This is a genomic window from Pandoraea oxalativorans (assembly GCF_000972785.3).
GTDB lineage: Bacteria > Pseudomonadota > Gammaproteobacteria > Burkholderiales > Burkholderiaceae > Pandoraea > Pandoraea oxalativorans.
This window is the reverse complement of sequence record NZ_CP011253.3, coordinates 859,750-917,420: the sequence shown is the minus strand read 5'-3', so window position 1 is coordinate 917,420 and position 57,671 is coordinate 859,750. Positions and strand designations below refer to the sequence as shown.

At 63.4% G+C, this 57,671-nt stretch carries 54 protein-coding genes and 1 pseudogene (2 of these 55 only partly in view); 15 read left to right on the top strand and 40 right to left on the bottom strand.

Features of this window, described 5'->3' with window-relative positions; genetic code table 11:
* The 10 genes from MB84_RS04170 to MB84_RS04125 all read right to left on the bottom strand — a co-directional run.
* Nucleotides 1-1,375: the 5' portion of a high affinity choline transporter 1 gene (locus MB84_RS04170; protein ID WP_046290867.1), read on the bottom strand. It extends 71 nt beyond the left edge of the window; 1,375 of the gene's 1,446 nt are visible here — the first part of the coding sequence; it begins with the start codon at nt 1,373-1,375; its stop codon lies off the left edge, out of view.
* Between the two features lie 394 nt (nt 1,376-1,769).
* Entirely contained in the window at nt 1,770-2,465 is a 696-nt protein-coding gene (locus MB84_RS04165; RefSeq protein WP_084009598.1) for a methyltransferase, read from the bottom strand.
* Between the two features lie 42 nt (nt 2,466-2,507).
* Nucleotides 2,508-4,067, bottom strand: a complete 1,560-nt coding sequence (ubiB, locus tag MB84_RS04160) for a ubiquinone biosynthesis regulatory protein kinase UbiB (RefSeq protein WP_046290866.1) — start codon at nt 4,065-4,067, stop codon at nt 2,508-2,510.
* Nucleotides 4,068-4,070: 3 nt separating this feature from the next.
* Complete coding sequence (locus MB84_RS04155; protein ID WP_046293395.1) at nt 4,071-4,694, bottom strand: ubiquinone biosynthesis accessory factor UbiJ; 624 nt, start codon at nt 4,692-4,694, stop codon at nt 4,071-4,073.
* Between the two features lie 165 nt (nt 4,695-4,859).
* The gene (locus MB84_RS04150; protein ID WP_046290865.1) at nt 4,860-5,843 is read right to left on the bottom strand and encodes a Tim44 domain-containing protein; all 984 of its coding nucleotides are present in this window, start codon (nt 5,841-5,843) and stop codon (nt 4,860-4,862) included.
* Between the two features lie 225 nt (nt 5,844-6,068).
* Nucleotides 6,069-6,803, bottom strand: a complete 735-nt coding sequence (ubiE, locus tag MB84_RS04145; RefSeq protein ID WP_039396086.1) for a bifunctional demethylmenaquinone methyltransferase/2-methoxy-6-polyprenyl-1,4-benzoquinol methylase UbiE — start codon at nt 6,801-6,803, stop codon at nt 6,069-6,071.
* Nucleotides 6,804-6,862: 59 nt separating this feature from the next.
* Nucleotides 6,863-7,276 carry a gamma-butyrobetaine hydroxylase family protein gene (locus MB84_RS04140; protein ID WP_046290864.1) on the bottom strand — a complete coding sequence of 138 codons (414 nt, stop codon included), beginning with the start codon at nt 7,274-7,276 and terminating at the stop codon, nt 6,863-6,865.
* Nucleotides 7,277-7,436: 160 nt separating this feature from the next.
* Entirely contained in the window at nt 7,437-7,874 is a 438-nt protein-coding gene (locus MB84_RS04135; protein WP_046290863.1) for an HIT family protein, read from the bottom strand.
* A gap of 74 nt (nt 7,875-7,948) precedes the next feature.
* Entirely contained in the window at nt 7,949-9,637 is a 1,689-nt protein-coding gene (locus tag MB84_RS04130) for a Na+/H+ antiporter (protein WP_046290862.1), read from the bottom strand.
* 97 nt (nt 9,638-9,734) lie between these two features.
* Nucleotides 9,735-13,730: a DUF3683 domain-containing protein gene (locus tag MB84_RS04125; protein WP_046293394.1), complete on the bottom strand. Its 3,996-nt coding sequence runs from the start codon at nt 13,728-13,730 to the stop codon at nt 9,735-9,737.
* Nucleotides 13,731-14,315: 585 nt separating this feature from the next.
* Between MB84_RS04125 and MB84_RS04120 the strand changes: the two genes are divergently transcribed.
* Nucleotides 14,316-14,774 carry a (2Fe-2S)-binding protein gene (locus tag MB84_RS04120; RefSeq protein ID WP_046290861.1) on the top strand — a complete coding sequence of 153 codons (459 nt, stop codon included), beginning with the start codon at nt 14,316-14,318 and terminating at the stop codon, nt 14,772-14,774.
* Nucleotides 14,775-14,791: 17 nt separating this feature from the next.
* A complete protein-coding gene (locus MB84_RS04115; protein WP_046290860.1) occupies nt 14,792-17,014 on the top strand; it encodes a xanthine dehydrogenase family protein molybdopterin-binding subunit in 2,223 nt (740 codons plus the stop codon).
* Nucleotides 17,015-17,190: 176 nt separating this feature from the next.
* Here MB84_RS04115 and MB84_RS04110 read toward each other — a convergent pair whose 3' ends face one another.
* Complete coding sequence (locus tag MB84_RS04110) at nt 17,191-17,814, bottom strand: YqaA family protein (RefSeq protein WP_046290859.1); 624 nt, start codon at nt 17,812-17,814, stop codon at nt 17,191-17,193.
* A gap of 142 nt (nt 17,815-17,956) precedes the next feature.
* On the opposite strand from MB84_RS04110, the gene MB84_RS04105 reads away from it, so the two are divergent.
* From MB84_RS04105 to queF, 4 genes are all read left to right on the top strand, one after another.
* Complete coding sequence (locus MB84_RS04105) at nt 17,957-18,577, top strand: nucleotidyltransferase family protein (RefSeq protein ID WP_046293393.1); 621 nt, start codon at nt 17,957-17,959, stop codon at nt 18,575-18,577.
* A 120-nt stretch (nt 18,578-18,697) separates the two neighbouring features.
* On the top strand, nt 18,698-20,227 hold the full coding sequence (gene ilvA / locus MB84_RS04100) for a threonine ammonia-lyase, biosynthetic (protein ID WP_046290858.1): 1,530 nt from the start codon (nt 18,698-18,700) through the stop codon (nt 20,225-20,227).
* A gap of 52 nt (nt 20,228-20,279) precedes the next feature.
* A complete protein-coding gene (locus MB84_RS04095) occupies nt 20,280-21,269 on the top strand; it encodes a 5'-nucleotidase (RefSeq protein WP_046290857.1) in 990 nt (329 codons plus the stop codon).
* Nucleotides 21,256-22,083: an NADPH-dependent 7-cyano-7-deazaguanine reductase QueF gene (gene queF / locus MB84_RS04090; protein ID WP_046290856.1), complete on the top strand. Its 828-nt coding sequence runs from the start codon at nt 21,256-21,258 to the stop codon at nt 22,081-22,083. The genes MB84_RS04095 and queF overlap by 14 nt, the downstream gene beginning before the upstream one ends.
* Before the next feature lie 30 nt (nt 22,084-22,113).
* Here queF and MB84_RS04085 read toward each other — a convergent pair whose 3' ends face one another.
* The 5 genes from MB84_RS04085 to MB84_RS04065 all read right to left on the bottom strand — a co-directional run bounded on the left by MB84_RS04085 (nt 22,114) and on the right by MB84_RS04065 (nt 26,118).
* On the bottom strand, nt 22,114-22,638 hold the full coding sequence (locus MB84_RS04085; protein ID WP_052652932.1) for a hypothetical protein: 525 nt from the start codon (nt 22,636-22,638) through the stop codon (nt 22,114-22,116).
* Nucleotides 22,631-23,107: a hypothetical protein gene (locus MB84_RS04080; protein WP_157122629.1), complete on the bottom strand. Its 477-nt coding sequence runs from the start codon at nt 23,105-23,107 to the stop codon at nt 22,631-22,633. The genes MB84_RS04085 and MB84_RS04080 overlap by 8 nt, the downstream gene beginning before the upstream one ends.
* A 186-nt stretch (nt 23,108-23,293) precedes the next feature.
* Entirely contained in the window at nt 23,294-23,680 is a 387-nt protein-coding gene (locus MB84_RS04075) for a RidA family protein (protein ID WP_039402338.1), read from the bottom strand.
* Between the two features lie 57 nt (nt 23,681-23,737).
* On the bottom strand, nt 23,738-25,237 hold the full coding sequence (locus MB84_RS04070; protein ID WP_046290854.1) for an N-acyl-D-amino-acid deacylase family protein: 1,500 nt from the start codon (nt 25,235-25,237) through the stop codon (nt 23,738-23,740).
* A 2-nt stretch (nt 25,238-25,239) separates the two neighbouring features.
* A complete protein-coding gene (locus MB84_RS04065; protein ID WP_046290853.1) occupies nt 25,240-26,118 on the bottom strand; it encodes a MurR/RpiR family transcriptional regulator in 879 nt (292 codons plus the stop codon).
* Between the two features lie 141 nt (nt 26,119-26,259).
* On the opposite strand from MB84_RS04065, the gene MB84_RS04060 reads away from it, so the two are divergent.
* Nucleotides 26,260-27,531, top strand: a complete 1,272-nt coding sequence (locus MB84_RS04060) for an amino acid deaminase (RefSeq protein ID WP_046290852.1) — start codon at nt 26,260-26,262, stop codon at nt 27,529-27,531.
* A gap of 94 nt (nt 27,532-27,625) precedes the next feature.
* Here the strand turns inward: MB84_RS04060 and MB84_RS04055 are convergent, their stop codons facing one another.
* The 9 genes and pseudogenes from MB84_RS04055 to MB84_RS04015 all read right to left on the bottom strand — a co-directional run bounded on the left by MB84_RS04055 (nt 27,626) and on the right by MB84_RS04015 (nt 35,396).
* Complete coding sequence (locus MB84_RS04055; RefSeq protein ID WP_065225750.1) at nt 27,626-28,189, bottom strand: MarR family winged helix-turn-helix transcriptional regulator; 564 nt, start codon at nt 28,187-28,189, stop codon at nt 27,626-27,628.
* Nucleotides 28,190-28,193: 4 nt separating this feature from the next.
* Complete coding sequence (locus tag MB84_RS04050) at nt 28,194-29,789, bottom strand: MDR family MFS transporter (RefSeq protein ID WP_046290851.1); 1,596 nt, start codon at nt 29,787-29,789, stop codon at nt 28,194-28,196.
* Nucleotides 29,790-29,878: 89 nt separating this feature from the next.
* On the bottom strand, nt 29,879-30,388 hold the full coding sequence (locus MB84_RS04045; RefSeq protein ID WP_046290850.1) for a flavin reductase family protein: 510 nt from the start codon (nt 30,386-30,388) through the stop codon (nt 29,879-29,881).
* A gap of 121 nt (nt 30,389-30,509) precedes the next feature.
* A complete protein-coding gene (locus tag MB84_RS04040) occupies nt 30,510-31,538 on the bottom strand; it encodes a methionine synthase (protein WP_211279342.1) in 1,029 nt (342 codons plus the stop codon).
* Between the two features lie 26 nt (nt 31,539-31,564).
* A complete protein-coding gene (locus tag MB84_RS04035; RefSeq protein ID WP_046290849.1) occupies nt 31,565-32,548 on the bottom strand; it encodes a DUF1852 domain-containing protein in 984 nt (327 codons plus the stop codon).
* A 72-nt stretch (nt 32,549-32,620) separates the two neighbouring features.
* Nucleotides 32,621-32,935 (bottom strand): annotated as a pseudogene (locus tag MB84_RS04030) (epoxyqueuosine reductase QueH); the annotation flags it as partial.
* A gap of 122 nt (nt 32,936-33,057) precedes the next feature.
* The gene (locus tag MB84_RS04025) at nt 33,058-33,948 is read right to left on the bottom strand and encodes a LysR family transcriptional regulator (RefSeq protein ID WP_046290848.1); all 891 of its coding nucleotides are present in this window, start codon (nt 33,946-33,948) and stop codon (nt 33,058-33,060) included.
* Between the two features lie 87 nt (nt 33,949-34,035).
* The gene (locus tag MB84_RS04020) at nt 34,036-34,782 is read right to left on the bottom strand and encodes an anti-sigma factor (RefSeq protein WP_046290847.1); all 747 of its coding nucleotides are present in this window, start codon (nt 34,780-34,782) and stop codon (nt 34,036-34,038) included.
* A complete protein-coding gene (locus MB84_RS04015; protein WP_046290846.1) occupies nt 34,779-35,396 on the bottom strand; it encodes a sigma-70 family RNA polymerase sigma factor in 618 nt (205 codons plus the stop codon). Before MB84_RS04015 ends, MB84_RS04020 begins: the two co-directional genes overlap by 4 nt.
* Before the next feature lie 687 nt (nt 35,397-36,083).
* Between MB84_RS04015 and MB84_RS04010 the strand changes: the two genes are divergently transcribed.
* The gene (locus MB84_RS04010; protein WP_065225749.1) at nt 36,084-37,562 is read left to right on the top strand and encodes an amino acid permease; all 1,479 of its coding nucleotides are present in this window, start codon (nt 36,084-36,086) and stop codon (nt 37,560-37,562) included.
* Between the two features lie 105 nt (nt 37,563-37,667).
* On the opposite strand, the gene MB84_RS04005 is transcribed toward MB84_RS04010, so the two are convergent.
* The 6 genes from MB84_RS04005 to MB84_RS03985 form a co-directional block, all read right to left on the bottom strand.
* On the bottom strand, nt 37,668-38,798 hold the full coding sequence (locus tag MB84_RS04005; RefSeq protein WP_046290844.1) for an aminotransferase class V-fold PLP-dependent enzyme: 1,131 nt from the start codon (nt 38,796-38,798) through the stop codon (nt 37,668-37,670).
* A gap of 132 nt (nt 38,799-38,930) precedes the next feature.
* Nucleotides 38,931-39,455 carry a metallophosphoesterase family protein gene (locus MB84_RS31425; protein WP_281192318.1) on the bottom strand — a complete coding sequence of 175 codons (525 nt, stop codon included), beginning with the start codon at nt 39,453-39,455 and terminating at the stop codon, nt 38,931-38,933.
* Between the two features lie 37 nt (nt 39,456-39,492).
* Nucleotides 39,493-39,738, bottom strand: a complete 246-nt coding sequence (locus tag MB84_RS31420; protein ID WP_281192317.1) for a metallophosphoesterase — start codon at nt 39,736-39,738, stop codon at nt 39,493-39,495.
* Nucleotides 39,739-39,955: 217 nt separating this feature from the next.
* A complete protein-coding gene (locus tag MB84_RS03995; protein WP_046290843.1) occupies nt 39,956-40,549 on the bottom strand; it encodes an FMN-dependent NADH-azoreductase in 594 nt (197 codons plus the stop codon).
* The gene (locus MB84_RS03990) at nt 40,546-41,004 is read right to left on the bottom strand and encodes a GNAT family N-acetyltransferase (protein ID WP_046290842.1); all 459 of its coding nucleotides are present in this window, start codon (nt 41,002-41,004) and stop codon (nt 40,546-40,548) included. The genes MB84_RS03995 and MB84_RS03990 overlap by 4 nt, the downstream gene beginning before the upstream one ends.
* A 111-nt stretch (nt 41,005-41,115) precedes the next feature.
* Entirely contained in the window at nt 41,116-42,042 is a 927-nt protein-coding gene (locus MB84_RS03985) for a LysR family transcriptional regulator (protein WP_046290841.1), read from the bottom strand.
* 102 nt (nt 42,043-42,144) lie between these two features.
* On the opposite strand from MB84_RS03985, the gene MB84_RS03980 reads away from it, so the two are divergent.
* The 3 genes from MB84_RS03980 (at nt 42,145) to MB84_RS03970 (ending at nt 45,506) form a co-directional block, all read left to right on the top strand.
* Nucleotides 42,145-43,350, top strand: coding sequence for an MFS transporter (locus tag MB84_RS03980; RefSeq protein ID WP_046290840.1), 1,206 nt, complete (start codon nt 42,145-42,147; stop codon nt 43,348-43,350).
* Nucleotides 43,351-43,500: 150 nt separating this feature from the next.
* A complete protein-coding gene (dkgB, locus tag MB84_RS03975) occupies nt 43,501-44,310 on the top strand; it encodes a 2,5-didehydrogluconate reductase DkgB (RefSeq protein ID WP_046290839.1) in 810 nt (269 codons plus the stop codon).
* Between the two features lie 80 nt (nt 44,311-44,390).
* Nucleotides 44,391-45,506, top strand: a complete 1,116-nt coding sequence (locus tag MB84_RS03970; protein ID WP_046293388.1) for an alkene reductase — start codon at nt 44,391-44,393, stop codon at nt 45,504-45,506.
* Nucleotides 45,507-45,550: 44 nt separating this feature from the next.
* Here the strand turns inward: MB84_RS03970 and yddG are convergent, their stop codons facing one another.
* The 9 genes from yddG to MB84_RS03930 form a co-directional block, all read right to left on the bottom strand.
* Nucleotides 45,551-46,459 carry an aromatic amino acid DMT transporter YddG gene (gene yddG / locus MB84_RS03965; protein WP_046290838.1) on the bottom strand — a complete coding sequence of 303 codons (909 nt, stop codon included), beginning with the start codon at nt 46,457-46,459 and terminating at the stop codon, nt 45,551-45,553.
* Nucleotides 46,460-46,616: 157 nt separating this feature from the next.
* The gene (locus MB84_RS03960; protein ID WP_046290837.1) at nt 46,617-47,561 is read right to left on the bottom strand and encodes an NAD(P)H-dependent flavin oxidoreductase; all 945 of its coding nucleotides are present in this window, start codon (nt 47,559-47,561) and stop codon (nt 46,617-46,619) included.
* A 105-nt stretch (nt 47,562-47,666) separates the two neighbouring features.
* Entirely contained in the window at nt 47,667-48,182 is a 516-nt protein-coding gene (locus MB84_RS03955) for a MarR family winged helix-turn-helix transcriptional regulator (protein ID WP_046290836.1), read from the bottom strand.
* A gap of 132 nt (nt 48,183-48,314) precedes the next feature.
* On the bottom strand, nt 48,315-49,691 hold the full coding sequence (locus MB84_RS03950) for an MFS transporter (protein WP_046290835.1): 1,377 nt from the start codon (nt 49,689-49,691) through the stop codon (nt 48,315-48,317).
* Between the two features lie 79 nt (nt 49,692-49,770).
* Nucleotides 49,771-51,438 (bottom strand): AMP-binding protein, encoded by a 1,668-nt coding sequence (locus MB84_RS03945; protein WP_046290834.1) that lies wholly within the window; start codon nt 51,436-51,438, stop codon nt 49,771-49,773.
* Entirely contained in the window at nt 51,431-52,021 is a 591-nt protein-coding gene (locus MB84_RS03940; protein WP_281192316.1) for an enoyl-CoA hydratase/isomerase family protein, read from the bottom strand. Before MB84_RS03940 ends, MB84_RS03945 begins: the two co-directional genes overlap by 8 nt.
* Nucleotides 52,011-52,241: an enoyl-CoA hydratase/isomerase family protein gene (locus MB84_RS31415; RefSeq protein ID WP_281192315.1), complete on the bottom strand. Its 231-nt coding sequence runs from the start codon at nt 52,239-52,241 to the stop codon at nt 52,011-52,013. Before MB84_RS31415 ends, MB84_RS03940 begins: the two co-directional genes overlap by 11 nt.
* Before the next feature lie 28 nt (nt 52,242-52,269).
* Nucleotides 52,270-53,463, bottom strand: a complete 1,194-nt coding sequence (locus tag MB84_RS03935) for a CaiB/BaiF CoA transferase family protein (RefSeq protein ID WP_245725477.1) — start codon at nt 53,461-53,463, stop codon at nt 52,270-52,272.
* Nucleotides 53,460-54,242, bottom strand: coding sequence for an enoyl-CoA hydratase/isomerase family protein (locus tag MB84_RS03930; RefSeq protein WP_245725476.1), 783 nt, complete (start codon nt 54,240-54,242; stop codon nt 53,460-53,462). Before MB84_RS03930 ends, MB84_RS03935 begins: the two co-directional genes overlap by 4 nt.
* 238 nt (nt 54,243-54,480) lie before the next feature.
* On the opposite strand from MB84_RS03930, the gene MB84_RS03925 reads away from it, so the two are divergent.
* The 4 genes from MB84_RS03925 to MB84_RS03910 form a co-directional block, all read left to right on the top strand.
* Nucleotides 54,481-55,437, top strand: a complete 957-nt coding sequence (locus MB84_RS03925; RefSeq protein ID WP_046290831.1) for a hydroxymethylglutaryl-CoA lyase — start codon at nt 54,481-54,483, stop codon at nt 55,435-55,437.
* On the top strand, nt 55,434-55,856 hold the full coding sequence (locus MB84_RS03920; RefSeq protein WP_052652930.1) for a PaaI family thioesterase: 423 nt from the start codon (nt 55,434-55,436) through the stop codon (nt 55,854-55,856). The genes MB84_RS03925 and MB84_RS03920 overlap by 4 nt, the downstream gene beginning before the upstream one ends.
* 44 nt (nt 55,857-55,900) lie before the next feature.
* Nucleotides 55,901-56,962, top strand: a complete 1,062-nt coding sequence (locus MB84_RS03915; RefSeq protein WP_052652928.1) for a porin — start codon at nt 55,901-55,903, stop codon at nt 56,960-56,962.
* Between the two features lie 105 nt (nt 56,963-57,067).
* On the top strand, nt 57,068-57,671 hold the 5' portion of the coding sequence (locus MB84_RS03910; RefSeq protein ID WP_046290830.1) for a glutathione S-transferase family protein. Its footprint extends 26 nt past the window's final position; 604 of the gene's 630 nt are visible here — the first part of the coding sequence; the start codon lies at nt 57,068-57,070; its stop codon lies off the right edge, out of view.

Genomic DNA, 57,671 nt, shown 5'->3' with positions numbered 1-57,671 from the left:
CCATCCCCGCAATCGACGCCAGCAGACCGGCCAGTTGCGGCGGCACCAGCGCTTCCGGTGCGAGGGCTTCGCAGGCGATCCAAACGATCAGCCCGAAGAACACGGCCAGTGTGCCGCCCAGCGAACTGGAGCGCTTCCAGTACAGACCGAACGCGAGCGGCACGAAGCAGCACACGAGCGTGACCTTGTACGCACTCTCGACCATCTGGAAGATCGACGCCTTCGAGTTCAGCGCGTACACCAGCACCAGCGCCGTGAAGCACAGCACCACGATCCGCATCAAACGCAGCAGATGCTTGTCGTCGATACGGCCCTTGAGCATCGGACGAACGATGTTCTCCGCGAACGTCACCGACGGCGCCAGCAGCGTCGCCGATGCGCAACTCTTGATGGCCGAGAGCAACGCCCCGAAGAACATCACCTGCGCGACGATCGGCACGCTGGTGAGCACCAACTGCGGCAGGATCTGCTGCGGGTCCGTGCCAATGTACTTCTGCACCATCGACGGGGCGATCAGCAGCGCCGAGTAGGCGAGGAAAATCGGAATGAACGTGAAGAAGAAGTACAGCACGCCGCCCGTGACCGAACCGGAGACGGCAATGTTCTCCGACTTGGACGACATCACGCGCTGGAACACGTCCTGCTGCGGGATCGAGCCGAACATCATGGTGACGCCGGCCGCGACGAACGCTAAGACATCCGCAGGATTCATCTCCGGCAGGAACACGAACTTGCCCGCTTCGGCGGCGTGCGCGATCACTGCGCTCGCCCCGCCAGGCACCATGCCCGACACGACCACGGCGATGTACACCAGCCCGACCACAATGATGATCATCTGGATGAAGTCGGTCACGGCCACCGAGATCATGCCGCCCAGCAGCGTGTAAGCCAGCACCGAGACCGCGCCGATGATCATGCCCGTCGGCTCCGACATCGCCCCGCCGGACACCGTATGAAACACGAGGCCCAGCGCCTTGATCTGTGCGCCGACCCAGCCGAGGTACGAGATGACGATGGCGACCGACGTCACCACTTCGACCGTCCGGTTGTACTTGAGCTTGTAGAAGTCGCCGATCGTCATGAGGTTCATGCGATACAGCTTGCGGGCGAAGAACATGCCCACGAGGACCAGACACATCGACGAGCCGAACGGATCGGCGACCACGCCGCGCAGGCCCTCGCCGATGAACGTCGCAGGAATACCGAGCACCGCTTCCGAGCCGAACCAGGTCGCAAACACGACAGCCACGACCATGCCGTAAGGCAGGCGGCGGCCAGCGACGGTGAAATCCTTGGTATTGCGGACCTTGAGGGCGGCCAACAGCCCGATAGCCACCGAAATGACCCAATACAGAATGACAAACCAGATCAGCATAACGCGGCCCCAGCCAAGCCCCAGCGCGACGGTCGCGGCTGGGAAACGTCAACGGCAGGCGTGATCCGGCCGACACAAGCCGCCGCGCAAGCCAACGAAACCGAGCCTTGGGCCGCAGCCTTCCGGGCAACAGAAAATCAGGTCGTGCATGACGGGGCTGATGCGATTCAGCGCTCGGGAGCGCCCGTTTTTGCCACCTGGGGAAAAATTTTGGGCCGATTATAGCGGCGCGCGGGATGCGCGGGGAAAAAAGTCACAAATCCCCGGGCGGAGCATGGCAAATATCGGGAGATACCGAGCGACTGTCAGGCAGTCAGGCGCAATTGACGTCAGCGGCGTGTTGCACAAATGCCTCGCCTCGGGCTTCGACGGCCCGGTCGCCCGGCGCGAGACGTCAGCGCCGGCGCCAGATCATCCAGTGCTCGGCCCCGGCAAAGACCGGCACCGAGTCGTCGACGAGACGGTCGGCTTCGCAGACGAAGTCTTGCGACAGCAGCGCGTCGAGGGCTTCCGGCGCCATGCCGAACGGCGGTCCCTTCGGCGTTTCCCTGAGGAAGAAGAATCCGGCGAGACGTCCACCCGGCGGCAGCAATTGCGCCATGCGACGGGCGTAGCCCGCCCAGAGATCGCGCGGCAACGCACACAGGAATGCCCGCTCATAGATCACGTCGAGCGTGAACGGCGGCGTGTAGGTGAAGAAGTCGGCTTGCTCGACGAGCGACGCCCGAGCGCCCAGTTGCGCCTTGGCCGCATCGACGGCTCCCGGCGCAAAGTCGATGGCGCGCACCGGCCAGCCCTGCGCGTCGAGCCATGCGGCTTCGTACGCTGCGCCACAGCCGGGAATCAGCGTGGCACGTGCCGCACCCTCGCCCGTTACGAACGCGCGAAGCGCCTGCGGAACACCCGCAGCATCCCACGGCATGAAGGCATTGGCGAAACGTTCGTCCCAGAACTCGGCGCGCGACGGATCGCGATGCGCAAACGACGGCACGGCGGGTTTGCCGCCCGCATCGCCGGAGGCGCCATGCTCGGCGGCATCGCCATCGCGCGGCGCCCGCAACACGGTAGAGGGCTTACGAATTGCAACCATGCTCAGGCGCTCCCCAGCGGCCAGGATCGGCGAACGTAAATCTCAGCTATACAACCACACGAACGCCGTCAGCACGCCGATGGCGATACCGCCGACCAGACAGAATGCGCCGGTGAGCAGGCGGTTGGTGCGGCGTTGCTCCTGAAGGAGTGCGAGCAGCAGCGTGTCGTCCTGCGGACGCGCGTGCGCAGCCAGCGCCTGATGGATCAGCCGCGGCAATTGCGGCATCGTCTTGCTCCACTGGGGCGCTTCCGCTTTCAACCGCTCCAGCCAGCCGCGCGGGCCGATCTGCTCGGCCATCCAGCGCTCCAGGAAAGGCTTGGCCGTCTTCCAGAGATCGAGATCGGGGTCGAGCTGACGTCCCAGCCCTTCGATATTGAGCAGTGTCTTTTGCAGCAACACGAGCTGCGGCTGAATCTCGACGTTAAAGCGGCGCGACGTCTGGAACAAACGCATCAGCACCAGCCCTAGCGAAATCTCCTTGAGCGGACGATCGAAGTACGGCTCGCACACCGCGCGAATTGCGCCTTCGAGTTCTTCCACGCGCGTGTCCGGCGGCACCCAGCCCGACTCCAGATGCAGCGACGCCACCCGGTGATAATCGCGACGGAAGAACGCGAGGAAGTTCTGCGCGAGGTAGTTCTTGTCGAATTCGGACAGCGCCCCGACGATGCCGCAATCGAGCGCGATGTAGCGTCCGAACGTTGCGGGATCCAGGCTCACCAGAATGTTGCCCGGGTGCATGTCGGCGTGGAAGAAGCCATCGCGCAGGAACTGCGTAAAGAAGATCTCGACGCCTTCGCGTGCCAGCTTCTTCAGGTCAACGCCCGCCTCGCGCAGCACGTCGATCTGACTGATCGGCACCCCGTGCATGCGCTCCATCACGAGCACGGAACTGGAACTGAATTCCCAATAGATCTCCGGCACCATCAACATGCCGGAATCGATGAAGTTACGACGCAGCTGCGCGGCGTTGGCGGCCTCGCGCATCAGGTCGAGTTCGTCGTGCAGATACTTGTCGAACTCGGCCACGACTTCACGCGGCTTCAGGCGCTTGCCGTCGGGCCACAGACGCTCCACCCAACCGGCGAGATCGCGCATGAGCGCGAGATCGCTATCGATCACGCTGAGCATGTTCGGACGCAGCACCTTGACCGCCACCTCCTTGCCCGCGTGCTCGCCATTGCGAACCCGCGCAAAGTGCACCTGGGCAATCGACGCACTCGCCACCGGCATGCGCTCGAACTCCACGAACACTTCGTCGAGCGGACGGCCCAGCGACTTTTCGATGCTCGCATGAGCGACCTGCGGATCGAACGGCGGCACCTGATCCTGCAAGCGCGCCAGTTCCAGTGCGATGTCCGGCGGCATCAGGTCGCGACGCGTCGAGAGCACCTGCCCGAACTTCACGAAGATCGGGCCCAGCGATTCGAGCGCCAGGCGCAAGCGTTCGCCGCGCGGCGCCTTAAGCCCACTACGGCCAATCGTGAGCACGCGCAGCAACCCGCGCGTAACGGGATGCGGGATGCTCGAGAGCACCAGTTCGTCGAGCCCGTAGCGATAGCAGACGAAGAAAATCTTGATGAGGCGCAGGAGACGCATCGGTCAGCGGCCTCCGGTCGTGCGGGACGCCGCATCGGACGATCCCTTCAGACGCTCCAACTTCTCGAGACGCTTTTCCAGCCGCGCGAGGTCGTCGCGCAGCGTGCCGATGTCGGCGCGCATCGCATCCAGACGGGGACGCGCCACCAGCAGCGGGTTCTCTTCCACGAAGTAATCGGCCAGCGAGCGCACCAGCGTGCCGCCCGTGCGGCGAGCACCGGCGACAGCCGCGCGACCGGTCTGCGTCACGCGATGGGCGGCGGCGTCGCCGATGACCTTGCTGAGGTCTTCGGCCACCTCCCAGCGCAGATGCTGCGCCAGATAGGACACCGTATTGGCGAACTCGGCGTCGCCTTCGATCTTGACGTGACGCATCACGGCGGCCTGTCCGCCGCCTGCGAAGTCGGCCAGCGCCGCCGGGGGCACCGAGATGCTGACGTCGCAGGGGAAGTCCGCCTCAGTGGCGGCCAGATAGCCGTCGTCGCCCACGCGCAGGCGCACGTCGATTGCCGACATGGCCAGCCGGGCGGACGCGCCGACATGATGGCGCAGACGGTCGCGTGCCCACGGTTCGCGGGCGAGCAAATGGTTCACGGTGGCGGCAAAGGCTTTGGCGGCTACGGTCATGAGCTTGGCGGTCGGCCGGCGCTGAACACCGGTCGCACCGAAAGACGCCGTCCGCAGACAACCTTCGGACGGCAAAAACAAAAGAGCCCGCGCATCGACGCGCGGGCTCTCATTGTAAGGCAGGTTACGCCAAAAACGTCGCCGGCCTATTCGGATCGAGCCAGCTTACGCGAGCTGCTGAATCCCGGCGAGGACCCAGCCACCGTTGCCGGTCACCGGCTTGGTCAGGTTCCACACCTCGTTGAACGGCTCGGCAGCCGCACCTTCGGCTTCGCGGATCAGGCCCGAGAAGCGAACGCTGGCCATGTATTCGCTGGTCGATTGCTCGATGCCGAGGAGTTCGGCGTCCAGTTGCACGACGTCCGTACGGTTGGTCGATTTACCGCGCTCTTCGAGGTCCATCTTGATTTCCGCGAACATCTGCGGTGTGGTGAACTCGTTGATGTCGGCCTGATCGCCCTTGTCCCAGGCGGCTTGCAGACGGTTGAAGTACACCTTCGCGCTGCGCAGGAAGCCTTCCGTGTCGAAACCGGCCGGCACACCGAACGACTCGGCTGCGGCGGCACCGGCTGCGGCACCTGCGGCGACCGGGGCAGCCGTCTGGAAGGCGGTCTGCTGCGGTTGCTGCGGCTGTTGCTGGTTATCCCACGACTGACGCAGCGAATTGTTCGACGATGCGTCGTTGCCTGCGCCTGCATAGGCCGGCGTCTGCGACTGCGCCTTATTGCCACGGAAGCGGCGGATCAGCCACATCACCGCGAACGCGATCAACGCAATGATGATGACGTTGGCCATCATGCTGGCGAACGCGCCACCCATACCGAAGTGCGACAACAGCGCGGCAATGCCGAGGCCTGCGGCCAGACCGGCGATCGGTCCGAGCCAGCGGTTGGCCGGTTTGGCGGCTGCGGCCGCGCCTGCGGCACCTGCGCCTGCGGCCGCCGGAGCGGCCTGAGTCGGGGCTGCGCCCGGGGCGGCTTGCGCCGGCTGCTGCGGCGTTGCCTGACGTTGCGTCACGGTGTTGGACTGCTTGCCGATGCTCCGGCCGCCGCCAACGCGCTTGGCGTCAGCGTCCGCGATCGTCATGCCGACCGCCACTACGCCGGCCACAACGCCCAACAACAGCTTGTTTTTCAGGAACTGGAACATCGTTCTGGTCTCTCCGTGGAGTTATAGGTTGCTGTCTACTGACAGACGTCAACCCAAATGGTTCAGACGTTTTTTACGTACTGAAACCAGATAAGGCGACGGGCGATTCTGCCACAGCAAAATTAGCTTGTACTTAGGATGCGGCAAACAAAACGCCCCGGCGCGGCGATTCTCCGCCTTCCGGGGCGCTGCATGTCGGCTGAACGTTCAGGTAAGTGTGTGTACTCAGAACTTGCGCCCGATGTGCAGGGCGACGACACCGGCGGTCAGATTGTGATACTCCACGCGCTCAAGACCGACGTCTTCCATCATCGTCTTGAGCGTTTCCTGATCCGGGTGCATGCGAATCGACTCTGCCAGATAGCGATAGCTGTCGGCGTCGCCCGCGATGCGCGAACCGAGCCACGGCAGCACTTTGAACGAATACGCGTCGTAGGCCTTTTCCAGCGGCTGCCAGACCTTCGAGAACTCCAGCACCATGACCTTGCCGCCCGGCTTGATCACGCGGCGCATTTCCGCGAGCGCGGCGTCCTTGTGAGTCATGTTGCGCAGACCGAACGCCACGGTCACCACGTCGAAATAATTCGACGGGAACGGCAGCTTCTCGGCGTCGCACAGCAGCGACGGCGTCACGATGCCGTCGTCGAGCAGACGATCGCGGCCCACACGCAGCATCGATTCGTTAATGTCGGTGTGCCAGACTTCGCCGGTCGGGCCCGCAGCACGCGCGAAGGCTTTCGACAGATCGCCCGTACCGCCTGCGATATCGAGCACCTTGAAGCCGGGGCGCACGGCGGCGCGTCCGATGGTGAAGGCCTTCCAGATGCGGTGCAGGCCGCCCGACATCAGGTCGTTCATGATGTCGTACTTGCTCGCGACGGAATGGAACACCTCGGCAACCTTGCCAGCTTTTTCCTTCTCGTCGACGGTCGTATAACCGAAGTGGGTCTGATCACCCATTGCACATCTCCAAAATCAGGTAAGCGGGCACACACTCGCGTGCGTGCGGCGCCGGGGCCTCAATGGTGGTGACAGCCACCGGCCGTGGGCGACACCATCGGCGTGTCGCGATCGACACCCGCTGCCGCGAGCTTGTCCAGGTATTCCTGCCATAGCGCGTCCTGACGCACGCACAGCTCGTAGAGGTAATCCCACGAATAGATGCCGGTGTCGTGGCCGTCCGAGAAGACGGGACGCACGGCGTAATTGCCGATCGGCTCCAGACCGTTCAGCGTGACGTCACGCTTGCCGGTTTGCAGCGTCTCCTGCCCCGGCCCGTGACCGCGCACTTCCGCCGACGGCGAGAGCACGCGCAGCATTTCGAACGGCAGGCGGTAGGTCTTACCGTCTTCGTAACCGAGTTCCAGCACCTTGGATGCGCGATGCAACGTCAGGGAAACGGGAATCGGCGTGTCTTTCTCCAGCCCAGCCATGATCTTGCTCCAGAAAATTCGGTCGCCGCGCGCACTTGCGGCGCGAATGCCGCAGTCGGCACATCGGCGGGCAGTATAGCCGCTCAGGCGAGCTCAGTCAGGTCGCTCAGTTAGCCCGCTGATTAGCCCGCTGATTAGCCCGCTGAATCCGGCCGCTCAATCAGGCCGGCCAGCCCGGCATGCGTTCCAATTCTGCCACGATGGCCTCACGCAACGCTGGCAGCCATGCCGAGCGCTCCGCGACGACCGCGTCCGGCAGTTCGCGCTGCGGCGCGCTCCAGACCGAACCGGGGAAGTGGATGTCGTCGCGATAACGCGGAATCACGTGCCAATGCACGTGCGGCACCATATTGCCCAGGCTCGCGACGTTGACCTTGTGCGGCGACATCGCCGTGCGCTGCGCCGTCTCGACGGCGAACACGGCGCGCATCGCATGCTCGCGCGCCGCCTGCGGCAGATCGCTCATTTCCGCGACGTGCTCGCTCCAGATCACGCGTGCGAAGCCCGGATACCCGTGCTCGCTCGCCAGCACCACGCGCAACACCGGGTCGCGCCACACCACTTCGCCGCCGTCACCGGCGCAAAACGGACATTCCATGATGATTCTCCCTCCCGTTGGCCTGTCGTGCTGGCGTTACCGATGCGATGAAAGCAACAAAAGGACGGCACATGTCAGTGCTTCTTTCCTTTGCGACGCTTGCCGGTGGCCGGATCGACCGACCCCAGCGCGAGTTCGGCGAAGTCGATCTCGCTGAGCAGTTCGCGCAGCGTTTCGTCGTTGATGCGGTGCGTAATGCGCAGACGCGACAACTCCACGCGCTCCGCCTGCAGCGCGGCGGCCCGCAAGCGCCGCTCCACCTCGACCTCGCGCACTGCGCGCTCGAGCATCTCGTCGGTCGCCGTCGCAGCGTTGAGCGTTCCGCGGTACCGCCCCATCACCCGCGCAGCCGCCTCTGCACACACGGCCGTATCCAGTTCGTCGCCCGACTTGGCGATCATCTTCTGCAGCGACTCCACCGCACGAATCGCAGCTTCCGACGCCGCCAGCCGCGCTTCGCCCATCTCGCGATTGCGCGGGTCCTCGACCGGCCAGCGCACGCCGCGCAGCAGGACCGGCAACCCGAGGCTGCCACCGATCAGCGAGAGCAAAATCACCCCTGCGGCGAGGAAGATCAGCAGGTCGCGTCCCGGGAACGGCGCACCGCCCGGCAGCGCCAGCGGCACGGAGAGCGCACCGGCCAGCGTCACCGCGCCGCGCACGCCCGAGAGCGCCGTCACGCCGGTGAAGCGCATGCCCGGCTTCATCGTGATCTCACCGCGACGCATGCCGAGGAAGTACATCACGCGCCACGCGAGCCAGACCCAGCAAAAACGCAGGACGATGAGCACGGCGGAGATCGCACCGACGTAGAACATCAGCTCGCCGAGATTCGTCAGCGTTCCCCACAGATGCTCGCTCGGACGCAGTGCCGCGCGCACGATGTCCGGCAGTTGCAGGCCGAGCAGCACGAACACCGCGCCGTTGAAGACGAATTCGAGCATCGACCACACCCCGTTGCCGAGAATGCGCGTCGCGGTACGGGAATTGAGCAGATCGGTCGAACTTACGGTCATGCCCGCCGCCACGGCTGCCAGAATCCCAGAGAAACCAAAGTGTTCGGCGAGCAGGTAGGCGGCGAACGGCATCAGCAGCAGAAGCAGTACGACGGTCGCGGGCTCTTCCGTGGAAGCGTCCAGCACACGGCGGTGGAATTGCGTGAATAGCCACGTCACCGCCCAGCCCGCAAGCAAGCCGCCCAGCGCGATGACGAAAAAGGAGAACGTCGCGTTGCCGATGGAGAAGATGCCCGTCGTCGCGGCCACCAGCGCGAACTTGAAAGCCACGAGGCCCGACGCATCGTTCATCATCGCCTCGCCTTCGAGCACGTGCATGAGCCGCGTGGGCATGCGCATGCGCCCGGTGAGCGCGGAGACGGCGACGGCATCGGTCGGCGAGAGCACGCCGCCGAGGGCGAACGCGACGGCCAGCGGAATCGACGGGATCATCCAGTGGATGAAGTAGCCCACGCCGAGCACCGTGAAGATCACCAGGCCGAGCGCCATCGCGACGATCGGCACGCGCAGGTGCCAGAACTCGCGCTTGGGCATACGCCAGCCGTCGGCAAACAGCAAAGGCGGGATGAACAGCAGGAAGAAGATCTCGGGATCGAGATCGATGTGCAGCCCCGCGCCCGGATAGGCGAGCGCGGCGCCCACGGCGATCTGCACGAGCGGGACCGGCAGGAATCTGACGAAGCTGACCAGCACGCCGGTCAGCGCCACCACAAACAGCAGGATCAGTGCTGTGTAGACTACCTCCATGCCACCTCCGTGGTCCGTCGGGTCCGTCGAGTCCGTCGAGTCCGACCGTCAGGCATCGGCGGCGTCCCCCAGAGGTGCACGAGGGGTGAGAGGTACATCAGACCAGCACGCGTTCGATGCCGCCGTTGTTTGCATCCTTGACGTAGTCCACCAGCCACTGATCGCCCAGGATGTGCTTGGCGATCTCGACGACGATGTAGTCGGCGGTGACGTCCGCGTCGTCGTTGTAGCGCGACAGACCTTGCAGGCACGACGGGCAGCTCGTCAGGATCTTGACGTCTTCCACCTTGCCGTGCGCGCGCAGTTTCGCCGCGCCCTTGCGCATCTCCTCTTCCTTGCGGAAGCGGATCTGCGTCGAGATATCCGGACGTGTGACCGCCAGCGTACCCGATTCGCCGCAGCACCGATCGTTCTTCTCGATCTTGTAGCCGTCGTTCTCGCTGCCCATCAACTGGTTCACGAGCTTGACCGGATCCATCGTCTTGATCGGCGTGTGGCACGGATCGTGATACATGTAGCGCGTACCGTTCACGCCTTCGAGCTTCACGTTCTTCTCGAGCAGGTACTCGTGGATGTCCACGATACGGCAGCCCGGGAAGATCTTCTCGAATTCGTAACCGGCGAGCTGATCGTAGCAAGTGCCGCACGACACCACCACCGTCTTGATATCGAGGTAGTTCAGCGTGTTGGCCATGCGGTGGAAGAGCACGCGGTTGTCCGTCACGATCTTCTCGGCCTTCTCGCCCTGCCCCGATCCGCGTTGCGGATAGCCGCAGCACAGATAGCCCGGCGGTAGCACCGTCTGCACGCCCACGTGCCAGAGCATCGCCTGCGTGGCGAGACCGACCTGCGAGAACAGACGCTCCGAGCCGCAGCCCGGGAAGTAGAACACCGCTTCCGAGTCCACCGTGGTGGCCTTCGGATTGCGAATGATCGGCACCACCTTGTTGTCTTCGATGTCGAGCAGCGCGCGCGCCGTCTTCTTCGGCAGGTTGCCCGGCATCTTCTTGTTGACGAAGTGGATCACCTCTTCGCGCAGCGGCGGCTTGCCGACCGTTGCAGGCGGATGGGCGGTCTGCTTCTTGGCGATCTTCTTGAAGATGTCCGCACCGAAGCGTTGCGCCTTATAGCCCCAGTCGATCATCACCTTGCGGGTAATGTTGATCGTCTCGGGGTTGGTCGCGTTCAGGAAGAACATACCGGCGGCCGCGCCGGGATTGAATTTCTTCTTGCCCATCTTGCGCAGCAGGTTGCGCATGTTCATCGTCACGTCGCCGAAGTCGATCTTGACCGGGCAAGGCGTGACGCACTTATGGCAGACCGTGCAGTGATCGGCCACGTCGTTGAACTCGTCCCAGTGCTTGATCGACACGCCGCGGCGCGTCTGCTCTTCGTACAGGAACGCCTCGATGAGCAGCGACGTCGCGAGAATCTTGTTGCGCGGGCTGTAGAGCAGATTCGCGCGCGGCACGTGCGTGGCGCACACCGGCTTGCACTTGCCGCAGCGCAGGCAGTCCTTCACGCTGTCGGCAATCGCGCCGATGTCCGACTGCTGCATGATCAGCGACTCGTAGCCCATCAGCCCGAAGCTGGGCGTATAGGCGTTGCGCAGATCGGCGGGCAGTTCGGGCAGATTGAGCAGCTTGCCCTTGTTGAAGCGCCCTTCCGGGTCCACGCGCATCTTGTACGCGCGGAATTCCCCGATTTCGGCTTCCGTCAGGAACTCCAGCTTGGTGATGCCGATGCCGTGTTCGCCCGAGATCACGCCGTCGAGCGAGCGCGCGATGTCCATGATGCGGGCCACGGCCTTGTGCGCATCCTGGAGCATCTCGTAGTTATCCGAGTTCACCGGAATGTTCGTGTGAACATTACCGTCACCGGCGTGCATGTGCAGGGCCACGAACACGCGACCGTGCAGCACGCGCTTGTGGATCGCCTGTGCTTCGTCGAGGATCGGCTTGAATTCGCCGCCCGTGAAGATCTGACGCAGCTCGGCGCGAATCTCCTGCTTCCACGAAATGCGCACCGTGCGGTCTTGCAGCAGATCGATCAGGCGCGTTTCCGGATGCTTGTTCAGGCGGTCGTTCAGCGCGACGTTGATATCGCGAATGCCGTGACGGTTGAGTAGCGGAATGGCGTCGGCGAGCGGCATCTCGAAGTTATCGCGCAGATACTCCCAGCGTGCGCGCACCTCGCGCAGCATCGTGAGCGCCGTCTGCACACGATCTTCGAGAATTTCGGCCGACGGAATTTCGTTCGCGTCGTCCGTCTTGCCGAGCGGCAGGTTGCCCGCTTCGAAGAACGTTTCGAGCGCGTCGACCAGTTGCAGCTTGTTCTTGAGCGAAAGCTCGATGTTGATGCGTTCGATGTGATCCGTGTACTCGCCCATGCGATGCAGCGGAATCACCACGTCTTCGTTGATCTTGAAGGCGTTCGTGTGACGCGCGATGGCGGCCGTGCGCGAGCGGTCGAGCCAGAACTTCTTGCGCGCCTCGGCCGACACGGCGACGAACCCTTCGCCGCTCTTGCCGTTAGCCATGCGAATGACTTCCGACGTCGCTTGTGCGACCGCATTGTCGTCGTCGCCGACGATGTCGCCGATCAGCACCATCTTCGGGAACGCGTTGCGCTTGGACTTCGTGGCGTAGCCCACGGCGCGCAGATAACGCTCGTCCAGATGCTCCAGACCGGCGAGAATCGCGCCGCCTGCCGCCGTCTGCGCGAACATGTAGTCCTTGATTTCGACGATGCTCGGAATCGCTTCCTTCGCCTGGCCGAAGAACTCCAGACACACCGTGCGCGTGTGCGCGGGCATCTTGTGCAGAATCCAGCGCGCGCTCGTGATCAGGCCGTCGCAGCCTTCCTTCTGAATGCCCGGCAGACCGGCGAGGAACTTGTCCGTCACGTCCTTACCCAGGCCTTCCTTGCGAAAACGCTTGCCCTCGATCTCCAGCATCTCGGTCTTGAGCAGCACTTCACCCGGGGCCTGATTGCCGTCGAACCATTTCAGTTCGAAGCGCGCGACCGGAATGTCGTGAATCTTGCCGAGGTTGTGATCGTGACGCGTGACTTCCAGCCAGTTGCCCTGCGGATCGACCATGCGCCACCAGGCGAGGTTATCCAGCGCGGTACCCCACAGCACGGCCTTCTTGCCGCCCGCGTTCATGGCGACGTTGCCGCCGATGCACGAGGCGTCGATCGACGTCGGGTCCACGGCGAACACCAGACCCGCACGCTCGGCGGCTTCCGCCACACGGCGCGTGACCACGCCGGCACCCGAGAAGATCGTGCCGACCGGCTTGTCGACGCCCGGCAGTTGCAAGTATTCGACTTCGTCGAGCTGTTCCAGCTTTTCCGTATTGATGACGGCCGAGAACGGCGTGAGCGGAATCGCGCCGCCCGTGTAGCCCGTGCCACCTCCGCGCGGAATCACCGTGAGCCCCAGTTCGAAGCAGCCCTTCACCAGCGACGCCATTTCGGCTTCGCTATCCGGGGTCAGCACCACGAACGGATACTCCACGCGCCAGTCGGTCGCATCCGTCACATGCGAGACGCGCGACAGACCGTCGAACTTGATGTTGTCGCTGGCGGTCGTGCGGCCGAGCACCTTCTTCGCGCGACGGCGCAATTCCGCCATCTTCTCGAACTCGGCGGCGAAGTCCGCCACGGCGCGGCGTGCGGCCACTTCCAGTTGCTCGACGCGGGCAGCGCGCTCGCGGCCATGTGCGTCGGCGTGTTCGGCCACGTCGGCACGGCGACGCTTGTCGATCTCGTTCAGACGGTGATCGAGCGCGTCGATCAGCAGCTTGCGGCGTTTCGGATTGTCGAGCAGGTCGTCTTGCAGATACGGGTTGCGGCGCACCACCCAGATGTCGCCGAGCACTTCGTACAGCATGCGTGCCGAGCGGCCGGTACGGCGTTCGGCACGCAGTTCGTCGAGGATCGCCCAGGCGTCCGCGCCGAGCAGGCGCATGACGATTTCGCGGTCCGAAAACGACGTGTAGTTGTAGGGAATCTCACGCAGACGCGGGGGTTGAGCGGCTACGGCGTGCTTTGCGTCGTGCGGCTCGAAGGCAGGCAAGGGTGCGTTCATCTTGTCGGGCTCGTCATTGCGGCGGTGCATCCGCCGTCGGCGTTCGTCTCGCGAGACGCGCCGAAAGTCAAAATCGGGTATGCGCTGGGCGTGCCGACGGCAGGCGCAAGGGGTGCGCGCGGGTCGGCAACGGTCGATCTGCGGTCAACGAGATCGACGACTGCCGTGCAAAGACGCCGATGACGAATCGTGTTCGGTCATCGGGCAGAAGCACAGAGGGGTGAGGCAGTTGGTGCGCATGCCCAGATCTTTCTTCCGGCTTGGGAAAGTGTTGGTAGGGGAATGTAGGTCGAATTGTACTTCATTGCACCGCAACACGTCGGCGCCGCGCCGAAAACGCGTGCGGGACGCGTCAATCCGCTCTTTTCCATCGTTTGCGAACCTGCGGCCTGCCTCATCGCTACGTTGATGGCGGCTTCACAACGACACCATCGTCGGTGCCCGCCCCTCACTTTCACCATAAAAGCAGATCGCTATATTTCTTTAGATACAACGACTTGCATCGCACTTCTGAACTGAAATTTCCGGGGAATGGGAGTATGGTCTAGCCGTCCCCGACTTATCCACCCATCAAGAGGTGTCTCCATGGCTTGGTTCCAACTGAACGGCAAAACGGTGAAGGTCGACGTCGACCCCGCCACTCCCCTGCTCTGGACCTTGCGCGACGCGCTTAACATGACCGGCACCAAGTTCGGCTGCGGCATGGCGTTGTGCGGTGCCTGTACCGTCCACCTCGACGGCCAGCCGATCCGTAGCTGCGTCACCCCCGTCTCTGCCGTCGAAGGCAAGAAGATCACCACCATCGAGAACGTCGGTGCCGATCCGGTCGGCGCTGCCGTACAGGCCGCATGGGTCAAGCACGACGTGCCGCAGTGCGGCTACTGCCAGAGCGGCCAGATCATGTCGGCCACCGCCCTGCTGCGCGATAACAAGTCGCCGAACGACGAACAGATCGATACCGCGATGGCGGGCAACATCTGCCGTTGCGGCACGTACGCCCGCATTCGCGCGGCCATCAAAGACGCCGCATCGTCGCTGGCCTGAGACGAGGAGACACCCCCATGCGCGAACTTCGTTTCTCCCAACGTCCCGGCGTGGCCGTGGGCGACTTCACCGGCGTGAGCCGTCGTGGCTTCCTGAAGACGTCTGCCATTGCAGCGGGCGGCCTGATGCTCGAAATGTCGCTGCCCGGCATGATGCGTACGGCCAGTGCGCAGGGTGCGGCCCCGGCAGCGGTGGTGCCGTCCGCCTTCGTGCACATCGCCCCGGACGACACCGTCACCATTCAGGTCAACCGCCTCGATTTCGGACAAGGCGTGCAAACGGCGCTGCCGATGCTCGTCGCAGAAGAACTCGATTGCGACTGGTCGAAGGTCCGTGGCGAGTTGGCCCCGGCCGCCGACGTCTACAAAGACCCGATGTTCGGCATCCAGATGACGGGCGGCTCCGGCTCCATTGCGCATTCGTGGATGCAGTACCGGCGCATCGGCGCGTCGGCGCGCGCCATGCTGATTGCGGCAGCGGCGCAGCAATGGAAAGTCCCGGCCGACCAGTTGCGCACCGAGAAGGGCGTCGTGCTCGGCCCGAATGGCAAGCGCGCCACCTACGGCAGCCTCGCCGCCACGGCGCAGGCCATGCCGGTACCGGCCAACGTTGCGCTCAAGGATCCGTCCGCCTTCCGTCTGCTCGGCAAGCCGACGGGGCGCCTGGACGCCAAAGCCAAGTCGACCGGCACGCCGATGTACGGCATGGACTTCAAGCTGCCGAACCTCAAAGTGGCCGTTGTGGCGCGTCCGCCGGTGTTCGGCGCCAAGGTGAAGACGTTCGACGCCAGGGCGGCAAAGGCCGTCAAGGGCGTGCGCGACGTCCTTGAAATTCCGGACGACCGTGGCGGCACCGCCGTTGCCGTCATCGCCGATGGCTACTGGCAGGCGAAGACTGGCCGAGATGCGCTCAAGGCCGAATGGGACACCAGTGGCGTCGAGCATGTCGACACCACGGCGCAGTTGGCCAAGTACAAGGAAATGGCGAAGACGCCGGGCACCGTCGCCATCGACGCCGACGTCTCCAAACTCAAGGGGGCGCCGAAAACGCTCGTGGCCGAGTACAGCTTTCCGTACCTCGCCCATGCCCCGATGGAACCCCTGAACTGCACCGTGCAGATGTCGGACAAGGGCGCGGAAGTGTGGACCGGTACGCAGTTCCAGACCGTCGATCAGGCAGCGATTGCACGCACGCTCGACCTCAAGCCTGAGCAGGTCAAACTGCATACGCTCATGGCGGGCGGGGGATTTGGCCGTCGCGCGGTGCCGACGTCCGATTACGGTGTCGAAGCGGCGCGGGTCGCGAAGGCGTGGCGTCGTGCGGGCCATCGCGAGCCGGTCAAGGTGATCTGGAGCCGGGAAGACGACATTCACGGCGGCTACTACCGTCCGATGTACGTGCATCGTGCCGAGATCGGTCTGGATGCCAAGGGCAATGTACTTGCGTGGAATCACGCCATCGTCGGCCAGTCGATTCTGGCGGGCACGCCGTTCGAGAAGATGATGGTGAAGAACGGCGTCGACGGCACGAGTGTCGAGGGCGTCTCCGGCACCCCATACGCCGTGCCGTTACGCCTGACGCTGCACAGCCCGAAGGTCAACGTGCCGGTGTTGTGGTGGCGTTCGGTGGGCAACACCCACACGGCGTTCGTGATGGAGACGTTGATCGACGAGTTGGCGAAGCATGCGGGCCAGGACCCGGTCGCGTATCGCTATGCGTTGTTGGGCGACAAGCATCCGCGCCACCGTGAGGCGTTGGCGTTGGCTGTGGAGCGTTCGGGTTACGGCAAGACCAAACTCCCCGCGGGGCAGGCATGGGGCGTAGCGGTGCATGAGTCGTTCGACTCTGTGGTGGCCTACGTCGTCGTTGCGGAGATGCACAACAATGCGCCGCGACTGGTCAGCGCCGTAGCCGGTGTTCACTGCAACTTCGCGGTGAACCCGTTGACGGTCGCGGCGCAGGTCGAGGGGGCGGCGTTGATGGGATTGGGCACGACGTTGCCGGGTGCGGCGATCACGATGAAGGATGGGGAGGTTGAGCAGAGCAACTTCCATCAGTACACCGTGGCGCGGTTGACGGACATGCCTGCGATCAGCGTGCATGTCGTGAGTTCGGGCGATGCGCCGACGGGGATGGGCGAGCCGGGGTTGCCGCCGTTGGCGCCGGCGTATGCGAACGCCGTCTTTGCATTGACGGGCAAGCGTCAGCGCGCGTTGCCGTTCGAGCTCACGAGCGCATAACAGGCGCTTAACAGGCGCGTAAGCAGGTGGGTCCTGGGAAAGCATGATGGTGAGCTGGACCGGGGCCCCTTTCTGAACCGAGTTGGGTCTATGTCTGAGGGGCGGAAAGGGGCTCCGGTCCGGCCCCCGGACTTCGTGAGAACCGGCGAAGGGGCACACGAAAGTACGAAGCTTTATCACCCGACGAGCAGATGCTTGAACGGCGCGAAGATACCTTGCCAGAACGATTCGGGCACACTCAGCATCAGGTAGGTGATGGTGATGTAGCGGAGTGTCTTGCCGATGGCGATGTAGACGAGGCATGAACGCCACGAGAGCCGGAGCCATCCGGCGAGCGTGCAGAGTGGATCGCCGACAATGGGCAACCAGGAGAGCAGAAGCAGGGGCGGTCCGAAGCGGCGCATCCAGCGCGTGTAGCGTGCGCTCATCGGCGGGTTGCCGTCTGGAGCAGACACTGCCTCGCTTTCCGAGCCTTTCCCGCCTGAAGTCCCGGCCGCAACCGTCAAACCGCCAGCAGCAGCCCGCGCATGCGCCCGTCGGCGCGCCTTGAGCCGCACGAACGCGCGACTCGCCGCGAACCCCATCCACCAGTCCAGCATGCCGCCGAGCGTATTGCCCACGCTCGCCACGACAATAGCGGCCCAGAACATGTGCGGATTGAGCGCCACGTAGCCGAACAGCGCGGGTTCCGAGCCCATCGGCAGCAGTGTGGCGGAGAGAAACGACACGACAAAAATGGCGGGCAGGCCCACGCCGGGCAACGCCAACACGCCCAGCAGCCAGGTGATGAACGACTCCATGCAGCTCCGCAGAAAGCAAAATCTGACCGAAAAACACTGCAACGCCCCCGTCCCCGACCGACCAGACGGTCAGTCAACGACACGGCGAATGCGTGCACACGCGTTTGGCAGAAACAAAAAGTCTGGCGCATAATGCATGCCCATGACCCGACCCTCGACGCCGCCCGTGGCCATTCTACTGGCAGGCGGACTCGGTACCCGCTTCGACGCGGCGGGGCGCCGGAACAAGCTGCTCGCGCCGCTGCCCGGAGATCCCCTGAACCGACCCGTTGCCCTCGCCAGCGCGCATGCGCTGCTGGCCGCATTGCCGCGCGTGATCGCGGTTGTGCGCCCGGACTCGGCCGAACTGGAGAACGTGCTGTTGCAGGCGGGTTGTGAAGTCGTCATGAGCCACGCCACCAAGCGCGGCATGGGCGCGACGCTCGCGGCGGGCATCAACGCCGCATCCGACGAAGATCCGCCGCCGGGCCTCGAACATCTCGACGGCTGGCTCGTCGCGCTGGCCGACATGCCCTACATCCACCCGAATACCCTGCGCGCGATCGCGAACGGCCTCACGTCGTCCGAAGCCATCGTCGCGCCGAGTTATCGGGGACAGCGCGGCCATCCCGTCGCGTTCGGTTCCGCCTATACCTCGCGTCTTGCCGCCCTCGATGGCGACATCGGCGCGCGCGACCTGTTGATTAGCGAGCACATTACGATCGTCGATGTCGACGACGCCGGAATCGTGCGCGACATCGACACCCCAGACGACCTACGCTAGGGCGCGCACTCCCCTTTCCTGTTTTCCCCGAAAGACCAAGCGCGACCGCCCCGGCGGAAGTGCTGGTCTATCATTGTCCTTTTGTTCCTTGATGTGCCTAACCTGAAGAAGCCCTAAATCATGTCTGACGCAGCTCCCGACTATCTGAAGAAGATCCTGACCGCCAAAGTCTACGACGTCGCTTTTGAGAGCGAACTCGAACCGGCTCGCACGCTTTCCATGCGGCTGCACAATCGAATTTATCTCAAGCGCGAAGACAACCAGACGGTGTTCTCCTTCAAGATTCGGGGCGCTTACAACAAGATGGCCAACCTCAGCGAGGCCGAGCGCGAGCGCGGCGTGCTGACCGCGTCCGCCGGGAACCACGCGCAGGGCGTTGCCTACTCGGCGGCGCGTCTGGGCTGCAAGGCCGTCATCGTCATGCCGGTCACCACGCCACAGGTCAAGATCGACGCCGTGAAAACCCACGGCGGGCGCGCCGTCGAAGTCGTGCTCGCGGGCGACTCCTATAGCGACGCCTATGCCCACGCCATGACGCTGCAAGCCGAGCGCGGCCTGACCTTCGTACCGCCATTCGACGACCCCGACGTCATCGCCGGTCAGGGCACCATCGGCATGGAAATTCTGCGTCAGCATCAGGGCCCGCTGCATGCCATCTTCGTGCCCATCGGCGGCGGCGGACTGGCGGCCGGTATCGCCGCCTACGTCAAAGCCGTGCGTCCGGAGATCAAAGTCATCGGCGTGCAGTCGGTCGACTCCGACGCCATGGCGCAATCCATCCACGCCGGTGAGCGCGTCCTGCTCAACGACGTCGGTCTGTTCGCCGACGGTACTGCCGTCAAATACGTCGGCGAAGAAACGTTCCGCCTGTGCAGCGAGCATCTCGACGAAGTCGTGCGTGTCGACACCGACCAGTTGTGCGCCGCCATCAAGGATGTCTTCCAGGACACCCGCAGCGTGCTGGAGCCGTCCGGCGCGCTGTCCGTGGCGGGCGCGAAGGTGTATGCCGAGCGCGAAAAGCTCAAGGGCGAAACGCTCGTCGCGATCACCTCCGGGGCCAACATGAACTTCGACCGCCTGCGCTTCGTCGCCGAGCGCGCCGAAGTCGGCGAAGCACGCGAAGCCGTGTTCGCCGTCACCATTCCGGAGGCACGCGGCAGCTTCAAGCGCTTCACCGAAGTGGTGGGCAGCCGCAATGTGACCGAGTTCAACTACCGAATTAGCGAAGCGTCCAGCGCCCACATCTTCGTGGGTATCCAGATGCACAACCGCGACGAAGGCGAGCGCATCAAGGCCGGTTTCGAGCGTCACGGCTTCCCGACGCTCGATCTCTCGAACGACGAACTCTCGAAGCAGCACATCCGTTACATGGTGGGCGGTCGCTCGGCACTGGCCAGTCACGAAGTGCTGTACCGCTTCGAGTTTCCGGAGCGGCCGGGCGCGCTGATGAAGTTCCTCTCGGCCATGAGCCCGAACTGGAACATCAGCCTGTTCCATTACCGGAATCAGGGCGCGGACTACAGCAATATCCTCGTGGGCATCCAGGTCCCGAACGACGAGAAGGCTGCGTTCCGCGACTTCCTCGCAACGCTCGGCTATCCTTACTGGGACGAAAGCGATAACCCCGTGTACAAGCTGTTCCTTGGGTAAGTCGCAACGCTCTCAACGCACTCAGTCATCACGACAGGAAATCGCCGCCGCCATGCCCATCACGCTCGAGAACAAACTCGTTGTCGCGATCTCGTCGCGCGCGCTGTTCGACTTCGAAGAAGAGAACCGCGTGTTCGATGCGGGCGTGGCGAGCGGCGACGATCAGTCGTACATGCAGTATCAGCTCGACCGCCTCGACACGCCCGCGCCGGCGGGTGTCGCCTTCCCGCTCGTGCAGAAGCTGCTCGCGTTCAATCAGGGCGGGGATACCAGTGGCGTCAGCGGTGCGAATGGCGCCAATGGCGCCAGCGGTGCCGGTGACACGAAAGACGGACATCGCGTGGAAGTCGTGGTGCTCTCACGCAACGATCCCGTGAGCGGCATGCGCGTGTTCCGCTCGGCGCGACAGCTCGATCTCAAGATCGAGCGCGGCGTCTTCACGCGCGGACGTGACCCATTCGGCTACCTCAACGCACTGGGGGCACATCTGTTCCTGTCGGCGAACGAGCGCGATGTGCGCGGCGCGCTTGCCGCCGGTTTCCCGGCCGCACGCGTGTATCCGGACTCTGCGAAAAAAGCCGAATTGCATCCCGACGAAATCCGCATCGCTTTCGACGGCGATGCGGTGCTCTTCTCCGACGAGGCGGAGCAGGTCTTCCAGCGCAACGGCCTCGACGCCTTCCAGCAGCACGAAATCGAGCGCGCCGCCACGCCGTTGCCCCCCGGCCCGTTCAAGCCGCTGTTGCTCGCGCTGCACCGATTGCAAACCCTCGCAGGCCATGAAGTGCCGGTCAAAATCCGCACCGCGCTTGTCACCGCGCGCTCGGCCCCGGCGCACGAGCGGGCCATTCGCACGCTGATGGACTGGAAAATCGACATCGACGAGGCGATGTTCCTGGGCGGGCTGGACAAAGGCGCATTCCTGCGCGAGTTCGAGCCCGATTTCTTCTTCGACGATCAGACACGCCACTGCGAATCGGCGGCCCGCGTCTCCCCGACCGGTCACGTCATCAGTGGCATCGCCAATCATGACCACGCCTGAACAATCCTCGCTCGGCAAGGAAGTTGCCTACACCGAGCAATACGACCCGTCCCAACTCTTTCCGATCGCCCGCGCACCCGCACGTGCGGAAATCGGCGTACCCGACGTTCTGCCGTTCTTCGGCGCGGACATCTGGAACGGCTACGAACTCTCGTGGCTCAACGAAAAGGGCAAGCCGCAAATCGCGCTACTGACCGCCATGGTGCCGGCCGATTCGCCGTTCATCATCGAGTCGAAATCGTTCAAGCTGTATCTCGGCTCGTTCGCGCAGACGAAGCTGGCAAATGTCGACGCCGCGCGTGCCCTGATTCAGCAAGACCTGTCGGAAGCCGCAGGCGCGCCGGTCCAGGTGCGACTCGTCGAGCCGAGCGGCTTTGCCAAGCTCGAACTCGACGAACTCGACGGCTTGCTCGTCGACCGGCTCGACATCGACACCGACATCTACGTGCCGGATGCGTCGCTGCTCACCGCCGCGTTCGACGAAGCCCCCGTGGACGAAACGCTCGTGTCCAACCTGCTCAAATCGAACTGCCCGGTCACCGGCCAGCCCGACTGGGGCAGCTTGCAGATCCGCTACGTCGGCCCGCCGATCAATCAGGAAGGCTTGCTCAAGTACGTGATTTCGTACCGGCGTCATACCGGTTTTCACGAGCAATGCGTGGAAGGGATCTTCATGGACATCATGCGTCAGTGCAAGCCGACCCAGCTGGCGGTCTACGCCCGCTACACGCGACGCGGTGGCCTCGACATCAACCCGTTCCGTACCAACTTCACGTTGCCGATGCCCGACAACGCACGTACGGCACGTCAGTAAGCGATCATCGCGCTGTCGACAGCCCCTGCGTCAGCCGAGATAGCCCAGCGTCGCCAGCAGTTTCAGTGCGGCGTTTCCGACGTTGGCGTATTTCGGCTCACCGGCGCAACGCATCAGCGTCTGCCGCATCGCCTGGCATGCGCCGTCGAGCTGCCGTAGCTCGATCAGACACTCCCCCACGCGATACATCGGCCCGGGGGCGTCCTGATCCAGCAGCGCCGCCGCCATGAACAGCGGCAACGCCGCCTCGGGTTCGCCCTGACGCTGCATCGATAGCGCAAGCGCCACCGCGTAGTCCGCCTCAAGCGGACACGCGGACAGAAGCGGTGCAAAGCACTCGATGGCGTGCGCAAAGTCACCGCGCTCAAACGCGCCGTAGCCACAGCGATAGACGGCGTCGCACTGTGCGGTGTCCCAGGTGCCGGGCCGTGGCAGATCCATCGCCTCGCGTTGCGCTTCGGCGTCGCGCACCGCCGCCAGCGCCGCTTCGATCTTTCCGGCCATGGACGTCGAGGACGGTGCACGTCCCGCATACCCCAACGGATCGTCAGACATAGTCACGTGACTCGACCTCCCTCGATGAATTGAATTGCACGTGCGTGGTGAGCGTCGTCATCTCCCGCCCCGCCTCGCGCTGCTTCCTCAGGCATTGGCAGACCTGCGCCAGGCCGTATGTCACGGCGAGTGTCGACAACGCTGCCATGCCACTGCCGACGCCCACGGCGATCCACGAGTCCTGCCGCGAGGCCTCCGATTCGTCGTCCGCGACGCTCGCGGCAAGGCAGTAGTACGCGCCGGTCGATAACCCCAGCAGCCCCAGCACCGTGATCGCCACGCCGGTCAGTCCACCCGACAGACCGCCCCGTCCCAACCGGCTCATGGTCTGGGAGCGCAAACGGATATCGTCCGGCGTCATGGGGAATTCGATGGTGATGCGAGGGTCGTCGGGGGACTCGATGGCGGCCCGGTACGTAGACGAGGCCGGTGCACTCGCCCCGCTCCCGCCAATGGCTCCTGAATTCACGATGACCTCCTGTCAGGTTAGGAGGCTGAAGATTGCGCGCTTTCCTGGCGACCGACCATCGAAGGCAAACCGCAGACTTTGCGAAACGGTGACGTCCGTATCGGTCAACCCGAAAGCACAAGGCCGAAAAAAAGCCGACGATGATCGTCGGCTTTCTCCCTGCACGGGCAGTTCGTCAGCGATGACTTACGCAGTCGGCTTCTTGTACGCCACGCAGTCCACTTCCACCTTGCAGTCGATGACCATGCTCGACACGACACAGGCGCGTGCGGGCGGATGATCCCCGAAGTACTCCTTGAACACCTTGTTGAACGACGCGAAGTCGCGCGGATCGTCCAGCCACACGCCGATACGCATGACGTGCTCGGTGCCGTAACCGGCCTCGGTCAGAATCGCGATCATGTTCTGAATCGCCTGATGCGACTGGGCGACGATGCCCCCGTCGATCACTTCGCCGTCTTTCATCGGGGTCTGTCCCGAGACGAACAGGAAGCCGTCGGCCTCGGTCGCGCGTGCAAAGGGCATGCGCTGGCCACCGGTGCCTTGCCCGCCTTCCACGCCATATCGTTTGATGCTCATCATCGCTCCTTTCAACGAATCGTTTTCAACTACACCGGCGCTTGCAACGGTTCACAGCACCGGCTGCGGCGTGCCACGACGCACAAAGCGTCCGGCGCGCGCGTTCTGCGTCGGTGCGCGGTCCTGCCACGAGAGCACCCCGTTGACCCACACCGCCGAAATGCCATACGCGGGTTGCATCGGATCGGTAAACGTCGCGGCGTCAGCCACGGTCGCCGGATCGAACAACACCAGATCGGCCCAATATCCTTCGCGCACAAATCCGCGCTCGCTCAGACCGAAACGCTCGGCGGAGAGCCCCGTCATCTTGTGGACGGCTTCCGCCAACGGGAACAATGCCTGCTCGCGGCTGTAGCGCCCCAGCACGCGCGGGAACGCGCCCCACAGACGCGGGTGCGGCAACGGGTCGTTGGGCAACCCGTCGGAGCCGACCACCGTCGCAGGGTGACGCAGAATACGGCGCACATCATCTTCTTCCATGCAGTGATACACCGCGCCGGCCGGTTGCAGACGCTTCGCCGCCTCCATCAGATCGACGCCCCAGTCGGCGGCAATCGTCGCGAGCAGCTTGCCGCCCTGATCGGGATGCGCCTGCGACCACGTGACGAGAATGTCGAAGTCGTCGGTGACTTGCTTGAGATCGAGCGTCGACGAACTCGCCGTGTATGGATAGCAGTCGCAGCCCACCGGCTGATAGCGCTGCGCCTTGTCGAGTGCTTCGAGGATTTCGGTGCTGCGTCCCCAGTTGTCGACGCCCGCACACTTCAGGTGCGAGACGACCACCGGCACGCGTGCGTGACGTCCGATGCGGAAGGCTTCGTCGAGTGCGTCGAGAATCTCGGCGAACTCGGTACGCAAGTGCGTAGCGTAAAGACCGCCCGCTTCAGCCAGCGGTTCGGCCAGCGCGAGGACTTCCTCGGTCGGCGCAGCATTCGCGTTCGCGTAAGCCAGTCCCGTCGACAAGCCCAGCGCGCCGCCCGCCAGCGCTTCGCGAAGTTGCGCGCGCATGCCTTCGATTTCGGCTTGCGTCGCAGGCCGGTCGAGACGGTCCATATGGTTGTTGCGCAGGGCCGTGTGACCGATCAGCGCCGCCACGTTGATCGACGGTTGCGCCTTCTCCAGCGCGTCGACATAGGCCGCGAAGGTCGGGTACCGGAACGCGCTCGCCTCGCCCAGCAAGTTCATCGGATCGGGCGGATCGCCCTTGAGGGTGACCGGCGACGCGCTAATGCCGCAGTTGCCGACGACGACGGTCGTCACACCTTGCGACAGCTTCGGCGTCATTTCCGGCGCACGCACGACGTTGGTGTCGTCGTGCGTATGCACGTCGATGAAGCCGGGGCTCAGTACGTTGCCGTTGCCCGCGACGACTTGCGTCGCTTGCCAGCCCGGGCGCTCGCCCGCTGGCGTAATTGCATAGATGCGGCCACCGCGCAGCGCCACGTCGAAGCGCTCGTCCGTCATGGGCGCGCCGGAGCCGTCGGCCAGACGGACGTCGGTGATCAGCGTATCGACCGTGCGATCGGCCAGATTTTCGGTGCGGTCAGTCATGGTCAGTCTCCCAGAGGCTGGCGATCCCCGCCGCCCCGATGTGTGTCGAGCACATATTTGATTCGTCGCAACAGCGCCTGACTCTGCGGCTTGGCGAGCAACGCCAGTTCCGTGGCCAGCACGTCCATGGCAAGCAGCATCGCGTAACGCGACGACGACGGTTTGAAAATGAAATCGGTTTCCAGCGCGCGGATCGGCAACACCTCGTCGGCGAGCGCGGACAGCGGCGACCCCGTTGCAGTAACGGCCACGACCTGTGCCCCGTATTCGCGCGCAATTTCGCAGGCGGACAGCAGTTCCGGCGTGTGACCGCTCACCGAGAAGGCGAGTACGACGTCGTCGCGTCCGAGCGTACCGGCGACCATGCGGGCCAGCACGGCGTCCTGATAGCTCGCGACCGGACGGCCCAGACGCACAAGGCGGTAGCGCGCCTCGTCGGCCAGCAGCGACGACCCGCCGCCCATCCCGAACGCATACACCATGCGCGCCGAGAGCAGCCGCGCGGCGGCACGTCGCACCGTGTCGGGCTTGATGAGTCCGCGATGCACCTGCAACGTCGTCTGAATATCGTCGGCAATCCGGTCGATGGTCTCGCCGCCGTCTTGCCCATTAGCCGCGCTCGCGCCGAGAAAGCGCTGGCCGACGACCGCCGCCTGCGCCAGTCGCAGCTTGAGGTCGCGTACATCGCGGCAGCCCATCGCTTTGGCGAATCGGGTCACGCTTGCCTCGCTCACGCCAGCGCGCTCGGCCAGTACGTTGATCGACGCCGCTGCGGCGCCCGCCACGTCTTCCAGCACGACCTGCGCGACTTTGCGTTCTGCCTGACTCAGGGCGTCGCTGCGTTCGGCAACGCGGGTCACGATATCGAAGGTTTCGGCCATATATCCGGTCTGTGCAGCGCCCCGAAGGTCGGACGCCCAATATTTGTTACTTTATAACAAAACTGTCAAACGCTGGTAATTAAACGCTATTATAGGAGCCATCCGGCGGCCAAAGGCGCACAGACATGAGGAGAGATGGGAATGAGTGATACAAACTATCAGCACGGCATGATCGATACCCTCAACAAGGGTCTGGGTGCGTTGGACGCGCCGCTCGCGCCCGCCAACGCGACCGGTCTGGGCTGGAATTTGCTGAACGAAGACCTGAGCCTGCCGACGGCGGTGCTCTACGAGGACAAGATCCGTCACAACCTCGCGTGGATGCAGCGTTTCGTGCACGAATACGGCGTGAAGCTCGCCCCGCACGGCAAGACGACAATGGCCCCGAAGCTGTTCCGTCGCCAATTGGACGGCGGCGCATGGGGCATCACGCTCGCCACGGCGCATCAAACCTACGTGGCCTATCACCACGGCGTGCGCCGTGTGCTCATGGCGAATCAGCTCGTCGGCAAACGCAACATGACGATGATTGCCGACCTGTTGAAAGACGCCGACTTCGAATTCTTCTGTCTGGTGGACTCGGCGGCTGCGGTGGCGCATCTGGGCGAATTCTTCCGCGCGCGCGGCCAGACGATTCAGGTATTGATCGAACTCGGCGTGACGGGCGGCCGCACGGGCGTGCGCGACGCCGCGCAGCAGCAGACCGTGCTCGATGCGCTCGCGCAGTATCACGACGCCGTCAAACTCGCGGGTGTGGAAGTGTACGAAGGCGTGCTGAGCACAGAAGCCGACATTCGCGCCTTCCTGCAACGCGCGGTGGGCATCACGCGCGAGCTGGTCGCAGCGGGTCGGGTCGAGCGTAACCCTGCCGTGCTCTCGGGCGCGGGTTCTGCATGGTACGACGTGGTCGCTGACGAATTCGCGCACAAGGACGTGGGCGCGCCGCTGGATGTGGTGCTACGTCCCGGCTGCTATCTCACGCACGACGTGGGTATCTACAAGGCGGCGCAGGCACAGATCGCGACGCGCAACCCCATCGCGAAGCAGATGCGCTCGCAATTGCAACCGGCGTTGCAACTGTGGGCGTACGTGCAATCGATTCCCGAACCCGAGCGCGCCATCATCGCGCTGGGCAAGCGCGACGCCGCGTTCGACGCGGGCATGCCCGAACCGGCACAGCAGTTCCGTCCGGGCGAAAGCAAGTCGCCGAAGGCAACCCCGGAGCATTGGGAAGTCACCGGCATGATGGACCAGCACGCCTATTTGCGCATTGCACCGGGCGACGACATCCGCGTGGGCGACATGATTGCGTTCGACATCTCGCACCCTTGCCTGACGTTCGACAAGTGGCGTCACCTGCCGGTCGTCGACGGCGACTACAACGTCGTCGAGATCGTGCAGACGTTCTTCTGAGCGTCGTCACACCGTTCGTCCCGAACACAGCAAAGAAAAGCCGCTTCAATTCGAAGCGGCTTTTTTGTGGCCGACGTCCGACTGGGCGAGCGACCTATGACGCGTTTTTGGAAGCTCGCTTTCGCGCGGGCGTCGTGTCCGTAGCATTGGGTGCGGTAGTGGCTCGCCGCCGCGCTTCGCCTCCCGTGCCGGGCTTGGGCTGCATGTCACCGGAAGCGCCCGACTTCGCCCTGGAGGCCACCGACTTGAACTGTGCCTCCAGATGCAAGAGCGCGCTCTCCAGCGTGGCGATCTCATCCGGCGTCATGCCTGCCAGCGTGTCGTCGAAGAAGGCCTGACGACGCGGCGTCGCCTCGTCGTGCACGGCCATGCCCGCCTCCGTCAGCGTGACATTCGTCAGACGGTTGTCGTCGGGGTCGGTCGCGCGCGACAGCCAGCCGAGCGCCTCCATCGACTGGAGCTGACGAGTGAGCGACGCCGGATCCAGTCGGCAATGTTCGGCAAGAAACTTCTGCGAGCAGGTGCCGCGTTCGGCCAGCGCGAGAATGATGCGCCAGCGCGGCAGCGGATGTCCGACCTGCGCGTCGAAGGCGAGCATCATCGCGCGGTAGGTCAGACTCAATTGTTGAATGACGTTACGTTTCAAAGCGGTCGGCATCGCGTCACTCCCCTGCGGGCGGCTGCGTCTTTACGCCGCGCGTCAGACGAATGAGCGGCACGCGCCGCACGAACCACAACCCGGCAAGCGCGGCCGCGAGCGACACCATCTGGCCGCTATGAATGGCGGCGACGAGCGACGTGCGCGCCGACTCGATAAACAGCGCGCCGTTCTGGCCCATGTGCGCGAGCGTCATCAGGAAGTCGCTTTGCGCCGTGACGTTCACGAGGATCTGCGGATCGGATAGTTGCGACGTGAAACGCGTACCTTCGTTGGCCGCCAGCGCATCGGCAACGCGTGACGTATAACTGTGATTCACGAGCGTACCGACGATGGCCGTGCCAAGCATCCCGCCGATCATGCGCAGCGATTGCATCAGTGCGGTCGCGATCCCGAGGTGCGCACGTCCTGCGACTTCCTGTGCGAAGACAGTCAGGTTCGGCATCACAAAGCCGAGACCGAGCCCCGCAAGGAACATGTACGCGGCGATCAGCAGATGCGAAGTGCCGCGATGCGTCGTGATGATGCCTGCGCAGGCCAGCGCGAGCAGCAGGAAGCCGCCATACAACATCACGTTCGGATTTCGCAGACGGGTAATCAGACGCCCGTTCACGATGCTGCCCACGGTGATGCACACGACCAGCGGCGTGATGAGCAAACCGGTTTCGCGCGGCGAAAGGCCGAAGCCGCCTTGCAGCAACAGCGGCGCGTAGAACAGCAGCCCGAACATCGAGAATCCGGCGAAGACGGACAGCACGAACAGCGGCGCGAGCGATTTGTCGCGGAACATCTCGAACGGCACGATCGGATGCGAGGTGCGCTGCTCCCATCGATAGAGCGCGAACGACGAGACGACCAGCACAACGGCCAGCGTCACCACACCGCGCGAAAGACCATCCGCAGGCAACCATTCGACGAGCATCTGCAAGCTGCCGAGCGCTGCGGTGATGAGCACTGCGCCGAGCCAGTCGATGCTGGCTTTGCTGTGTTCTTCGGCGCGCATTTGCGGCAAGTGGCGTCCGATGAACCAGATGCCGAGCAAACCGACGGGCAAATTGACGTAGAAGACCGAGCGCCAGCCGTAGGCTTCGGTGAGGAATCCCCCGAGCGACGGCCCGATGGCATTCGCGATGCCGAAGGCGGAGCTGAGCATGACCTGCCAGCGCAGACGCACGTGAGGATCGGGGAACAGTTCCGGCACGCAGGCGAACGCGGTCCCGACGAGCATGCCGCCGCCGACGCCCTGCAGGGCGCGGGCGAAGACGAGGAATGGCATGCTGTTCGCCGCACCGCAAAGGACAGACGCTGCCGTAAAGACGATGATCGCCGCCATGACGAAGCGCTTGCGGCCGTAGAAATCGCCGAGGCGTCCGAAGATGGGGACGGTGATGACTGAGGTGAGGAGATACGACGTCGCGACCCACGCGTAATACTCGAACCCCTTGAGTTCCGCGACGATGGTCGGCAGCGCAGTCCCGACCACTGTCTGGTCGAGTGCCACCATCATCGTGCAGAAACAAAGGCCGAGCATCGCCACGAGCGACTGCCGGAAGGGCAACACCTGCCCCGCCGAGTGCGGGGTGCTAGGACTGGGAGCCATTTTTTGGACGGATCAATGTTTGATCAGTCAATGATTCTAGCACGGTTGCTGCGTAGGGGATTTGGGTAAGGGAGGGATTTAGGCAGCGCTCACACCCCGCCGTGGTCGGCAATATTTCGATACTGGCCTTTGAAGTACAGCAACGGCTGATTCGCTGTCGAGCCCTGCGCGTCTAACGCCTTCACTTCACCGATCACAATCACGTGATCGCCTGCGGCGTATTCCCCGTAGATCTCGCAATCCAGCCAGTGCAGACTTCCCGGAATGATGGGATTGCCCAGCGGCGAAGTCTGCCAGTCGACGCCGCGCCATTTGTCCGTGCCTCGTCGGGCGAACTGGTTGGAAATTTCCGCTTGCGCTTCCGACAGGATGTTGACGGCAAAGCGTCCCGCCTGACGGATCCTGGGATAGCTGTCCGACGTGGCCATGACGCTGAACGACACCAGCGGCGGATTCGTCGACACGCTATAGAACGACTGACAGGTGAAACCTAGCGGCTCGTCGTCGATGTGCGACGTGATGATCGTGATACCGGAGGCGTAGTGCCCGAGCGCTTCGCGAAAGCGCAGTGGCTCGATGGCCGGACTCGGAAGTGACATAGCGGGGGACAAATACCGGGGGGCAATTCAACTGGCGCAAGCCACCCCGCTCGCCATGCAAACCGATCCGTTCAGATAGGTAGCACGCGTGCGGGCCGACTTGCGCCTGGCGACTCGGAACTTAGTTCGACAGTTCGCGACGCACGATTTCCGCACCGGCGCTCAGTGCCGCCAGCTTGCCGCGTGCCACCGCACGGGACAGCGGTGCCATGCCGCAGTTGGTGCACGGAAAGAGCTTGTCGGCATCGACAAACTTCAATGCCTTGCGCAGCGTGCCAGCCACTTCTTCCGGCGTTTCGATCGTGTCGGATGCCACGTCAATGGCCCCGACCATCACCTTCTTGCCGCGAATGAGTTCGATCAGATCGATGGGCACATGCGAGTTGTGGCATTCCAGCGAGATCATGTCGATGCTCGATTTCTGCAGCTTCGGGAAGGCTTCTTCATACTGACGCCACTCCGTGCCCAGCGACTTCTTCCAGTCCGTATTGGCCTTGATGCCATAGCCGTAGCAAATGTGAACGGCGGTTTCGCACTTGAGCCCTTCGATGGCGCGCTCCAGCGTCGCCACGCCCCATTCGTTGACTTCGTCGAAGAAGACGTTGAATGCCGGTTCGTCGAACTGAATGATGTCGACGCCTGCCGCTTCCAATTCCTTCGCTTCCTCATTGAGAATCTTGGCGAATTCCCACGCCAGCTTTTCGCGGCTCTTGTAGTGATCGTCGTACAGCGTGTCGATCATCGTCATTGGGCCGGGTAGCGCCCACTTGATCGGTTGCTGGGTCTGCGCGCGCAAGAACTTCGCGTCTTCGACGAACACCGGCTTCTGGCGGGCGACAGCGCCCACGACCGTCGGCACACTCGCGTCGTAGCGGTCGCGAATTCGTACGGTCTGACGGTTGTTGAAGTCGACGCCGCTCAGGTGTTCGATAAACGTCGTCACGAAATGCTGACGCGTTTGCTCGCCATCGCTGACGATATCGATACCCGCGTGTTGCTGCTCTTGCAGAGACAGACGCAGCGCATCTTGCTTGCCCTGAACCAATTCTTCGCCTTCCAGTTTCCAGGGCGACCAGAGTTTCTCGGGTTCTGCGAGCCAGGACGGTTTGGGCAAACTACCAGCAGTCGAAGTCGGCAACAATTTTTTCACGATGAATGACCTTGCGTTTAAGTGAGTCAATGAGCGTAGTTAGCGGACCACTGATCAAGCGTGGCGCGGTAGGGTTTGACGAAGTGCTCCTCGACAAACTTTCCCTGCTCGATAGCCAGACGGCTACGTTCTTCCCGATCGTAGACAATGCGAGTCAGCGAGTAATCCTGATGCTTCAGACTCGGCCGATAGGATTCCCCTGCGGCGGAATTCGCGTTGTAAATCTCAGGGCGATAGATCTTCTGGAACGTGTCCATCGTGCTGATGGTGCTGATCAGTTCGAGATCCGTGTAGTCGCCCGGCAAATCGCCGGAGAAATAGAAAGCCAACGGTGCGACGCTATTGCGGGGCATGAAATAGCGAACCTTCAAGCCCATCTTCGCGAAGTATTCGTCGGTCAGCGAATACTCGTCCTGCAAGTATTCGACGCCCAGCACAGGGTGCACATTGGCCGTTCTACGGTAGGTGCGCGTGCTCGATACGCTCAGACAAATGACAGGCTGCTTGTTGAAGTTGGCTTTGTAAGCGTCCGAATTCACGAACGACTTGAACAGCTTGCCATGCAGATCGCCGAAATTCTCCGGCGTGCCGAATGTCGGCTGGTCCTTGTTGTACGCCAGCAAGAGCACGCTGAAGTCGTAATCGCGCACATAGGAGGAGAAGTTATTCCCCACCATGCCGTCGATATGCACGTTGTTCTTCTTATCGAAAATTCGGGTGTTCAATATTTCGATCAGCGGAAGCGCGCTGCCGTTGCTTTCACCGCCAATGCGCATTTCGACGGAAACGATGTCGAGCTTGACGGTGTAACGATCGCCCTTCGGATTGTCCCAATGCGCCAGCGCATTGAAACGGTTGTCGATCATCTGGAGAGTATTGCGCAGGTTTTCCTGGCGGCTGCTGCCACGGGCCAGATTGGCGAAGTTGGTCGTGATGCGCGTATTGTCCGACGGGCGATAGTCCTCGTCGAAACTCATGCGCTTGATGGCGAATGTGAAATCTTGACTCATGATGATCTGACGCTCTGATTCTGAAATTGAAACTTACTTGCCCTGTTCTGCGGTGTCGTCACCGTGGAACATCACGCCGCGCTCCGGTTCGTGCTCCATGCCTTTGGCACGTTCGAACCAGTGATCGCGGTCGTAATCGGCGTCGACGAACGGAATCCCGAACTTCTCGGCAAAACGGATGTTCTCGTTCTTGCGAAGCTCGTATTCCTTGAGCGGATGAATGTTTGGGTTGTAGAAGAAGATCGTGAAGTCGATGCCGGAAGCCTGAATGGCTTCCATCACTTCACCGGAGCACGGCGCGCAGCATGAGTGCAGCAGCACCTTCTTGTGCCCGCCGGGTAATGCCAATGGCTTGCGTTCGGTTGCGGACACCACGAGAAGCTCCATGAATAACGCCCGCGTACATCGGACTAAGAGCTTCGGATTATGGTGTTCGCCTTACATTATGAAAATCGATAAATTCTCATATTTCCATGAAGACGGTTCATGTGAAAGGCGACTGCGCAGTATCAGATCTCGGCGGGCCGCTTCGCCTGCTCGATAAAGGCGCGCAGATAGTCGGTTCCCAAATCGGCCTCGCGAGCGCCCAGATAGATGTGCTTGGCGATACCGTTCTTGCCCAGTTGGACGGGCACCACGTCCATCTTGTGCGCGTACTCAAGCACCAGCCAGCGAGGTAGCGCCGCCACGCCACGACCGCTCGCGACCATCTGCATCATGATGTCGGTGGTTTCGATGGGTTTATGGCGCTTCGGCGTAATGCCCGCCGGTGTGAGGAACATGTTGTAGATGTCCAGACGGTCGATCGGCACCGGATAAGCCACCAGCACCTCATGAGTCAGTTGCCTGGGCTTGATGTACGCCTCATTGGCCAGCTTGTGGTTGCTGGCAACGACGAGAACCTGTTCGTAATCGAACACCGGCTCGAAGACAAGGCCGGGCTTGTCCAGCGGATCGGGCGTGACCAGCAGATCGATCTCGTAACCGAACAGCGCGCCGATGCCACCGAACTGAAATTTCTGTTTGACGTCGACATCGACGTCCGGCCATGCGGCCAGATAGGGCGACACGACTTTGAGCAGCCACTGATAGCAAGGGTGGCATTCCATGCCGATGCGCAGCGCGCCCCGCTCTCCCTGCGCGAACTGCTGCAAGCGTTCTTCGGCCAGATCCAGTTGCGGCAGCACCCGGTTGGCCACCGCCAGTAGATATTGACCGGCTTGCGTCAGACGCAGACTCCGGCCTTCGCGCAACCAGATGTTGGTGCCCAGTTGCTGCTCGAGCTTCTTCATGCTGTGACTCAACGCCGACTGCGTCACGTGCAGCACACCTGCGGCGGCGGTCAGCGACCCCTGCTTTTCCACCTCCTGAACGATGGACAAATGGATACGGTCAAGCATGATGGATGAGCGAAATTCATATTTCGTTGCGATGCCGGGATTCTACGTCATCGAATCCCGCGCTTGCCATGCAGCCTGCCATAGTCATCAAGCCGGATGAAGCGCCCCTGTCGCGATGACCGGGCCGGTCGGCTGCCCGGTCGGAGATCCGCCTGGCGGCTCAAGGGAGACCGCGAGAACGGCAGCGGCGCCGCGCAACGCGGCGGCCGTCGTACGAGACAGCGGGATCGTCACCGTTTGCGCGGGATCGAAAACACCGAGCGGGACGGGCTTGGCGTCGCCCTGTACCAGCCACAGCTCGGTCACCTTGTTCTCGGCAATCGTTGGCCGAGTGGCAGGGACGATGAGCAGTCGATCTTGCTGCGACGCGAGGGTCGCAGTCCAGTGAGCAACGCCATCCTGCCGTGCGATGGTCGCCACGCGATAGCTGAGCGAGACGGATGGCGTCGACGTGCCCCCCGGCAAGGCGAACTTGAGCGCCACGGCGAGCAACACCAGCGCTGCAACGCTCGCGCCGATGCCCAGCCATCGCCACAGAGGCAGAGAGTCCCAAAGCCCAACCGGCGTTGCACGGGGCATCGCGCGGGTCGCAGCACTCGGTTGCGTCGGCCGGATCGCCTGCTCGACACGCCGCCACACCCGATCCGGCGGTGCTTCCTGCAGCAAGTCTTCGACGAGCGGTGAAAGACGGTCCTGCCAGAACGCGAGTCGCGCCTGCACTTGCGGATTCGCCAGTGCCTCCTGCTCCAGCGTGCGACGTTCGTCCGCCTCCATCACACCAAGCACGTACTCGGCGCAACGCAGGTCGTCGTCGGAATGCGCGGGCGTGTTCATGGCTCAAGACACCCCTTGAGCTGCATCAGGCTGCGACGTATCCAGCTCTTCACGGTGCCCAGCGGGACGGCAAGACGCTCCGCAAGCTCGCTGTATGCCAGCCCGCTGAAAAATGCCTCGCATACGGCATTGCGTTGTTGTGGCGGGAGAAGCTGCAGACACTGCTCCAGTCGACGCCGCGCTTCGCTGGCCTCCGCCATGCCCAGCGGTGAGGGGGTGTCGGCGGGAATATTGAGGGCGTGGTCCTCGTCTAGCGACGCTTCGCGAGACTGTCGCAGGCGGTCGATCACACGGTTGCGAGCCAAAGTAATCAGCCAGGTCATCGCCGTGCCACGCGTGGCATCGAAGGCAGAAGCGCGCCGCCACACGCTGACATAGACGTCCTGAAGCAGGTCTTCGGCTTCCGCCCGGTCCGGCACCATGCGCAGAATCACGCCGAAGATCCGTGCGGACGTCTTTCGATAGAGTGCCGCGAACGCTTCACGATCCTCGTTCGCAACAGCGCTCAGCATGGCGCTGAGTTCCTCACGCGCAATGGCCGTGCGATCCTCGCCCGCAGGCGGGCGTGCAGACGCTGTGGGTGACCAGTCTTCGCTTTCCCCGAACTCGTTCATGCGTGCAAGGCAGTCGCGAAAATCGCGATGGTGAGGTTCTGCGGAATATAGCACCTTCGCCTCCTGCCAGGAGATGCCGAGACAATCAAGCCGTTCGGGACGTTCGTTCTGTCCGCAAGGAATGGCTTTCCTACCGACAGATACGAGCAGCAAGCGCAGACGGATGCATGCCGGTCGCTTTTCGCCAGATTTTTGCTCGCGACAGCCCTCGCTCGGGTCCTCGCAATAAACCATGTCGTCTCTTTGCATCCGATGGCGACATCGACTCGTATTTGTGGTTGCTTCCACTTCGTGAAGCGCCATAGACGGTGTGCACACCACCATTGCATCGCACCCCGCGCCCCCAGAGGGCGATTTGTCGCGCCAACGCGGCATGGCTTAGCGAAAAGTAGTTCCGCACGGGCTCTCGCAGTACAATCCCCCCACTTCGCACACCCCTCCGTTGGCCGGTTCGGTGACGCCGAGCCGGGCACGCCATTCCCCCGGGACTTCCACAAGACGTCTGATGTCCTTACGCCGGGGATAAGTGCAACCTCGTCAGGCGCGCAAACGCCTGACGACCCGGGCCGGGGGGACGCTTATTCGCACTTGAGGAACACCACTTTGGCTTCATCGGAACACGACCCGTCCTGCGCTGGCGGTGAGCCGGGCGCATCGGCCCCCTCGGCACCGTCGGCACCGTCCGAATTGCGCCGCTCCCTGTCTGCGCGCCACCTGACGATGATCGCGGTCGGCGGGTCCATCGGCACCGGCCTGTTTGTCGCCTCGGGCGCGACCATTGCGCAGGCTGGCCCCGGCGGGGCGCTGCTCGGTTACGTGCTGATCGGCCTCATGGTCTACTTCCTGATGACGAGTCTGGGCGAACTGGCCGCCGCCATGCCCGTGTCCGGCTCGTTCTCGACCTACGGCGCGCGCTACGTCGACGAAGGCTTCGGCTTCGCGCTGGGCTGGAACTACTGGTACAACTGGGCCGTCACTGTCGCGGTGGACCTCGTGGCCGCGCAACTCGTCATGGCGTACTGGTTCCCCGACGTTCCCGGGGTCTACTGGAGCGCCCTCTTCCTTGCAATTACCTTCGGGCTGAATGCCTTATCGGCACGCGGTTTCGGCGAAGCCGAATTCTGGTTCGCGCTTATCAAGGTGATTGCCGTGCTGGCCTTCGTGGCGATGGGCGTGATGATGCTGCTGGGCATCATTCGCGGCGGCGAAACCGGCGGCGTGGCCAACTGGACGGTGGGCGACGCCCCTTTCGCTGGCGGCTTTGCGGCGCTCATCGGTGTGGCGATGGTCGTGGGCTTCTCGTTCCAGGGCACCGAACTGATCGGCATCGCAGCGGGCGAGTCCAAGGATCCTGCGCGCAATCTGCCGCGTGCCGTGCGTCAGGTCTTCTGGCGCATTCTGCTGTTCTATGTGGCGGCGATCCTCGTGATCGGCCTGCTGATTCCGTACACCGACCCGCATTTGCTGCGCAATGACGTGACGGATATCAGCGTCAGCCCGTTTGCACTGATCTTCGAGCGTGCGGGACTGCTCGGCGCAGCGTCGGTCATGAATGCCGTGGTGCTGACCTCGGTGCTCTCGGCGGGCAACTCGGGGATGTACGCCGCAACACGCATGCTGTACAGCCTCGCGCGCGACGGCAAAGCGCCGAAGATCTTCGGCAACATCTCGCGCAACGGAGTGCCGATGTCGGCGCTGCTGGCAACGGCCACCGTCGCCGCCCTGTGTTTCTTCACCTTCGTGTTCAGCCCCAACGCCGTCTACATCTGGCTGCTCAACACCTCGGGCATGACGGGCTTCATCGCGTGGCTGGGGATCGCCATCAGCCATTACCGCTTCCGTCGCGGCTACGTTCGGCAGGGCCACGATCTGGCCAATCTGCCTTACGTCTCGCCGTTCTTCCCGTTCGGTCCGATCTTCGCCTTCGTGCTGTGCCTGATCATCACGCTGGGCCAGAACTACGAGGCATTCCTTCAGGACAAGATCGATTGGGGCGGCGTGGTCGCAACGTACATCGGCATTCCGCTGTTCCTGTTGATCTGGGCGGGCTACCGGCTCGTGCGCGGGTCGCATTTCGTCAAGTATCGCGACATGCATTTCCCTCACGGACGAATGCGCGTGCGCACAAATTCGACGGATGGGGAATCGGTTGCGGAGACGGACTGAAAGACTGACGCTTCAGACGTAATTTCAGACGCACATTCGGACCTTCTGCAAGGGCGAAACGATTGATCTCCAGCCCGCCCTCGCAGTGACTCTCTACTTCACAAATTACTTCAACACGCTGTCCAGCGCCTTGCCGAACCGGTTCACGGCCGCATCGACATCGTTGAGCTTGTCGAGGCCGAACAAGCCGATACGGAACGTCTTGAAGTCTTCCGGCTCGTCGCAGCGCAGCGGTACACCGGCGGCGGTCTGCACACCCACCTCGGCAAACTTCTTGCCCGAGCGGATGCCATCGTCGTCGGTGTAGCAGACGACGACGCCCGGGGCTTCGAACCCTTGCGCCGCCACACTCGTGAAGCCCTTTTCCGCCAGCAGCGCACGAATGCGTCGACCGAGTTCGATCTGTTCGTTACGCACCTTCTCGAGACCGTCGGCCTCGGTTTCCTTGATGACGTCGCGCAGCACGGCGAGACTGTCGGTCGGCATGGTGGCGTGATAGGCGAAGCCGCCCTTCTCGTAGGCTTCCATGATCTGGAGCCACTGGCGAAGATCGCACGCGAAGCTGGTGCTCGTGGTGCTGTCGATGCGCTCACGCGCGAGTGCGCCGAGCATCACCAGCGCACAGCATGGCGATGCGCTCCAGCCCTTCTGCGGGGCACTGATCAGCACGTCCACGCCGCACGCCTGCATATCGACCCACACCGTCCCCGACGCAATGCAATCGAGCACGAACATGCCGCCCACGGCATGCACCGCGTCGGCCACGGCGCGAAGATACGCGTCGGGCAGCATCATGCCCGACGCCGTCTCGACGTGCGGCGCAAACACAAGATCCGGCTTCTCAGCCTTGATGGCGGCGACCACTTCGTCGATGGGCGCGGGCGCATACGGCGCTTGCCGCCCCGCCTGAATGGGGCGGGCCTTGAGCACCAGCGTCTGCGACGGAATCTTGCCCATGTCGAAAATCTGCGACCAGCGGAAGCTGAACCAGCCGTTGCGAATGATCAGACACTTCTTGTTCGTCGCGAACTGGCGCGCGACGGCTTCCATGCCAAACGTGCCACTGCCCGGCACGACCACGACCGACGTCGCGTTATAGACCTTCTTCAGGCCGTCGGAAATGTCGCGCATCACGCCCTGAAAGCGCTGCGACATATGGTTGACGGAACGGTCGGTGTAGACGACCGAGTATTCGAGCAAGCCGTCGCGATCGACGTCGGGGAGTAAACCTGGCATGTCTGCCTCCGATAATAGTTATGTGAATCGGTATGGAACAGATTCTAACGAAATCCCATTGCCAGCGCCCCGATGGAAAGCCCCGGCCCGATCGGGGTTCTCCATGACACACGCCCGACGCCCGCCGCCGACCTACATGCTGCGCATGCCCGCGTCCTCGTCCACGAGCGCCGACTTGTCGAGATAGTCGTGGAAGTGCACCGTCACCTGATCGGCTCCGAGCAACACCACCGCGTACGCGGGTGGCTCATGGCTCTGGCGGACCAGATCGACCGTGTGCATATCGAACGGCACCTGATGATTCAGGCCGCGCATCGTCGAGTACGGAATGCCGTGCCAGCTTCCGCACACCGGACGGTGGACGTGACCGAAGAACAGATGCCGGATGTTCTTGCGTGCGCCCACGCACTTCAGGAACGCCTCGGGATTCGCCAGCCCGATGTAATCGAGGCTCGGGATGCCGATACCGAACGGCGGGTGATGCATGAACAGATACACCGGACGATTGCCCGCCTCGTCCAGTTGACGCGCAAGCCATGCCAACCGTGACTCGCAGTACAGCCCGCCATGCTGGCCTTCGTCCAGCGTATCGAGCATCAGCAGCATGCCGTCGCCCAGATCGAAGCGACCCTGCACGAATCCGTCTTCATCGCGCAGTCGGTCGGGAAACGATCCGGTAAATGCCGAGCGCAGGTCATGGTTGCCCCATGAGCGGAAAGACAGGGAACGGTAAGCGGTCCAGTTGCTCGCGCAATGCGGCGTAGCCCGTCGCTTCGCCGCGATGCGTCAGATCACCGGTGATGACGCAGCACTGCGCGTCCGTGTGATGCTCGATAATGTCGTCGACGCACGCGACCAGACGCGCGTAGGGATCGAGTCCGTACAACGGTTCGCCCGGCGTGACGAGATGGGTGTCGGTGATGTGAATGAACTTTGCCATGCGGAGATGCTTTCCCGTGAGGAGTAACAGGTGTCGAGCGGATGGGCCAACCATGCCTGTCGCGCAAGAATAGCGTGTGACAGATGCACGTCATCGTACTCCCGGCGCTCAATACCGGGATGAGCGCCCCGCATCGAAAGGGGACCGGCATGACGATTACGCCGATCCGTTTGGTCCCTGCCCATCGCTCCCCCTTGCCCCCCTCGCTCCTCATCACTTACCGTTCGAGATAACGGCTCAGATCCCGTTCGCATTCGAGCATCGCCTGTTCGGCCTGCTGCGGCATGACCATCCCCTGCATGGGGAAGAACGTCACATCCGTAATGCCGATGCAGCCGAGCGCATGTCGAAGGTATGGCGTCAGAAAGTCGGGCTGACGCGCATTCTCGCCAGTGTGAAACCCGCCGGACCCGATGAGGACGATGGTCGGCCGATCGCGCAGCATTCCCACCTTGCCTTCGGGCGTGTTCGCGAACGTGCGCCCGATACGTAACACATAGTCGATCCACAACTTGAGCGCCGCCGGTACCGTGAAGTTATGCATCGGTGTGGCAATCGCCAGGAACGATGTCGCCTCGATCTCTTCGATCAGTTGCTCGGACAAGACGAAATGCGTCGGATCCGGCGCTCTCGAGGTGATGGCGGTGGCGTAATCGACCGAGATCGGCGGCAAAGGCGACGCGACCAGATCGCGCACGATCACCGGGCCGTCGCCGAAGCGCCGGGCGTTGTTTTCCAGAAACGTCCGGGCCATGCCGAAGGCACGGCTGGCCGGACCATGCGGGCTGGCGTTAAGCAGAAGACTTCTCATCGGGTCGCCTCGTGCGAAGTCGTCAACGGTTCCACGAAGTGCATGCCCTTCGCGAGCAGGCCGTTTCGGAAATAGAATCGTTGCGCGAGCGCCATATGCAGCCCGGTATCCAGCACGAAGTGGGCACATCCCGCCTCGCGGGCAATCGCCCTGACTTCGTTCAGCAACTGCGACCCTGCGCCGCCCCGCTTGTTGTCGGCAGCCACGACAAGATCGTCGACATAGACGAAATGGCCGTACAGCAGGTTCGTCATGTGACGGTAGCCCGCAAGGCCCAGCAGGCGTTCGCCGTCGAACACGCCCAACAGCCGGTAAGACGCCTTTCGCTGAGCCTCCACCTGCTCGACGAAAGCCTCGGCGCTCGCCAGGTGCGGGCGGAGTTCCTTCATGACGGGATAGGCCGCGTGCACCGCGCCGGGCGTCTCCAGGAATTTGAAAGTAAGCAACGTATTCATGATCTCTCTGACAGTGGTTCACCGAAGACTCTATCCACCGGGGTTGCGGCGGACCAGTGACAAGAACTGTCGGAACTTCCGGGACAAGACACGTCGCGCACATGCCATGCGCTACCGTGCCACCCATCCCTTCGCTTGCCCGGTCGCCATCTGCGCGCGAAGCTCCGCCACCAAATAATCGACGAACGACGCGATGCGCGCCGAGATCGCCGTGTTGCGGTAGTACACGGCGTGAATCGGCTGACGCACGTCCTGCGCCTGACGCGCCAGCACCGGCGCGAGACGGCCCGCCTCACAGTCACGCACCGTCATGAAATCGGACAGACACACGATGCCTGTCCCTTCCAGCGCGAGTTGCCGAAGCGTCTCGCCGCTCGACGACATCACATCCGGCACGATCCGGTACGGCTCACCGTCTGCGCCGAGAATCGGCCACACGTTCAGCGACTCCGGTTGCGAGAAGCCCAGCAGCGTGTGCTTTGCCAGATCCTCCACCCTGCGCGGATGTCCGTGCTTTTCCAGATAGGCCGGGCTCGCGAACATGCGCGTACGGCTGTTGCCGATGAGTCGGCTATGCAGTGTCGAATCCTTCAGTCGGCCGATCCGGATAGCCACGTCGGTGCGGCGCTCCAGCAGATCGATGAAACCTTCGTTGCTGTTGAGTTCAAGCTCCACCTCGGGATAGCGCTCACGATAGCCCGGCACTAGCGGCACGATCACGTGCAACATGAACGGCGTTGCGGCATCGACACGCAGGCGGCCGGACGGTTTTTCGCGTCGCGTGACCATCTGTTCTTCCGCGCTTTCGACCGAGTCGATGATGGCGCGCGCATTCAGCAAGAACGCTTTGCCCTCCTCCGTCAGTTCCAGCCGCCGGGTCGTGCGGCGCAGCAGCGTCGTCTTCAGCTTCTCTTCGAGCCGCCCCAATGTCCGGCTCGTGGCCGACACCGTCAGGTCCAGCTGCTGGGCCGCCGCCGTGATCGACCCGGTATCCACCACGGCCACAAAGGCTTGCAGTTCGTCGAGCGTGATTTTCATTGTTGATTTGAAATCAAAATAATTTCGTTTATAGGCTACTTTTTCCGCAAAAGTAAAGAGCGCAGACTGCCGTTCAACTTCACCGACCCGGGAATTCCCGTCATGAACCAGTCCTCCCCCCAAACCTCGACATCGTCGGCGCATGCCACGTTGTCGCTCCTGGCCCTGGCCATCGGCGCGTTCAGCATCGGCACGACGGAGTTTTCGCCGATGGGTCTGCTCCCTGTCATTGCCGAGGGCGTGCACGTCTCGATCCCGACGGCGGGCATGCTGATTACGACTTACGCCCTCGGCGTGATGATCGGCGCCCCCATCGTGACGCTCATCATGTCGCGCTGGTCGCGCCGCACGGCACTGATCGCGCTGATGGCCATCTTCACCATCGGCAACCTGCTCTCGGCCATCTCGGCGAACTACACGACGCTGCTGCTCGCCCGTCTGGTGACGAGCCTGAACCACGGCGCGTTCTTCGGGCTGGGTTCCATCGTCGCTGCCAGCGTGGTGCCGCGAGAGAAGCAGGCCAGCGCCGTCGCCACGATGTTCATGGGGCTGACGATTGCGAATATCGGCGGGGTGCCTGCCGCCACATGGCTGGGCCAGACCATCGGCTGGCGCATGTCGTTCGCCGCTACGGCCGGGCTCGGCCTGATCACCATGCTCACGCTGCGCTTCGCACTGCCCAAGGGAGACGCCGGACGCATGCCGGATATCCGCCGCGAGTTGTCGGTGCTGACACGCCCGGTCGTGCTGATGGCGATGGCGACGACCGTGCTCGGTGCGGGCGCGATGTTCACCCTGTACACGTACATCGCACCGACGCTGCAAACCATCACTGGCGCATCGCCCGGCTTCGTGACTGCGATGCTCGTGCTGGTGGGCGTCGGCTTCTCGGTCGGCAACATTGCGGGCGGCAAGCTCGCGGACCGCTCGATCAACACCAGCCTGATCGTTTTTCTGGTGCTGCTCGTCGCCGTCATGCTCGCCTTCCCGATTCTGGCCCGCACGCATATCGGCACCGCCCTCGCGGTCGTGGTCTGGGGGATTGCAACGTTCGCCCTCGTGCCGCCGCTGCAAATGCGGGTGATGCGCGCCGCCTCCGAAGCGCCGGGACTCGCGTCGTCGGTCAACGTCGGCGCCTTCAACCTCGGTAATGCCGTGGGGGCCGCCGCCGGTGGTGCCGTGATTTCCGCCGGCTATGGCTACACCGCCGTGCCCATCGTCGGCGCGCTGATTGCCGGATCGGGTCTGTTGCTGGTGCTGCTGCAGATGGCCGTGCACCGGACGCCGATGCAGACCGTCGGCAACTGAGTGCTCCCGATCATTGATTCAGATTCAAAAATGATTGACCTCTGACGGCGTTTATCTCATCAGTCGACGCCGCCAGAATGGTCCTCATCGCAACACGTCACGACACACAGCAGCACGTTTTTTGTCACCCAATTGATTAAGGAGCTCACGATGAGCCACATTCCCGCTTTCGGTCTCGGCACGTTCCGCCTCAAGGACCAGGTTGTCATCGATTCCGTTCGTACCGGCCTTGAACTCGGCTACCGCGCCATCGACACCGCGCAGATTTATGGTAACGAAGCCGAAGTCGGTCAGGCGATTGCCGAGTCCGGCGTCGCCCGCGACGATCTGTTCCTCACCACGAAAATCTGGGTGGAGAACTATGCCAAGGGCAAGCTCGCCGCCAGCCTCGAAGAAAGCCTCACGAAGCTGCGCACCGACTACGTCGACCTTACGCTGATCCACTGGCCCGCGCCGGACAATGGCGTGTCGCTCGAAGAGTTCATGACGGCGCTGGCCGACGCGAAGGCCAAGGGCTTGACGCGTCAGATCGGTATCTCGAACTTCAACATCGAGTTGACGAAGCAGGCGATGGCCGCCGTGGGCAAAGACGCCATCGCGACGAACCAGATCGAATTGAGCCCGTATCTGCAAAATCCGAAGCTCGTGGGCTTCCTTGAAGAACAAGGTATTCACGTCACGTCGTACATGACGCTCGCATACGGCAAGGTGCTGGGCGACGCCGTCATCGGCAAGATCGCGCAACGACATCAGGCCACGCCCGCACAAGTGGTACTCGCCTGGGCGCTGCAACGCGGCTTCTCGGTGATTCCGTCGTCGACCAAGCGTGAAAATCTGGCGAGCAATCTGCTGGCGCAAACGCTGCGTCTGACGGACGACGACATGGCGCAGATCGCCGCGCTCGAGCGCAACGGCCGCGAAGTCAGCCCGGACGGACTCGCCGCCAAGTGGGACGACTGATCGTTCCGGTCATCCCTGTCCACAGCTATCGAACCCTCACGTCGCGGCCCGAGCACCGCGACGACAACACAGCATTCATCATGACTCAGGATCCTCTGTTTCAACCGCTGCAACTCGGCGCGATCACGCTGCCGAACCGTATCGTGATGCCGCCGATGACCCGCTCGCGTGCGAGCCAGCCCGGCGACGTCCCCAACACCCTGATGGCCGAGTACTACGCGCAACGCGCCGGTGCCGGTCTGATCGTCAGCGAAGGCACGTACATCGCGCCGCTCGGCAAAGGCTATGCGTGGACGCCAGGCATTCATTCGCCCGCACAGGTCGCCGGTTGGCGCACCGTGACCGAGGCCGTGCATGCCGCTGGCGGACACATCTTCGCGCAGCTATGGCATGTGGGCCGACTGAGCCACACGAGCCTGCTCGGTGGTCGTCAGCCCGTCTCCTCGTCGCCGATTCAGGCCGAAGGCGTGAACGTCTTCATCGCTGGCGAAGACGGCGCGACGCCCGGCTTCGTGCAGGCATCGGCACCGCGCGCGCTGAGCATCAAGGAGATCGGCGAGATCGTCGATCAGTACCGCGCGGCGGCCCGCAACGCCATCGAAGCGGGCTTCGATGGCGTGGAACTGCACGGTGCCAACGGCTATCTCGTGAACCAGTTCATCGACTCGAACGCCAACACGCGGACTGACGCCTACGGCGGCTCGCTGGACAACCGTCTGCGCTTCCTGCGCGAAGTGACCGAAGCACTGATCGAGGGCGTGGGCGATGCGAAGCGCGTCGGCATCCGTCTCGCGCCGCTGACCACGCTTAACGGCTGCGTCGACGCCGATCCGGAAACGACTTATCTCGCCGCAGCGAAGTTGTTGGGTGAGCTGGGCGTCGGCTACATCCACATTGCAGAAGCGGACTGGGACGACGCGCCGGAGATGCCTGTCGAGTTCAAGCTGAAGTTGCGCGCGGTATACCCCGGCGTGCTGATTTACGCCGGCGGCTACACGGCGCAGCGCGCACGCGAAGCCGTCTCGGAAGGATGGGCCGACCTCATTGGCTTCGGCCGTCCGTTCGTGGCGAATCCGGACCTCACGGAGCGCCTGCGCGTCGGTGCGCCGCTGGCCTTGCATCATCGCGACACGCTGTTCGGTGGCGGTGCACGCGGCCTGACAGACTATCCGACGATGGTCAAAGCGGCCGCCTGAAGACGCTGTCTGCGCGAACTAGCGAACGGGCAGACCAGCGGATTTCATGACGCCGTGGCGATGCGCGCCTTCCCTGCGCGCGTCGCCCGCCAGCAGAGGATCGACCCGCCGCAGACCATGCACGCGCCCTGCCAGAAGGGCGCGGACAACGGCGTGTGCAGCAGCAGTGCAGCGAGCGCTGCGGACAAGACGGGAATGAAATACGACGCGCCGACGAGGATCGTCACATTGCCGCGCAGGATGCCTACGTTCCACGCCGCATAACCGAAGCCCATCGCGGCGGCGGCCAGCACGAGATAAACGCCTGAGTGCAGGTCGAGCGACATCGCACCACCGCCACCGGCGAAATACTTGATCCAGAGCGCGACGGCCACGAGCATGAAGAACGGCGTCACGCCATTCTTGCCCTCGGCGATTCGCGCCGTCACCGTGCAATACCCCGCCCAGATAATCGCGCCGACGAAGGCCAGTCCGTAGCTCAACGGGTTATCGGCAATGTTGACGAGCATGCCGGGCAGATCGAGTCCCTGATCGCCGCCGAGCACCCAGCAGATGCCGAGCATCGACAACACAAAACCGGGCACCACCAGCCAGTTCGCGCGCTGCTTGTTGAAGAGGATGGCCGAAACGAGGGTGAACGTCGGCCATAGGTAATTCACCATACCGACTTCAATCGCCTGACGCGCCGTATTCGCGTAGCCGATAGACAGCGACAGACACAGTTCATAGGCGACGAAGAGCAAGCCGCCCCACACCAGATAACGACGCGGGAACGTGCTGAGCTTCGGAAAGCCGACCGTCAGCACGAGGAACAGCGACGCCACCGAGTAAATCGCCGCCGCACCGCCGGTCGCGCCGAGGCTTTCGCTCACGCCGCGAATCAGCGCCACAATCGACGCCCAGAGCACTACTGCGCTCAGCCCAATGAGTGTCGCCTTGTTCCTGCTGTTCATGCGGTTTCCTGCGTCGATGAAGGGTGAGTGGCCAGCGCAGGATTATACGAAACGTGCTGCATCGTACGCACGCGATCCGCCCGCTACACCGATTCGGAAACGTCGGTGTGAAGCGTGTCGCGCCGTCGTTGCCCGCCATGAGCGAACCGGCGCACGCTTATCCGGCCAACCGCCGTGCCGCGCGCTCGCACTCCTCCACCAGACGCGCCATGACGTCTGCCGCTGCGGGCAAATCGCCGATCAATCCGGCCGATTGGCCGAGTTCGACCTTGCCCCACGCGACATCGCCATCGAGCGCCGCCTGTTTGAGCGAGCTGGACTTGAACAGTGCGTCGTACGCAGCGGCGTCCGGCGCTTCCTTGTCGGCCAGCAATACGCGCTCGGCGAATTGATTACGCGTCATGCGAACGGGTAGCCCCCGCACGCCGACGAGCGTCGTACCGTCTATATCGGTATCGAGTACCGCGCGCTTGTAGTTCTCATGCACGCCCGCCTCGCGCGTCGCAAGAAACCGCGTGCCAAGCTGCACGGCATCGGCACCGAGCGCCAGCAGCGCGGCCACGCCATAGCCATCTGCCACGCCACCGCCCGCGACGATCGGCAGGTCGAATTCGACGACCGCACGCCGTACGGCTACGAGCGTGCTCACGCCGTTCACAGGGGGATGCCCGCCCGCCTCTGCGCCCACGACGACAAGGGCATCCACGCCCGCATCCGCTGCCTTACGTGCGTGCGGCATCGTCGAGACCACGTGAATCCAGCGAACGCCGCGCGACTGGAAGCGTTCGAGATGCGCTTTCGGGGCGCCTTGCGACGCGATCACCACCGGCACGCCTTCCTCATCGATGACGTCGAGAAACTGCTCGGCCTGCGGGCGATACAAAGGGATGTTGACGGCGAAAGCGCCACCGGTGGCGGCTTTCACTTCGCGCACAGTGTCGCGAAAGGCATCGAGATACATCGGTCCGGCAGCGATCACGCCCAGCCCGCCCGCATTCGAGACGGCAATCGGCAACGCCGCGTTGGACGACGCCCAGCTCATCCCGGCCTGGATGATGGGATATTTGATATTCAACAGCCGAGTGAGGCGGGTCTGAAGCATGAAAAGTCCCTCGAAATACCGCGCAGACGCGCATTGACGATGCTCGTCAATCTAAGGTACATATGATTCATTGTCAAATAATTTACCGCAAAACCAACAACTCAGTCAGAGCCCCTCACCGGCCTCTTCCCGCTCCTGCTCCAGCATGATCCTCGCCTGATACGTGAGCTTGTCAAGTATCTTGGGCAACGCATCGCGCTCTGCGCGCGTGAGTACGGACAACAGACGGTCGTTGAGTTCTTCGGCGACGGGAAACACCTGCTTCACGAGATCGCGGCCTTGGGCCGTGAGCGAGATGACGACACCGCGCGCGTCGGCGCTGTCGGTGCTGCGTTGGAGAATGCCACGCGCTTCGAGCGCGGTCACCGTACGGCTCATCAGCCCCCGGTCGAACTGTGCCTGCTCGGCAAGCCGGTTGAGCGACATGCCGTCGCTGCTGTGCAGCAACGCGATGGAGCGCCATTCGTTGAGCGTCAGACCGAAGTTGCGCTCGTACACGCTGGACGAACCCTTCGTGTAGATGTTCGTCAGTTGGCGCAGTTGAAACGACGTGAGCTGCCGCAAGTCGGACGGTGCCGCGCTCGCCGGTTCGGGCGAGCGCGAGGGGTTGGGCTTGGGCATGTGACGAATCAGCCGGTAGGCGGGCAATGGAATGGCGTCATGCTATCGCCTCGCCAGTGCCCGGTCAAACCCGCACATGCCTTGATTCCGCACGGACTGCACTCCGTCTCGGGCGCGCAACCACGGATGCCCTCACTTACGGGAAACACCCTTGGGCAACAGCCGCGCAGGAATCCCCACGAGCAGCAGAATGCTGCCGAACAGCACGAAGCATCCGGCGACCTGCAAGCCGAGCGCGAGGCTGCCCGTCGTCGTCTTCACGTAGCCGATCACGCTCGGCCCCACCAAGCCGCCCAGCGCACCGATGCTGCTCACCACCGCAATCCCGGCAGCCGCACTAGCGGGCGCGAGGTACGTCGACGGAATCGTCCAGAAGACGGACAAACTCGAAAGGTGCCCCGCTGTCGCGACTGCCAGCAAGACCACGGCCAGCTCGACGTTATGCGACAGGTACGGCATGACCATGAGGCTCGCCGCCGCGAACATCAACGGCACCGACGCATGCCAGCGACGCTCGCGCCGACGGTCCGAATGGCGGCTCACGATCAGCATCGACACGATGCCGACCACCGGCGGAATCGCCGAGAGCAGACCGACGTGGAACGGATCTTTCACACCAGTGGACTGAATCACGAGCGGCGCGAAGAACGCGATGGTGCTCGCCAGCACATAGGCACAGAACGACACCAGCCCCGCCACGTACACGCGCCAGTCGCCCAGCGCCGCCAGCGTCCCTCCGTGGCCATGACCGCCCTTGCTCGCCTTTTGACGACGCTCCTCGTCGAGCACATTCGTGAGCCGCGCTTTCTCGTCGTCGCTCAGCCATTTGGCCTGCTCCGGACGGTCTTCCAGCGCAAAGAACACCACGACACCGAGCAGGATCGCGGGAATGCCTTCGAGCAGGAACATCCACTGCCAGCCAGCGAGTCCGTGAATCTGATGGAAGCTGCGCATGATCCAGCCCGACGTCGGCGCGCCGATCATCGTCGCAATCGGAATCGCGACAAACGACAACGCCGTCACACGCGCACGCCGCTCCGCCGGAAACCAGTAACTGAGATACAGAATCAGCCCGGGGAAGAAACCCGCCTCTGCCGCACCGAGCAGCATGCGTGCGACGTAGAACTCCGTGGGGGTGCGCACGAACATCATCGCGCATGAGACCGCACCCCAGAGCGTCATGATGCGCAACAGCGTCTTGCGTGCCCCCATGCGAGCGAGCATGAGGTTGCTCGGCACCTCGAACAGCAGGAAGCCGACGAAGAACAACCCCGCGCCGATGCCGTAGACGAGATCGCTGAAATGCAAATCCGCCTTGAACTGAATCTGCGCGATGCCGATGTTCGCCCGGTCGATGTAGTTGACGATGTAGCAAACGAACAGCAACGGCAGCGTGCGCCAGGCGATCTTGCGGTAGGTCGATTCCTCGACCACCTGACCGACCGCGCTCGCGCCAGGCGTGTCCGTCCCGCCGAACGGCTGTGACGCCGTCGTCGTATGTGAAGTCATGTCTCCTCCAATCTTGATTTTTTGATGAGGTTCGGTGGTGGGTCGGACGTCGTGTCCATCGACGCCCGACCGTCAGGTCTCAGGACAAACCGAACTCCCGAATCGCGTAGTCGCGCAGCTTGTTCTTCTGCACTTTCGAGCTACCCGTCATGCCGATACCGTCGAACGAATCGACGAATCGCAGATATCTCGGCACCTTGAAATTCGCCGCACGCGCGCGACACCAGTCGATCAACGCTTCGCTCGTGACCTCCGCCCCGGGGCGCAGCACCACGAACGCCGCAGGCACTTCGCCCAGACGGGCGTCCGGCACCCCTACGACCTGCGCCAGTTGCACAGCCGGGTGCGTGAACAGCGTCTCCTCCACTTCGGCAGGCGCCACGTTCTCGCCACCGACGCGGAACACATCCTTCAGACGGCCGAGCATGCGCATGCGCCCTCCGCCGTCGATCACGCCGAGATCGCCCGTGCGCAGCCAGCCGTCGTCGCTGAACGCCTGCGCCGTCTCCTTCGGCTTGTCGTAATAGCCCTTCATCGCGCTCCACCCGCGCACCTGAATCTCGCCAGGCTGGTTCGCACCGAGCACGTCGCCCGTTTCAGGGGACACCGTGCGGATCTCGATACCGGGATGCGGGCTCGCCCATCCGCCCACGCGCAATTCGAGCGGATCGCGCCAGTCGTTGAGCACCACGTTGGGCGACGCCACCGATTGCCCATACGCACCGACCATGTAAGGCACGCCCATCACGTCGTGAATCTTCTGCATGATTTCCGGTCCCGCAGCGGCCCAGCCGCCACGCAGGTGAATGCGCTCGCGACGGAATTCGGGGTGGCCCATCATCATGAGGAAAATCGTGTCGTTGCCGGACGTCAGCGTGCAGCGCTCTTCATCGAGGATGGTCAGCACGCGCGCGACGTCGAACGACGGCACCGACAGCAGGCACGCCCCTGTCACCAGCGATACGAGCAGCGACATCGTCGTGCCCGCCACGTGGAAGAACGGCCGCACACTGAAGTAGCGGTCATCGGCACGCACACCGATGCGCTGCGCCGACGCGGCGGCGTTCATCAGCATATTGCGATGACGCAGCAGCACGCCCTTCGGGAAGGATGTCGTGCCAGAGGTGTACTGAATCAGCAGCACGTCGTCGGGTGAGACTGCGGCACAGCGGCGCGCGACTTCGTCGCGCAACGCGGGCGTGTCCGGCAAAGCATCGAAATGCTCGACGCCTTGCGGCAAACCTCGCTTACTGTCGCCCACCATCACGGCACGGCGCAGCAGTGGCAGAAAGTCGCCCGGCAGTTGCGCATCGAAGGCAGGCTCGACACTGCGCAGCAAAGCCGTGTAGTCGATGTTGAGGAACGTGTCGACGTAGAACAGCACACGTACGTCGCCCTGACTCAGGCAGTAGTTCAGCTCGTCGGACTTGAATCGGGTGTTGACCGGCACGGCGACCGCACCGATCGACGCCGCCGCGTAAAACAGCACCACCCAATCCACCGAGTTGCCCATCAGAATGCCGACGTGCTCGCCGTGCTGAACGCCCAGATGCACCATGCGCGCAGCCGCCTGCGCGACGCGCTCGCTCAGCGTGCGATAGTCGATGCGCTCACCTTCGATCACCAGCGCTTCGGCGTCGGGTGTTGCATGCGCGCGCGCCGCGAGAATGGCGGGCAGCGTGACCGGCCCTTCGAGCCCGAACAGGCTAGCGTAGCCTTCATGCCCCACGTCGTGAACTTCAGGCATGACCGCCTCCCAGCTTCGTCTCCTGGTTTGCTGCATGATCGACATCGTTGCTCTTGCCGCTGCCGAAACGCGCAATCTTGCTGCCCCAGTCGGGACTTTGCAGCAACGTGTCGATGGCGAGCATCTCGATGGCGAGCGCACCGGCGGGGTCGGTCTCCACGCCACGGTCGATGCAATCCTTCGTGAGACGCATCGCCAGCGGCGGTGCGGCGGCAATCGTCTGCGCCATGACACGCACGGCGTCCAGCGCGCCGTCCGCTGGCACGATGCGCGACACCAACCCGGCATCGTGCGCTTCCTGCGCCGACAATGTGCGACCGGTGAAAGCCATGTCCTTGGCGAGACGCTTACCCACTGCGCGCGGCATGCGCTGCGTGGCGCCGACCGTCCCCCACAGCGCTTCGGGGGTGCGGAACGCGGCAGCGTCGGTCGCGACGATGAAATCGCACGCCATGGCGATCTCGCCGCCCGACCCGATAGCAGGACCTTCCACGAGCGCGATGCACGGCTTGCCGATCTGCTCGATGGCGTCGTAGGCGGAAAACGCCTTGATACGGCGTGCGCGCACATCGTCAAGACTCATCCCCTGACGCTCCTTCAGATCCGCCCCCCGCGCAGAACACCGGCCCGTTGGCGCGAACGATCACGCAGCGCACCGCGTCGTCGTCGCGCAACGCCTGAACGGTGGCGCGCAGTTCGTCGCACATCGCGGCGTTCAGCGCGTTGCGCTGCTGCGGCCGGTTCAGCACGACTTCGACGACCGCGTCCTGACGCACGATCTCCAATGTCTCCCAATCTTTCATGCTTGTCTTTCCTAACGTCGAATCGAATTCAGATGACGCCTTCGCGACGCAAATTCGCGATTTGCGCCGGGGCATAACCGAGCTTCGCCAGCACCTCGTCGGTGTGCTCTCCCAGCAATGGCGGACGCCCCACTTCGGGATCGGCAAAGCCGTCGAATTTGAACGGCACCGGCAGCGCGCCGAACTTGCCGATGGACGGATGCTCGAACGCGCTCACCATGCCGCGCGCAATCACGTGCGGATCGGCGAGCACTTCGTCGACATGCTGGATGGGGCCTGCGGGCACACCCGCGGCGTCGCACGCGTCGCACAACTCGCGACGCGCTCTGCCCGCGATGGCGGCACTCAGCGCCGCCATCAGGCGGTCGCGATGCTCGACACGGCCCGCATTGGTCGACAGCGCGGCGTCGGCCGCCAGCGCGTCGAGGCCGAGCAACTCGCACAGCGGCAACCAGTGCTGATCGCTACACGTGATGTGGACGTAAGCCCCGTCACTGCACGCAAACGTGGCCGACGGCACCCGTCCCGGATGTTCCGTGCCCAGGCGCGGCGGCACTTCGCCCAGCGCGAAGTAACGACCCGCGGCCAGCGTCAGCAGACTGACCTGGCCGTCGAGCATCGAGAAATCGACGTGACAGCCTGCGCCCGTTTGCGTGCGCCCCTGCAAGGCACTCAGAATGGCAATCGCGATCCACAAACCCGACGACAAATCGGCGATCGGCAGCCCCGGCTTGACCGGACCGCCGCCGCGCTCGCCCGTCAGGCTCATCAGCCCGCCCATCGCCTGAAAGACGGTGTCGTAGCCCTTGCGGTTCGCGTATGGACCGGTCTGACCGAAACCCGTGCATGAGACGTAGATGAGCTTTGGGTTGGCTTCGCGCATCGCCGCCTGATCGAGGCCGTAGCGCTTGAGGGTGCCGACGGGGAAATTCTCCAGCAGCACGTCGGCGCGCGAGGCGAGATCGCGGATGATCGCGCGCCCCGCTTCCGTCTTCATGTTCGCCGTCACGGACTGCTTGCTGCGGTTGCAGGCGAAGTAGTACGCCGATTCGTCGCCGACTTTCGGCTCGAAAGTGCGCGTCTCGTCCCCGCTGCCCGGCTGCTCGATCTTGATGACCGTCGCGCCCAGTTCCGCAAGGATCATGTCGGCGAACGGGCACGCCAGTACGCGCGCCAATTCGAGGATCGTCACACCGGCCAGCGGCTTCATCGGTGCGCTCACGACTTCGGGGCGCGCTTGGGGAAGCTGCGCATCATCAGGTTCGTATCGAGCGAGACGTCGAACGCCTGCGTGAGGGGCAGATCCGCCACGCGATGGAACAGGCGCTTGGTCGCCGTCATCGACACCGGATCGTAGTCGGCCAGACGCGCGGCAAGCGCCACGGCGTCGTCGACCAGTGTGTCGTCGGGGCTGACACGATTGGCAAGGCCGAGCGCCAGCGCGCGCGACGCGTCGACGGTATCGCCTGTCGACACCAGCTCGAACGCCGTCTTGCGGCCCACCTGACGCACGAGATTGGCCATCACGATGGCCGCCACGATGCCGTGCTTCAGTTCCGGATAGCCGAGCTTGAGGCTCTCGCCCACGACCAGCAGATCGCAGGCCAGCGCCAGCCCTGCCCCGCCTCCCATCGCGTAGCCCTGCGCCGCACCGACGACCGGCGTACCGATCTCGACGAACGCCCGATGCAGCGACGTGGTGAGGTGCGCACGCTTGAGCGCGGCCTGCGAAGCGTCCGCATCGCTGCCGCCCGCCACGAAGCCGCCAAACTCCTTGACGTCGGCCCCGGCACAGAAGCTCTGTCCTGCCCCGGCGAGCACGATGGCGTTCACGCCGGGATCGGCGTCGGCCTCACGCAATGCCGCCAGCAGCGCCTGCGTCAGTTCGTTGTTCAGCGCGTTGCGCTTGTCGGGGCGATTCATCGTGATCACGCGCACAGCGCCGCGATCTTCGATCAACAGGGAGTCGGGATACGTCATGTTGCGGGAGGTTCGAGACATCGGATTCATCAGCCAGAGGTGAAACAGGGTATGACGGCTAGCCTAATCCACAAAATGTGACGTCGTCCAACAAAATAATCCTATCCTTACGTAGTCATCTCAATAAAATTTCGCCTAATCAGACAAAATACGGGAAACCCCTTGTATGGCGATTCATAAATTATTTGACATTGCATCGCATTAAGTGATTTCATGCGCTCCATCCGAACTCACTTCCGGCGCGCAGCGCCCGCATGTCATGTCCGATCTGATCCTGTGCGAATGCTTCGCCCGCGACGGTCTGCAGCACGAGACCGCGTTCCTCTGCACCGACACCAAACGCGACCTGATCGATCGGTTCGCGCGCGCCGGATTTCGTCGTGTGGAAGCCACGTCTTACTCCAACCCGGCCGTGGTGCCGCAGTTCGCCGACGCGAGCGAGTTGCTCACCGTGCTGCCCCGTGTCGACGGCGTTCACTACAAGGCGACGTGTGCCAACACGCGGGCCGTCGAGCGCGCGCTGAGCGATCTCGACGCCGGGATCGGCGTCAACGAAATCAGCCTGCTGGTCTCGGCGAGCGATTCGCACTCGGAGCGCAATCTCAAGCAGTCGCGTGCGGGTCAGTGGCTGCGCGTCGAATCGATGGCGAAGGCGGCGCAAGGCCGTTTCCGTCTGGTCGGCACGATTTCCGTGGCGTTCGGCTGTCCCTTTGAAGGCGCGATCGATCCGGCCAGCGTCATGGAAGACGTGGCCCGTTTCGCATCGCTCGGCGTGCAATACATCACGCTCGGCGACACCATCGGCGTAGCAACGCAGGCATCGACCAAGACGCTGTTCGCGCAGATGCTGTCGTCGTTTCCCGACGTCCACGCCATCGCGCACTTCCACGACACGCGTGGCACCGGCATCGTCAACTACCTCGCCGCGCTCGAAGCGGGCGTGAGCCACTTCGACGTCGCCTTCGGCGGTACGGGCGGTCATCCCGCAAAAGTGCAGTACGGCGGCGGCGTGACCGGCAACGTCTGCACGGAGGACTTCGTCAACGTGCTCGAAACGATGGGCGTGGACACCGGCATCGATCTGACGGCCATGATGGCCGCGTCGCAAGCCTGTGAGACGGCGCTCGGTCGCCAGTTGGCGAGCCGCGTAGCCCGCACCGGGCTCAATCCGATGTTGCTGCCGCCGTTGAGCGCCCGTGCGGCGACGATGCAATGAGCCGGGACGCCGCCGACCTCGACCGCGAACTGCGCACCGATTCGCAGTTCTGTCTCGATAACGGATTCGCACTCGTCGGCGCGGGCGACGGCACGGCCGTACTCGCGTGCGACGTGCTCGACCGACATACGAATCGTCACGGCAACGCCCACGGCGGCCTGATTGCTGCGCTGTTGGACACGGCGATGGGTGTCGCCACGCGCGCGAGCGGTGCCTACGACAACCTCGGCACGGCCAGCCTCACGATCAACTACCTGCGCCCGGCGCGTGGCCGCATCGCGGCACACGCGCGCGTGCGCCGCAGCGGCCGCTCGCTCGCGTTCTGCGAGGCCGAGGTACTCGACGCGGAAGGTCGCCCGCTCGCGACCGCCAGCGCCGTGTTTGCAGTCGCAACACGCAGTGCCTCGCCGCCGCCCTGATCCACCACTGCAACACCACAAAAACCACATCGGAGACACGTTTCATGCCTTTCGCAACACGACGCCGCCTCGGGTACGCTGCGGCCTGCCTGTCCTTTGCCTCGTCTGCACTGCTCGTCCCCGCGAGTGCGCACGCCGAAGTCACCCTTTATGGCCTGATCGACACGGCCATCCGCTACGAGACCAACGCCAACGCGAGCGACGGCAAGCTGTTCAGCGCCTCGCAAGGCTCGTTCACCGGGTCGCGCTGGGGCATCAAGGGCACCGAAAAACTTGCGCCGGATCTGGAGACGTTCTTCGTGCTGGAGAGCGGTTTCAGTCTCGACGACGGCACGTCGTTGCAAGGCACGAAGAGCGCGGGCTTCGGGCAGGCGTCGTCCAACGGTGCGGGACGGCTGTTCGGCCGCCAGGCATTCGTCGGCGTGCGCGGCAGCTACGGCGCGTTGTCGGTGGGCCGTCAGTACAGCCTGGGCTATACCGCGATGGGCGCAGCACAGATCTTCAACAACCCGAACCTCGACACCCTGATCGTCGCCAGCAACTATGTCGGCAGCCGTCTCGACAACACCGTGAAGTACACGCTCGACGCCGGTGGCTTCTCGCTGGGCACGGCCTACACCTTCGGCAACGCGGCGAGCGATACGCATGCGAACTCGGGTGTGGGTGTGACGGCGGGTTATACGGCGGGTGGCGTCAACGGCACGCTGCTGTACCAGCGCCTGACATCGGCGGACGGCACACAGTCGCGCAACACATTCGGCTTTTCGACGGGCGCGGCGTTCGGCGCGTGGCGGGCGACGGCAGGCTACCTGCACAGCCAACTGACAGAAGTCGAGACGCGTAGCAACGTGATGCTGCTCGGCCTGAGCTACAACCCGCTGCCTGCGCTCACGCTGGGGGTCGGAGGCTTCGTCGACTGGCAGGCGCAGCCGGGCGGCAAACGTACCGCCGTCTACGGTATGGCGGACTATCAGTTGAGCAAGCGCACGGACGTTTATCTCGAAGTGGACCACAACAACATCAGCGGCAAATACACGCTGATCGCCTCGCAAGGCACCTACGGCAGCAAGGTCGGGGTCTCGTTGGGGTTGCGTCATACGTTCTGACGGAACACTGAACTGTTCTGGCCGGGAAGCGGAACATCTGTATCTGTCATTGCGGTGGGGACGTGACTAGAATCGGGTCATTGCTCCCACCGATGAAGGATTTGCATGCTTCGCATTCTCGGCAGACCCGCGTCCATCAACGTGCGTAAGGTGTTGTGGGTCGCTCACGAGCTTGGCATTCCCTTCACCAACGAACCGTGGGGCGACGGCGACCCCTCGCGCAAGCTCGACGTCCCTGCGTTTGCGGCACTCAACCCGAACCTGATGGTGCCGGTGATCGAAGACGAGGACTTCGTCCTCTGGGAGTCGAACAGCATCCTGCGTTATCTCGCCGCGTCGCGCGAACGCAAAGACCTCTATCCCGTCGACCCGCGCGAGCGTGCCCGCGTCGACCAATGGATCGACTGGCAGTCGTCCGATCTGAATCCGGCGTGGAAGTACGCGTTTCTGTCGCTGATTCGTCGCTCGCCCGGCTACGACGATCCGCAGGCACTCGCCGCCAACACTGCACGCTGGAACGACTTCATGCGCGTACTCGAGCGTCAGTTGCAAACGACGCAGGCCTTCGTGAGCGGCGATCACTTCACGCTCGCCGACATCCCCGTCGGCCTGTCGGCGCATCGCTGGTTCAGCGTGCCGATCGAGCGTCCACAACTGGAGGCCGTGTCGGTCTACTACGAGACGCTGTCCGAGCGCGAAGGTTTCCGTC

Bases quoted from the DNA above. Each gene is read 5' to 3' on its own strand.
- MB84_RS04165 (WP_084009598.1), bottom strand. From the start codon at position 2,465: ATGGTTGCAATTCGTAAGCCCTCTACCGTGTTGCGGGCGCCGCGCGAT.
- ubiB (WP_046290866.1), bottom strand. From the start codon at position 4,067: ATGCGTCTCCTGCGCCTCATCAAGATTTTCTTCGTCTGCTATCGCTAC.
- MB84_RS04155 (WP_046293395.1), bottom strand. From the start codon at position 4,694: ATGACCGTAGCCGCCAAAGCCTTTGCCGCCACCGTGAACCATTTGCTC.
- MB84_RS04150 (WP_046290865.1), bottom strand. From the start codon at position 5,843: ATGTTCCAGTTCCTGAAAAACAAGCTGTTGTTGGGCGTTGTGGCCGGC.
- ubiE (WP_039396086.1), bottom strand. From the start codon at position 6,803: ATGGGTGATCAGACCCACTTCGGTTATACGACCGTCGACGAGAAGGAA.
- MB84_RS04140 (WP_046290864.1), bottom strand. From the start codon at position 7,276: ATGGCTGGGCTGGAGAAAGACACGCCGATTCCCGTTTCCCTGACGTTG.
- MB84_RS04135 (WP_046290863.1), bottom strand. From the start codon at position 7,874: ATGGAATGTCCGTTTTGCGCCGGTGACGGCGGCGAAGTGGTGTGGCGC.
- MB84_RS04130 (WP_046290862.1), bottom strand. From the start codon at position 9,637: ATGGAGGTAGTCTACACAGCACTGATCCTGCTGTTTGTGGTGGCGCTG.
- MB84_RS04125 (WP_046293394.1), bottom strand. From the start codon at position 13,730: ATGAACGCACCCTTGCCTGCCTTCGAGCCGCACGACGCAAAGCACGCC.
- MB84_RS04120 (WP_046290861.1), top strand. From the start codon at position 14,316: ATGGCTTGGTTCCAACTGAACGGCAAAACGGTGAAGGTCGACGTCGAC.
- MB84_RS04115 (WP_046290860.1), top strand. From the start codon at position 14,792: ATGCGCGAACTTCGTTTCTCCCAACGTCCCGGCGTGGCCGTGGGCGAC.
- MB84_RS04110 (WP_046290859.1), bottom strand. From the start codon at position 17,814: ATGGAGTCGTTCATCACCTGGCTGCTGGGCGTGTTGGCGTTGCCCGGC.
- MB84_RS04105 (WP_046293393.1), top strand. From the start codon at position 17,957: ATGACCCGACCCTCGACGCCGCCCGTGGCCATTCTACTGGCAGGCGGA.
- ilvA (WP_046290858.1), top strand. From the start codon at position 18,698: ATGTCTGACGCAGCTCCCGACTATCTGAAGAAGATCCTGACCGCCAAA.
- MB84_RS04095 (WP_046290857.1), top strand. From the start codon at position 20,280: ATGCCCATCACGCTCGAGAACAAACTCGTTGTCGCGATCTCGTCGCGC.
- queF (WP_046290856.1), top strand. From the start codon at position 21,256: ATGACCACGCCTGAACAATCCTCGCTCGGCAAGGAAGTTGCCTACACC.
- MB84_RS04085 (WP_052652932.1), bottom strand. From the start codon at position 22,638: ATGTCTGACGATCCGTTGGGGTATGCGGGACGTGCACCGTCCTCGACG.
- MB84_RS04070 (WP_046290854.1), bottom strand. From the start codon at position 25,237: ATGACTGACCGCACCGAAAATCTGGCCGATCGCACGGTCGATACGCTG.
- MB84_RS04065 (WP_046290853.1), bottom strand. From the start codon at position 26,118: ATGGCCGAAACCTTCGATATCGTGACCCGCGTTGCCGAACGCAGCGAC.
- MB84_RS04060 (WP_046290852.1), top strand. From the start codon at position 26,260: ATGAGTGATACAAACTATCAGCACGGCATGATCGATACCCTCAACAAG.
- MB84_RS04055 (WP_065225750.1), bottom strand. From the start codon at position 28,189: ATGCCGACCGCTTTGAAACGTAACGTCATTCAACAATTGAGTCTGACC.
- MB84_RS04050 (WP_046290851.1), bottom strand. From the start codon at position 29,789: ATGGCTCCCAGTCCTAGCACCCCGCACTCGGCGGGGCAGGTGTTGCCC.
- MB84_RS04045 (WP_046290850.1), bottom strand. From the start codon at position 30,388: ATGTCACTTCCGAGTCCGGCCATCGAGCCACTGCGCTTTCGCGAAGCG.
- MB84_RS04035 (WP_046290849.1), bottom strand. From the start codon at position 32,548: ATGAGTCAAGATTTCACATTCGCCATCAAGCGCATGAGTTTCGACGAG.
- MB84_RS04025 (WP_046290848.1), bottom strand. From the start codon at position 33,948: ATGCTTGACCGTATCCATTTGTCCATCGTTCAGGAGGTGGAAAAGCAG.
- MB84_RS04020 (WP_046290847.1), bottom strand. From the start codon at position 34,782: ATGAACACGCCCGCGCATTCCGACGACGACCTGCGTTGCGCCGAGTAC.
- MB84_RS04015 (WP_046290846.1), bottom strand. From the start codon at position 35,396: ATGAACGAGTTCGGGGAAAGCGAAGACTGGTCACCCACAGCGTCTGCA.
- MB84_RS04005 (WP_046290844.1), bottom strand. From the start codon at position 38,798: ATGCCAGGTTTACTCCCCGACGTCGATCGCGACGGCTTGCTCGAATAC.
- MB84_RS31420 (WP_281192317.1), bottom strand. From the start codon at position 39,738: ATGGCAAAGTTCATTCACATCACCGACACCCATCTCGTCACGCCGGGC.
- MB84_RS03995 (WP_046290843.1), bottom strand. From the start codon at position 40,549: ATGAGAAGTCTTCTGCTTAACGCCAGCCCGCATGGTCCGGCCAGCCGT.
- MB84_RS03990 (WP_046290842.1), bottom strand. From the start codon at position 41,004: ATGAATACGTTGCTTACTTTCAAATTCCTGGAGACGCCCGGCGCGGTG.
- MB84_RS03985 (WP_046290841.1), bottom strand. From the start codon at position 42,042: ATGAAAATCACGCTCGACGAACTGCAAGCCTTTGTGGCCGTGGTGGAT.
- MB84_RS03980 (WP_046290840.1), top strand. From the start codon at position 42,145: ATGAACCAGTCCTCCCCCCAAACCTCGACATCGTCGGCGCATGCCACG.
- dkgB (WP_046290839.1), top strand. From the start codon at position 43,501: ATGAGCCACATTCCCGCTTTCGGTCTCGGCACGTTCCGCCTCAAGGAC.
- MB84_RS03970 (WP_046293388.1), top strand. From the start codon at position 44,391: ATGACTCAGGATCCTCTGTTTCAACCGCTGCAACTCGGCGCGATCACG.
- yddG (WP_046290838.1), bottom strand. From the start codon at position 46,459: ATGAACAGCAGGAACAAGGCGACACTCATTGGGCTGAGCGCAGTAGTG.
- MB84_RS03960 (WP_046290837.1), bottom strand. From the start codon at position 47,561: ATGCTTCAGACCCGCCTCACTCGGCTGTTGAATATCAAATATCCCATC.
- MB84_RS03955 (WP_046290836.1), bottom strand. From the start codon at position 48,182: ATGCCCAAGCCCAACCCCTCGCGCTCGCCCGAACCGGCGAGCGCGGCA.
- MB84_RS03950 (WP_046290835.1), bottom strand. From the start codon at position 49,691: ATGACTTCACATACGACGACGGCGTCACAGCCGTTCGGCGGGACGGAC.
- MB84_RS03945 (WP_046290834.1), bottom strand. From the start codon at position 51,438: ATGCCTGAAGTTCACGACGTGGGGCATGAAGGCTACGCTAGCCTGTTC.
- MB84_RS03940 (WP_281192316.1), bottom strand. From the start codon at position 52,021: ATGAGTCTTGACGATGTGCGCGCACGCCGTATCAAGGCGTTTTCCGCC.
- MB84_RS31415 (WP_281192315.1), bottom strand. From the start codon at position 52,241: ATGAAAGATTGGGAGACATTGGAGATCGTGCGTCAGGACGCGGTCGTC.
- MB84_RS03930 (WP_245725476.1), bottom strand. From the start codon at position 54,242: ATGTCTCGAACCTCCCGCAACATGACGTATCCCGACTCCCTGTTGATC.
- MB84_RS03925 (WP_046290831.1), top strand. From the start codon at position 54,481: ATGTCCGATCTGATCCTGTGCGAATGCTTCGCCCGCGACGGTCTGCAG.
- MB84_RS03920 (WP_052652930.1), top strand. From the start codon at position 55,434: ATGAGCCGGGACGCCGCCGACCTCGACCGCGAACTGCGCACCGATTCG.
- MB84_RS03915 (WP_052652928.1), top strand. From the start codon at position 55,901: ATGCCTTTCGCAACACGACGCCGCCTCGGGTACGCTGCGGCCTGCCTG.